Origin of the sequence: Paenarthrobacter sp. AT5 (assembly GCF_032764245.1) — a bacterium.
GTDB classification, from domain to species: Bacteria; Actinomycetota; Actinomycetes; order Actinomycetales; family Micrococcaceae; genus Arthrobacter; species Arthrobacter ureafaciens.
Map to the genome: position 1 here is coordinate 57672 of NZ_CP136441.1, position 54913 is coordinate 112584.

Annotated in this window: 58 protein-coding genes (2 of these 58 only partly in view); 34 read left to right on the plus strand and 24 right to left on the minus strand. The window is 64.6% G+C overall.

Features of this window, described 5'->3' with window-relative positions; all coding sequences use genetic code 11:
- A protein-coding gene (locus RI444_RS00270; RefSeq protein WP_207605291.1) for a SulP family inorganic anion transporter crosses the window boundary here: on the minus strand, positions 1-806 show its 5' portion. 691 nt of this gene lie to the left of the window's left edge; only the first 806 of its 1497 coding nucleotides appear in the window; it begins with the start codon at positions 804-806; its stop codon lies off the left edge, out of view.
- A 6-nt stretch (positions 807-812) separates the two neighbouring features.
- Positions 813-1919: a GTP pyrophosphokinase family protein gene (locus RI444_RS00275; RefSeq protein WP_193592392.1), complete on the minus strand. Its 1107-nt coding sequence runs from the start codon at positions 1917-1919 to the stop codon at positions 813-815.
- A 111-nt stretch (positions 1920-2030) separates the two neighbouring features.
- On the opposite strand from RI444_RS00275, the gene RI444_RS00280 reads away from it, so the two are divergent.
- The gene (locus RI444_RS00280; RefSeq protein WP_179013056.1) at positions 2031-2852 is read left to right on the plus strand and encodes an alpha/beta hydrolase; all 822 of its coding nucleotides are present in this window, start codon (positions 2031-2033) and stop codon (positions 2850-2852) included.
- Positions 2853-2891: 39 nt separating this feature from the next.
- Positions 2892-3821 carry a carbohydrate kinase family protein gene (locus RI444_RS00285; protein WP_207605290.1) on the plus strand — a complete coding sequence of 310 codons (930 nt, stop codon included), beginning with the start codon at positions 2892-2894 and terminating at the stop codon, positions 3819-3821.
- 3 nt (positions 3822-3824) lie between these two features.
- On the opposite strand, the gene RI444_RS00290 is transcribed toward RI444_RS00285, so the two are convergent.
- Positions 3825-4880, minus strand: coding sequence for a glutathione S-transferase family protein (locus tag RI444_RS00290; RefSeq protein ID WP_069696615.1), 1056 nt, complete (start codon positions 4878-4880; stop codon positions 3825-3827).
- Between the two features lie 78 nt (positions 4881-4958).
- Between RI444_RS00290 and RI444_RS00295 the strand changes: the two genes are divergently transcribed.
- Positions 4959-5768 (plus strand): HAD family hydrolase, encoded by an 810-nt coding sequence (locus RI444_RS00295; RefSeq protein WP_179013137.1) that lies wholly within the window; start codon positions 4959-4961, stop codon positions 5766-5768.
- Between the two features lie 4 nt (positions 5769-5772).
- On the opposite strand, the gene RI444_RS00300 is transcribed toward RI444_RS00295, so the two are convergent.
- Positions 5773-6624, minus strand: a complete 852-nt coding sequence (locus RI444_RS00300; RefSeq protein ID WP_207605289.1) for an SDR family oxidoreductase — start codon at positions 6622-6624, stop codon at positions 5773-5775.
- A gap of 58 nt (positions 6625-6682) precedes the next feature.
- On the opposite strand from RI444_RS00300, the gene RI444_RS00305 reads away from it, so the two are divergent.
- The gene (locus RI444_RS00305; protein WP_083262019.1) at positions 6683-7462 is read left to right on the plus strand and encodes a glycerophosphodiester phosphodiesterase; all 780 of its coding nucleotides are present in this window, start codon (positions 6683-6685) and stop codon (positions 7460-7462) included.
- 25 nt (positions 7463-7487) lie between these two features.
- Here the strand turns inward: RI444_RS00305 and RI444_RS00310 are convergent, their stop codons facing one another.
- Positions 7488-9326, minus strand: coding sequence for a glycoside hydrolase family 2 protein (locus RI444_RS00310; protein WP_207605288.1), 1839 nt, complete (start codon positions 9324-9326; stop codon positions 7488-7490).
- A gap of 151 nt (positions 9327-9477) precedes the next feature.
- Here RI444_RS00310 and RI444_RS00315 point away from each other — a divergent pair, with 151 nt between their 5' ends.
- Positions 9478-10440 carry a D-2-hydroxyacid dehydrogenase family protein gene (locus RI444_RS00315; RefSeq protein ID WP_227471475.1) on the plus strand — a complete coding sequence of 321 codons (963 nt, stop codon included), beginning with the start codon at positions 9478-9480 and terminating at the stop codon, positions 10438-10440.
- A gap of 219 nt (positions 10441-10659) precedes the next feature.
- Positions 10660-11802, plus strand: a complete 1143-nt coding sequence (locus RI444_RS00320) for a glycerate kinase (protein ID WP_062094453.1) — start codon at positions 10660-10662, stop codon at positions 11800-11802.
- Positions 11803-11805: 3 nt separating this feature from the next.
- Here RI444_RS00320 and RI444_RS00325 read toward each other — a convergent pair whose 3' ends face one another.
- Complete coding sequence (locus tag RI444_RS00325) at positions 11806-12042, minus strand: DUF2630 family protein (protein ID WP_207605287.1); 237 nt, start codon at positions 12040-12042, stop codon at positions 11806-11808.
- Positions 12043-12315: 273 nt separating this feature from the next.
- On the opposite strand from RI444_RS00325, the gene RI444_RS00330 reads away from it, so the two are divergent.
- Positions 12316-12450: a hypothetical protein gene (locus tag RI444_RS00330; RefSeq protein ID WP_021473227.1), complete on the plus strand. Its 135-nt coding sequence runs from the start codon at positions 12316-12318 to the stop codon at positions 12448-12450.
- Between the two features lie 261 nt (positions 12451-12711).
- On the opposite strand, the gene RI444_RS00335 is transcribed toward RI444_RS00330, so the two are convergent.
- The 3 genes from RI444_RS00335 to RI444_RS00345 form a co-directional block, all read right to left on the minus strand.
- Positions 12712-13263, minus strand: coding sequence for a dihydrofolate reductase family protein (locus RI444_RS00335; protein ID WP_062094457.1), 552 nt, complete (start codon positions 13261-13263; stop codon positions 12712-12714).
- Positions 13264-13274: 11 nt separating this feature from the next.
- A complete protein-coding gene (locus RI444_RS00340; protein ID WP_069696622.1) occupies positions 13275-13601 on the minus strand; it encodes a hypothetical protein in 327 nt (108 codons plus the stop codon).
- A 186-nt stretch (positions 13602-13787) separates the two neighbouring features.
- A complete protein-coding gene (locus RI444_RS00345) occupies positions 13788-14354 on the minus strand; it encodes a type 1 glutamine amidotransferase domain-containing protein (protein WP_062094461.1) in 567 nt (188 codons plus the stop codon).
- A gap of 225 nt (positions 14355-14579) precedes the next feature.
- Here RI444_RS00345 and RI444_RS00350 point away from each other — a divergent pair, with 225 nt between their 5' ends.
- From RI444_RS00350 to RI444_RS00360, 3 genes are all read left to right on the plus strand, one after another.
- Positions 14580-15071, plus strand: a complete 492-nt coding sequence (locus tag RI444_RS00350) for a DUF2975 domain-containing protein (RefSeq protein WP_062094469.1) — start codon at positions 14580-14582, stop codon at positions 15069-15071.
- Complete coding sequence (locus RI444_RS00355; protein ID WP_021473232.1) at positions 15071-15292, plus strand: helix-turn-helix domain-containing protein; 222 nt, start codon at positions 15071-15073, stop codon at positions 15290-15292. Before RI444_RS00350 ends, RI444_RS00355 begins: the two co-directional genes overlap by 1 nt.
- A 78-nt stretch (positions 15293-15370) precedes the next feature.
- Entirely contained in the window at positions 15371-15982 is a 612-nt protein-coding gene (locus RI444_RS00360; RefSeq protein WP_062094472.1) for a nucleotidyltransferase domain-containing protein, read from the plus strand.
- Positions 15983-16233: 251 nt separating this feature from the next.
- Here RI444_RS00360 and RI444_RS00365 read toward each other — a convergent pair whose 3' ends face one another.
- Positions 16234-17589 carry a uracil-xanthine permease family protein gene (locus tag RI444_RS00365; protein WP_179013074.1) on the minus strand — a complete coding sequence of 452 codons (1356 nt, stop codon included), beginning with the start codon at positions 17587-17589 and terminating at the stop codon, positions 16234-16236.
- Between the two features lie 257 nt (positions 17590-17846).
- Between RI444_RS00365 and RI444_RS00370 the strand changes: the two genes are divergently transcribed.
- The gene (locus RI444_RS00370) at positions 17847-18452 is read left to right on the plus strand and encodes a malonic semialdehyde reductase (protein ID WP_207605286.1); all 606 of its coding nucleotides are present in this window, start codon (positions 17847-17849) and stop codon (positions 18450-18452) included.
- A 191-nt stretch (positions 18453-18643) separates the two neighbouring features.
- Here the strand turns inward: RI444_RS00370 and pgm are convergent, their stop codons facing one another.
- Positions 18644-20305 (minus strand): phosphoglucomutase (alpha-D-glucose-1,6-bisphosphate-dependent), encoded by a 1662-nt coding sequence (gene pgm, locus RI444_RS00375; protein ID WP_207605285.1) that lies wholly within the window; start codon positions 20303-20305, stop codon positions 18644-18646.
- A 166-nt stretch (positions 20306-20471) separates the two neighbouring features.
- On the opposite strand from pgm, the gene RI444_RS00380 reads away from it, so the two are divergent.
- Positions 20472-21098 carry a DUF4190 domain-containing protein gene (locus tag RI444_RS00380; RefSeq protein ID WP_062094480.1) on the plus strand — a complete coding sequence of 209 codons (627 nt, stop codon included), beginning with the start codon at positions 20472-20474 and terminating at the stop codon, positions 21096-21098.
- A gap of 80 nt (positions 21099-21178) precedes the next feature.
- Here the strand turns inward: RI444_RS00380 and RI444_RS00385 are convergent, their stop codons facing one another.
- Genes RI444_RS00385 through RI444_RS00395 form a run of 3 tightly spaced genes read right to left on the minus strand, consistent with a single transcriptional unit; the run spans position 21179 to position 24902 of the window.
- Positions 21179-22678, minus strand: coding sequence for a peptide MFS transporter (locus tag RI444_RS00385; protein WP_207605284.1), 1500 nt, complete (start codon positions 22676-22678; stop codon positions 21179-21181).
- Positions 22679-22732: 54 nt separating this feature from the next.
- Positions 22733-24166: an amidase gene (locus tag RI444_RS00390; RefSeq protein ID WP_207605283.1), complete on the minus strand. Its 1434-nt coding sequence runs from the start codon at positions 24164-24166 to the stop codon at positions 22733-22735.
- Positions 24159-24902, minus strand: coding sequence for a peptidase E (locus RI444_RS00395; RefSeq protein WP_069696628.1), 744 nt, complete (start codon positions 24900-24902; stop codon positions 24159-24161). Before RI444_RS00395 ends, RI444_RS00390 begins: the two co-directional genes overlap by 8 nt.
- A gap of 194 nt (positions 24903-25096) precedes the next feature.
- Between RI444_RS00395 and RI444_RS00400 the strand changes: the two genes are divergently transcribed.
- From RI444_RS00400 to RI444_RS00410, 3 genes are all read left to right on the plus strand, one after another.
- Positions 25097-25423, plus strand: a complete 327-nt coding sequence (locus RI444_RS00400; protein ID WP_207605282.1) for a rhodanese-like domain-containing protein — start codon at positions 25097-25099, stop codon at positions 25421-25423.
- Between the two features lie 26 nt (positions 25424-25449).
- Positions 25450-26382 carry a prephenate dehydratase gene (gene pheA / locus RI444_RS00405; RefSeq protein WP_207605281.1) on the plus strand — a complete coding sequence of 311 codons (933 nt, stop codon included), beginning with the start codon at positions 25450-25452 and terminating at the stop codon, positions 26380-26382.
- Between the two features lie 132 nt (positions 26383-26514).
- Entirely contained in the window at positions 26515-26745 is a 231-nt protein-coding gene (locus RI444_RS00410) for a hypothetical protein (RefSeq protein ID WP_062094487.1), read from the plus strand.
- On the opposite strand, the gene RI444_RS00415 is transcribed toward RI444_RS00410, so the two are convergent.
- Entirely contained in the window at positions 26742-27800 is a 1059-nt protein-coding gene (locus RI444_RS00415) for a diacylglycerol/lipid kinase family protein (protein ID WP_207605280.1), read from the minus strand. The genes RI444_RS00410 and RI444_RS00415 overlap by 4 nt on opposite strands.
- 55 nt (positions 27801-27855) lie before the next feature.
- Between RI444_RS00415 and serS the strand changes: the two genes are divergently transcribed.
- The 4 genes from serS to RI444_RS00435 all read left to right on the plus strand — a co-directional run bounded on the left by serS (position 27856) and on the right by RI444_RS00435 (position 31476).
- Complete coding sequence (serS, locus tag RI444_RS00420) at positions 27856-29145, plus strand: serine--tRNA ligase (RefSeq protein WP_207605279.1); 1290 nt, start codon at positions 27856-27858, stop codon at positions 29143-29145.
- 90 nt (positions 29146-29235) lie between these two features.
- Complete coding sequence (locus RI444_RS00425) at positions 29236-30081, plus strand: HAD family hydrolase (RefSeq protein WP_207605278.1); 846 nt, start codon at positions 29236-29238, stop codon at positions 30079-30081.
- A 49-nt stretch (positions 30082-30130) separates the two neighbouring features.
- Entirely contained in the window at positions 30131-30970 is an 840-nt protein-coding gene (locus RI444_RS00430) for a helix-turn-helix domain-containing protein (protein WP_316963856.1), read from the plus strand.
- A 110-nt stretch (positions 30971-31080) separates the two neighbouring features.
- Positions 31081-31476 carry a DUF1761 domain-containing protein gene (locus RI444_RS00435; RefSeq protein ID WP_166184684.1) on the plus strand — a complete coding sequence of 132 codons (396 nt, stop codon included), beginning with the start codon at positions 31081-31083 and terminating at the stop codon, positions 31474-31476.
- A 21-nt stretch (positions 31477-31497) separates the two neighbouring features.
- On the opposite strand, the gene RI444_RS00440 is transcribed toward RI444_RS00435, so the two are convergent.
- Positions 31498-32238, minus strand: a complete 741-nt coding sequence (locus RI444_RS00440; protein WP_207605276.1) for a GAF and ANTAR domain-containing protein — start codon at positions 32236-32238, stop codon at positions 31498-31500.
- Positions 32239-32403: 165 nt separating this feature from the next.
- Here RI444_RS00440 and RI444_RS00445 point away from each other — a divergent pair, with 165 nt between their 5' ends.
- Positions 32404-33174, plus strand: coding sequence for a sigma-70 family RNA polymerase sigma factor (locus RI444_RS00445; RefSeq protein ID WP_062094501.1), 771 nt, complete (start codon positions 32404-32406; stop codon positions 33172-33174).
- 107 nt (positions 33175-33281) lie between these two features.
- Here RI444_RS00445 and RI444_RS00450 read toward each other — a convergent pair whose 3' ends face one another.
- Positions 33282-34232, minus strand: coding sequence for a glycosyltransferase family 9 protein (locus RI444_RS00450; RefSeq protein ID WP_069696636.1), 951 nt, complete (start codon positions 34230-34232; stop codon positions 33282-33284).
- 87 nt (positions 34233-34319) lie between these two features.
- Here RI444_RS00450 and RI444_RS00455 point away from each other — a divergent pair, with 87 nt between their 5' ends.
- The 7 genes from RI444_RS00455 to RI444_RS00485 all read left to right on the plus strand — a co-directional run bounded on the left by RI444_RS00455 (position 34320) and on the right by RI444_RS00485 (position 41229).
- Positions 34320-34919: a D-glycero-alpha-D-manno-heptose-1,7-bisphosphate 7-phosphatase gene (locus tag RI444_RS00455; RefSeq protein WP_069696637.1), complete on the plus strand. Its 600-nt coding sequence runs from the start codon at positions 34320-34322 to the stop codon at positions 34917-34919.
- Complete coding sequence (locus tag RI444_RS00460) at positions 34916-36001, plus strand: glycosyltransferase family 9 protein (protein WP_069696638.1); 1086 nt, start codon at positions 34916-34918, stop codon at positions 35999-36001. The genes RI444_RS00455 and RI444_RS00460 overlap by 4 nt, the downstream gene beginning before the upstream one ends.
- Positions 35998-37062, plus strand: a complete 1065-nt coding sequence (locus RI444_RS00465) for a glycosyltransferase (RefSeq protein WP_207605275.1) — start codon at positions 35998-36000, stop codon at positions 37060-37062. Before RI444_RS00460 ends, RI444_RS00465 begins: the two co-directional genes overlap by 4 nt.
- On the plus strand, positions 37059-38327 hold the full coding sequence (locus RI444_RS00470; RefSeq protein ID WP_207605274.1) for a glycosyltransferase: 1269 nt from the start codon (positions 37059-37061) through the stop codon (positions 38325-38327). Before RI444_RS00465 ends, RI444_RS00470 begins: the two co-directional genes overlap by 4 nt.
- A gap of 68 nt (positions 38328-38395) precedes the next feature.
- Complete coding sequence (locus RI444_RS00475; protein WP_242703240.1) at positions 38396-39022, plus strand: SIS domain-containing protein; 627 nt, start codon at positions 38396-38398, stop codon at positions 39020-39022.
- On the plus strand, positions 39019-40500 hold the full coding sequence (gene rfaE2 / locus RI444_RS00480; RefSeq protein WP_179013099.1) for a D-glycero-beta-D-manno-heptose 1-phosphate adenylyltransferase: 1482 nt from the start codon (positions 39019-39021) through the stop codon (positions 40498-40500). The genes RI444_RS00475 and rfaE2 (RI444_RS00480) overlap by 4 nt, the downstream gene beginning before the upstream one ends.
- 33 nt (positions 40501-40533) lie before the next feature.
- Positions 40534-41229: an SDR family oxidoreductase gene (locus RI444_RS00485; RefSeq protein WP_166184706.1), complete on the plus strand. Its 696-nt coding sequence runs from the start codon at positions 40534-40536 to the stop codon at positions 41227-41229.
- On the opposite strand, the gene RI444_RS00490 is transcribed toward RI444_RS00485, so the two are convergent.
- Entirely contained in the window at positions 41198-42349 is a 1152-nt protein-coding gene (locus RI444_RS00490; protein ID WP_179013102.1) for a glycosyltransferase family 9 protein, read from the minus strand. The genes RI444_RS00485 and RI444_RS00490 overlap by 32 nt on opposite strands.
- A 167-nt stretch (positions 42350-42516) precedes the next feature.
- On the opposite strand from RI444_RS00490, the gene rfaE2 (RI444_RS00495) reads away from it, so the two are divergent.
- Positions 42517-44055 carry a D-glycero-beta-D-manno-heptose 1-phosphate adenylyltransferase gene (gene rfaE2 / locus RI444_RS00495; RefSeq protein WP_207605272.1) on the plus strand — a complete coding sequence of 513 codons (1539 nt, stop codon included), beginning with the start codon at positions 42517-42519 and terminating at the stop codon, positions 44053-44055.
- A 14-nt stretch (positions 44056-44069) separates the two neighbouring features.
- Complete coding sequence (locus RI444_RS00500; protein ID WP_179013108.1) at positions 44070-45104, plus strand: NAD-dependent epimerase/dehydratase family protein; 1035 nt, start codon at positions 44070-44072, stop codon at positions 45102-45104.
- Between the two features lie 44 nt (positions 45105-45148).
- On the opposite strand, the gene RI444_RS00505 is transcribed toward RI444_RS00500, so the two are convergent.
- Positions 45149-46228 carry an FUSC family protein gene (locus RI444_RS00505; RefSeq protein WP_218643814.1) on the minus strand — a complete coding sequence of 360 codons (1080 nt, stop codon included), beginning with the start codon at positions 46226-46228 and terminating at the stop codon, positions 45149-45151.
- 176 nt (positions 46229-46404) lie between these two features.
- On the opposite strand from RI444_RS00505, the gene RI444_RS00510 reads away from it, so the two are divergent.
- Genes RI444_RS00510 through RI444_RS00520 form a run of 3 tightly spaced genes read left to right on the plus strand, consistent with a single transcriptional unit; the run spans position 46405 to position 48472 of the window.
- Positions 46405-47472 (plus strand): hypothetical protein, encoded by a 1068-nt coding sequence (locus RI444_RS00510; protein ID WP_207605271.1) that lies wholly within the window; start codon positions 46405-46407, stop codon positions 47470-47472.
- On the plus strand, positions 47469-47900 hold the full coding sequence (locus tag RI444_RS00515) for a phage holin family protein (protein WP_207605270.1): 432 nt from the start codon (positions 47469-47471) through the stop codon (positions 47898-47900). The genes RI444_RS00510 and RI444_RS00515 overlap by 4 nt, the downstream gene beginning before the upstream one ends.
- Positions 47897-48472, plus strand: a complete 576-nt coding sequence (locus RI444_RS00520) for a DUF3618 domain-containing protein (protein ID WP_021474224.1) — start codon at positions 47897-47899, stop codon at positions 48470-48472. The genes RI444_RS00515 and RI444_RS00520 overlap by 4 nt, the downstream gene beginning before the upstream one ends.
- A gap of 87 nt (positions 48473-48559) precedes the next feature.
- On the opposite strand, the gene RI444_RS00525 is transcribed toward RI444_RS00520, so the two are convergent.
- The 5 genes from RI444_RS00525 to RI444_RS00545 all read right to left on the minus strand — a co-directional run bounded on the left by RI444_RS00525 (position 48560) and on the right by RI444_RS00545 (position 52330).
- A complete protein-coding gene (locus RI444_RS00525; RefSeq protein ID WP_021474225.1) occupies positions 48560-49159 on the minus strand; it encodes a MarR family transcriptional regulator in 600 nt (199 codons plus the stop codon).
- Between the two features lie 109 nt (positions 49160-49268).
- Positions 49269-49850, minus strand: coding sequence for an RDD family protein (locus tag RI444_RS00530; protein WP_207605269.1), 582 nt, complete (start codon positions 49848-49850; stop codon positions 49269-49271).
- Entirely contained in the window at positions 49847-50617 is a 771-nt protein-coding gene (locus RI444_RS00535; RefSeq protein ID WP_021474227.1) for a hypothetical protein, read from the minus strand. Before RI444_RS00535 ends, RI444_RS00530 begins: the two co-directional genes overlap by 4 nt.
- A complete protein-coding gene (locus tag RI444_RS00540) occupies positions 50614-51594 on the minus strand; it encodes a hypothetical protein (protein ID WP_179013121.1) in 981 nt (326 codons plus the stop codon). The genes RI444_RS00535 and RI444_RS00540 overlap by 4 nt, the downstream gene beginning before the upstream one ends.
- A gap of 247 nt (positions 51595-51841) precedes the next feature.
- Complete coding sequence (locus RI444_RS00545) at positions 51842-52330, minus strand: inorganic diphosphatase (RefSeq protein WP_021474229.1); 489 nt, start codon at positions 52328-52330, stop codon at positions 51842-51844.
- 212 nt (positions 52331-52542) lie between these two features.
- Here RI444_RS00545 and dacB point away from each other — a divergent pair, with 212 nt between their 5' ends.
- Both dacB and RI444_RS00555 read left to right on the plus strand, forming a co-directional pair.
- Positions 52543-53988, plus strand: a complete 1446-nt coding sequence (gene dacB, locus RI444_RS00550; protein ID WP_207605268.1) for a D-alanyl-D-alanine carboxypeptidase/D-alanyl-D-alanine-endopeptidase — start codon at positions 52543-52545, stop codon at positions 53986-53988.
- A 96-nt stretch (positions 53989-54084) separates the two neighbouring features.
- On the plus strand, positions 54085-54913 hold the 5' portion of the coding sequence (locus tag RI444_RS00555; RefSeq protein ID WP_021474231.1) for a zinc-dependent metalloprotease. Its footprint extends 293 nt past the window's final position; 829 of the gene's 1122 nt are visible here — the first part of the coding sequence; the start codon lies at positions 54085-54087; its stop codon lies off the right edge, out of view.

The following is a 54913-nucleotide window of genomic DNA, read 5'->3' on the forward strand; positions in this document are numbered from 1 at the left end:
ATGTTCGCTGCTCCCTGCCCCCAGGAGACCCGGGTCTTATTGGACCGCGTATCAGTGATGTCATCAACCAGCTTGGCCGTCATGAGCGACTCAAGCAGACCGACCAGCGCCATGGACAAGGAGAACGGCGCGATGATTTGGAAGGTCTCCATGGTCAAGGGCACGTTGGGCAGGAAGAACCCCGGCAGGCTGTCCGGCAACTCGCCCTTGTCGCTCACAGTGGGAACGTCGATGTTTCCGAGGGCCGTGACCAGCGTAATGAGGACGATGGCCACCAAGGGCGCGGGTACTGCAGTTGTCAGGCGAGGCAGGCCGAACACGATCAACAACCCGACGGCGACGATCGGATAGACCATCCAAGGCACCCCGAAGAGTTCGGGCATCTGGGACATGAACACCAGGATGGCCAAGGCGTTGACGAAGCCGATCATCACGGATCGCGGGATGAACCGCATGAGCCGCGTGACGCCCAGGGCAGCGAGAATGATCTGGAAGACCCCCGCCAGGATGATGGTGGCAATCAGGTAGTCGAGGCCGTGTTCCTTCATGACCGGTGCAATGACCAGTGCAACGGCGCCGGTCGCAGCCGAGATCATGGCCGGGCGTCCACCGACGATTGCCGTGACCACACCCATGGTGAAGGACGCGAACAACCCGATTCGAGGGTCCACCCCGGCGATCACCGAGAACGCAATTGCTTCCGGAATGAGCGCCAATGCCACGACCAACCCGGCCAAGGATTCGGTCAAGAGACGGCGGGGCGAGCGGAAAGTCGCCCGCAGGGACATGAGTTGCTCCGGAGTCATGAGTCCTTAAAGTGCAGTCTGGCGGTAGCGCTCAATCTGCTTAAGACGCCGCAGGAGGCTGTCGCGCCGCGGGTGCGGAACGACGTCGGGCGCCTCAGCGGTGAGATCAATGTGTTCGGTCCCGTACTGCCACAGCAGAAGGTCGTCCAAGAGGCGGTCCGGGCCGGGGGAGTAGCGGTGGTCCAAGGCCTTGCGGACCTCGGTAATCCGGTTGGCGCTGAGCAGCCCGGCGAGTTCCACGGTCTTGGTGAGTCCGTGGGCTGCAAGGAGTTCGGCGGCCCATCCCCAGTCGTCATCTACTTTACGGTCTACGTGCGGCAGCAGGGTACGCCAGACGTCACGTACACGGTTGGGAGTGAGCGGCGAGGCACCCTCGCCTTCGAGGTCCCAGTAGCCACGAACTTCCTCATACCGCTCGTGGAGATCTGCGAACGCGGTCTCCACGGTTTCCAGCATGGCGGCCGTGGCGGTGAATTGACGGTCGAAGTGCGGGGTCCAGGCCCGGGGGTCCTCCGCCTTGAAGCGGATGTCGTGTTCGATCTCGCTCCACGCATGGGCGAACACCGTGCGGATCTGGCATTCGAAGAAGTAGCTGCCGTTGGCGGGCAGATCCGGATTGAAGACCTGCTGGTACTCCTTCACGGTCTCGTTCTGGATGGTCCGCAAAATGAGGTGCCTGCTGGAATAGCCGTACGTTCCGGACTCGATGGAGCCGATGTCCTTTTCCCGGTCCCCGCGGCAATCGAAGAGCTGGCGTTGGCGCTTGATGATGTTGGCTACCGCGGCGTTCTCTGCGGGCAGTTTGGTGATGACCCGGATGCCGACCATGTCATTCAGCGTCCGGAACGGATCCGGGAACTTGAGCACGCGGGGGCCACCCGGCTCCAGGGGTTCCTCTGTCCGGGAGATCTTCTCGCGGAACGAATCGACGGTCTTGGTGCGGCCGGTAACGAACAACGGCGTCACCTCGGCGTCGTTGAGCAAGTCCCTAAGGGTCAGCAAAACGTCACGGGTAACACGCTTAAGTGCAGGGCGCACCCGCTCGTAAAGTTGGACGTTGGCCTCCACCGCTTTGCGCTGATCGAGGTCCAAGCTGTCCCAGTTGCTTGCCATGGTTCCAGCTTACGGTGCGGCCCTGACAGCGAAGCCGGACGCCCCGCCGTCGAACTGCTGCTAGCCAAACCGGCGGCCGCTCGCGATAGGCTCGATACAAAGGAGGGCGCAATGTTGCGGCACAAGTACAGCTACGGCGAACACCCCAGTCAGTGGGGCGAACTCTTCATACCTGAACCACACAACGGAAACCACCGGGGCCCGGCGGCCGTGGCGGGAGGTGTCGCCGTCGTGATCCATGGCGGCTATTGGCGCTCCCAGTACGGCGCAGAGCTGGGTGAACCTCTTGCCCGCGACCTCGCGGCCCATGGCATCACCGCCTGGAACCTTGAATACCGGAGGGCCGGGAACGGCGGCGGCTGGCCGCATACCTTCGAAGACATCCTTGCCGGCATCGACTATCTGGCACAGATCGCCGGCAACCATGACCTCCAGCTCGGCAAGGTGGTGGCACTGGGCCACTCCGCCGGCGGGCACCTTGCGGTATGGGCCGCCGGCCGTGGCCGGTTGTCCTCCATCGGAACGCCCGACGCCGATCGGCAGCTGGAGCGCGGACCGGAAGAAGAAGCCGTGCACCTGACCGGCGTCGTGAGCCAGTCCGGTCTCCTGAACCTTGCAGCGGCCGAACGCCTGAACCTCAGCAACGGCGCGGTCTGCAACCTGATGGGCGGAGATTCGGCAAGATACCCCAAACGGCATAAATACGCAGACCCCATGACGTCCCTCCCGATCGACGTTCCCGTATATGCCGTTCACGCCATGAATGATGAGGATGTTCCGGCGAGCCAGTCCGAGGCCTACGTCGCAGCAAGCAACGCATCCGGTGGCTCGGCACAACTCCTGAGGGTTCCGGGGGACCACTTCGACCTCATCGACCCGAAGGCCGTGGCCTACAAGAAGTGCCGCGAACTGGTCCAGCGCCTGCTCTCCTGACCGCTGGTTCAGCCCAACGTCCTCTGGCAGAGTTGTCCCATGCTGACTGTTATTGGCGAGGCCCTTGTTGACGTCGTCCAGCGTTCCAGCGGGATAGAGGCCCACGTTGGCGGCAGCCCGCTCAACGTTGCCGTGGGCCTGGCCCGGCTGGATCATCCCGTCCAATTCCTGGGCCGGTACGGAAAGGACGCTTACGGGGACTCCGTGGGCGCCCACCTGCGGTCCAGTTCAGTCATGGTTCCGCTTCCGCCCGACGACAAGCCCACCAGCGTGGCCACCGCCCTGGTGGACGACGACGGCGCCGCCACCTACACGTTCGATCTCGCCTGGGATGTCCCCGGACTCATCGGGCGGCTGCCCCTCATGCTGCAAGGTGCCACTTTGCTGCACACGGGATCCATCGCCGCTTTCCTGGAACCCGGGGCCGGGGAAGTGCTGGCCGCCGTCGAGTTCGCCCACCCACGATGCACCGTCAGCTTCGACCCCAATTGCCGCCCCAGCATCATCACTGACAGGGAATATGCCCGCCGGCAGGCCGAACGATTCGTGAGCCTCGCGGACGTGGTCAAGGCATCGGACGAAGACCTTGAATGGCTCTACCCGGGCGAAGATGTCTTGGACTCGGCCCGTCGCTGGATGGCATTGGGCGGCCATGAGGGGCCCGCCATGGTGGTGGTGACGCGCGGAGCGCGGGGCCCCTGGGGGATCACGCGTGCAGGCGAAACCCAGCTTCCGGCACCGCTGGTAGATGTGGTGGACACGGTGGGTGCCGGTGACTCGTTCATGGCCGGTCTCTTGTCAGCCATTGTGGACCGCGGGTTGGACGGCGCCCAGAACCGCGATGAACTCCGCGCCATGCCGGCTGAAACCCTCGCCGCCATCATGGACCACGCGGCGAGGGCTGCGGCCGTCACCGTTTCACGCGCCGGAGCCAATCCGCCGTCGAGGGCTGAACTGAACCACGCCTAGAACTCAGACGGCGCCGTGTCCTTCGGCGACTTCTTCTCCCGCCTTGACCGGTCCCGGGGGTGTGCCGTCACCGAAGGGACGCCCGCCGAGGGACTCCCGGCCGTGCGGAGTCAACCATCCGGACAAGTCCGGCCCCGCCGGGACGATCTGCGTCGGGTTGATGTCCTCGTGGACGATGTAATAGTGCTGCTTGATCTGCACGAAGTCGATGGTGTCCCCGAACCCGGGCGTCTGGAACAGGTCCCGTGCGTAGGCCCACAATGCCGGCATCTCGGTGAGCTTGTTCCGGTTGCACTTGAAGTGGCCGTGGTAGACAGCGTCGAACCTTGCCAGGGTGGTGAAGAGGCGGACGTCGGCCTCCGTGATGGTGTCTCCCACAAGGTAGCGCTGCTGGGAAAGGCGTTGTTCCAACCAGTCCATCGCCGTCCATAGCCGTTGGTAGGCGGCTTCATATGCTTCCTGGGACCCCGCGAAACCACAGCGGTAGACGCCGTTGTTGATTTCGGTAAAGACCCGCTTGTTGACCTCGTCGATTTCCTGCCGCAGGTGCTCGGGGTACAGCTTGGGAGCTCCGGGGCGGTGGAATTCCGTCCACTCGGTGGAGAAGTCCAGGGTGATCTGCGGAAAGTTGTTGGTGACTACGGCGCCGCTGGGAATGTCCACAAGCGCGGGGACCGTGATGCCCCGCGGGTAGTCCGGGAAACGACGGAAGAAAGCTTCCTGCAAACGTTCGATTCCCAGCACCGGGTCCTTGCCGTCGGGGTCGAGATCGAACGTCCAGGAACGGGCGTCATGAGTCGGGCCGGGCTGGCCGAGGCTGATGGCATCCTCAAGGCCCAGGAGCCTGCGCACGATGACTGTGCGGTTGGCCCACGGGCACGCCCTGGCAGCGATGAGGCGGTACCGCCCGGCTTCCACGGGCCAGCCGGGTTCGCCGTTTGGTCCCTGCGTGCCGTCCCGGGTGATGCGGTCCTCGATGTAGTTGGTGTCCCGGTTGAACTCGCCGCCGGTGACGTATGCGCCTTTTGTGCTGTACTCCTGGGTCGTTTTCTCACTCATGGACCCACACTATGTTGTGCTTCTCTCCGCAGGCGAGGGCCGGGGGAAACGCCGGGGCTACCCACGTAGACTGGCATGATGCGGCTCGTAGCAAGTGATATTGACGGCACCATCCTCGGTCACGACGGAAAAATCAGCGCCAGGACCATCAGGGCCTTCCAGGCCTGCCGCGACGCCGGGGTGGAACTCGTTTTTGTCACCGGCCGCCCGCCGCGCTGGCTGTACCCGTTGGAGGAGCAGCTCGGCCACAGCGGAATCGTCATTTGTTCCAACGGCGCCGTTGTTTGGGACCCTGCTGCCGGGAAGCCCATCTCGTCGACGGCGCTGGACATCACCGCTGTCTTTGAAGCGCGGCGAATCATCAAGTCGATCAGGCCTGACGCTCTGTTCGGGGCGGAGACCCTCCACGGCTTCCACCTTGAACCCGGCTTTATCGAAAACGAAACCAGCGAGCTGCTCGGGGAATTCACTCCCGCCCCCTTGGATCGGACACTGACGGCCGCTGACGCAGTGGTGAAGTTCCTGGCCATCACCCGGGAAGGCACCCCGGACGAGTTCCTCGCGGAAGTCGGACCCGCCGTCGCGCACTTGGTGGCTACAACGCACTCTGCGCCCCGGACCGCTTTGCTGGAGATGTCCGTGCCAGGCATCAACAAAGCCGTGACGCTCGCAAAGTATGCCGAGTCGCTGGGCATTGAAGCGGCTGACGTCGTGGCTTTCGGGGATATGCCCAACGACATCGAGATGCTGCGTTGGGCCGGCCACGGTTATGCCATGGCCAGCGGACATCCGGAGGCGATCCTCGCTGCCGGCCGGCAGGCTCCGCATTTCGACGACGACGGTGTGGCCCAGATACTCGAAGCGAAGTTGGCCGGGGAGAAGGTCTAAGCCCTCAAGGGTGCCGCACGCCCTCACCGGCGAGGATTGCCCGGTAGCCCTCCTTGTAGCTCGGGTAGGTGAAGGTAAAGCCGGTAGACAGGAGCCGCTGGTTCGAACAGCGTTTGTCTCCTGGGCCGTCGTCGGAGGCAGGCCTTGCCGGAGGTTCCGGAAGCTGCAGTTCCTTGGCGAGGAAGCGCAAAACGTCGCCCAGTTCAGCCGATTCGTTGTCCACGCCCACGTAGACCGCATCCGGCTCCTGTTCCATGGTGGCCAAATGGACGATCATGGCAGCGGCGTCGTCGCGGTGGATGCGGTTGGTGTGCTTGGGCTGGGACGGGATGACGGCCTTGCCGGAGCGGACCTGGTCAATGAGCCGGGTCCTTCCAGGGCCATAGATCCCTCCAAGGCGCAGGACCACAGCTTGGGATTCCCCGGCGCGGGAAAAGAGCAACTCCTCCGCCTCCAGGAGAATTTTTCCGCTGAAACGGGTTGGTTTGGTGGGGGTCGATTCGTCCACCACGGCTCCACCTGCGTCCGGGTAGACGGCCGTCGAGGAGATGAGCAAGATGCGCCGGGGCGGAACAGCCTGGCGGTCCACGGCATCCAGGACGTGGGAAAGCCCGTCCACGTATGCTGCCCGGTAGGCCTCCTCGGTGGAAGCATCAGCGGCCAGGGCAATCACTACGGTTCCGGCATCTGCCGGCAGCGCTGGTACCTCTTGCGACAAGTCGGCGCGGACGCCGCGTATTTCCCCCGGCAGCTTCTCCGGTGAACGCCGGAGGCCGATCACTTCATGTCCCGCCGCCGCGAACCGCAGGCCTGCTTCAGTTCCGAGGTCGCCGCAACCGGCAATCAACACAGTCATCCCAATAGTCTGCCAGCCGTCACCGCGGGCGGCCGGATCCCTCAGTTACGCTACCCGTGTGACGCTGCCCTACTTTCTTCGCAAGGACGGTTCTTCCGGTCCTCTGGCACTGGCCCATCGAGGTTTCTCCCTGGACGGGTTGGAGAACTCGATGGCAGCCTTCCACGCGGCTGTTGAGCTGGGGACCGTCCACGTTGAGACCGATGTGCACACGACAGCGGACCGGCTTTTGGTGGTTTTCCATGACGCGTCTTTGGACCGGGTGACGAATGCTGCAGGACGGATCGCCGAGCTGACCGGTGACGAGGTGACCCAAGCCCGCATCGGCGGCATCGAACCTGTACCGACTTTCGACCAGCTCGTCACAGCCCTTCCCGGCGCGAAACTGAATCTGGACGTCAAGGACTGGAACTCGGTGGGTCCCATGGCGGAAGCCATCGAACGGCACGGCATCCACAGCCAGGTCCTCGTCACCAGTTTCTCGGACCGCCGCAGACGGGCCGTCCTGAAGCGCCTGGACAAACGGGTTGCGTCCTCGGCAGGCTCTACCCTCACGGCCCTTTTTGTCTTCCTGGGCCCAATACTTCCGGCTGCGTTGGCGCGTAGGCTGCTTGCCGACGTCGATGTCTTCCAAGTGCCCGTCCGTTACGGCCGCTTTCGCGTAGTAAGCGAAGGCTTTATTCGCCGCGCACATCGCATCGACCGCCTCGTCCACGTATGGACCATCAACGAGCGGGCGGAGATGGAGCGGCTGTTGGATCTGGGCGTGGATGGAATTGTGTCCGACCGGCTGGACCTGCTCAAACAAGTGCTGATTGAGCGGGACGACTGGGTATGAGGAACTTGGCCACCCGTTAGTCGAGTCAGAGATCCTGTTCGCCCTCGATGGCCGCAGGGCGCAGCTGTGCTGCCCGGATGCGCTCAAGGTCGAACTTGGGGCCGCGATCGAACGTGAAGATGCCGTTCTTCTCCTGGAAGACGTCCGTCAACTGGGTGTAGCAGTACCCGAACATATCCGCGTTCCGCAGGAGGACGCGGCACAGGCCTTCGAACCGTTCATAGAATTCCTCTTCGCTGGCCACGCGCTGACCGTAGCCCCAGGAACTTGCCACATCATTGCCGGCTTCAGCGGCCTGCCTGGCCTCTTCCTCGTTCCACCAGATACCCCCGAACTCGGAGACGAAGTAGGGCTGGCCGGCGTAGGGGACCGAGTAATCCCCGCCGTCGGGGGTGCGGTTGAGGAAAGGCTTGCCGTCGGCGAGGCCCTCCTGCTGGAGGCGGAACTTGTCCGGATCCTGCTCGTAGGAGTGGGAATCGTAGATGTCCGTCTCGCGGACGCGGTGGGAGTAGCCCGAGGCATCGATCACCGGGCGCGTGGGATCGGCCAGCTTGGTGGCTAGGAACATGGCCTGCGTGACGTCGTCCAGCACGGTGATGCGGTCATGGAGGAGTTGGTGTGTTTCATTGAGCGGGCACCAGCCGATGATGGACGGATGGTTGAAGTCGCGCTGCAGCACCTCCAACCACTGGGCAACGAAGCTCGCAGTGGGCTTCTGGTTGTGGCCGACCGTTCCTCCGCCGGACACGCCCCAGTCCCCGAACTCGCCCCAGACGAGGTAGCCCAAGCGATCCGCGTGGTAGAGGAAACGCTCTTCGAAGACCTTCTGGTGGAGCCGGGCACCGTTGAAACCTGCGGCCATGGAGAGTTCGATGTCCTTGACCAGCACCGCATCGTCCGGCGACGTCATGAGTGAGTCCGGCCAGTAGCCCTGATCCAGAACGAGCCGCTGGAATACGGGCTTGCCGTTGATGCGCACCACTTTGCCGTCCAGTGCCACGGACCTGACGGCGGCGTAGCTGGCCACCTGGTCCACCGGCGAACCAGTGGCGTCCTCGATGGCCACCTCAAGGTCATATAGGAAGGGATCCTCGGGTGACCACGGCCGGAGTTCATCCTGCGGTATGCCGAGCCGGAGCGATGGCGATAGGTCCAGGTCCGCCCGCACCGACGCTTCCGCTACGGTGGTGCCGGCGTTCCTGAGGATGGCCTTGATGGTATGGCCTGCACGGTTCTGCGAGAGGGGCACCTCTAGAGCCAGACTGGAATCGGCAAGGTTGGGAGTGATCCGGAGGTGCTTGATGTGGACCTCGGGAACGGCTTCAAGCCACACCGTCTGCCAGATCCCCGTGGTGCGCGTGTACTGGCAGTGGGTGTTGCTGTACCAGGTGGCTTGCTTGCCGCGTGCCTGCATCTCATGCCGGGAGTCCCTGGCCCGCACCACCAGCACTGCGTCCTCGCCGGGTTCGGCCAATCCGCTGAGATCTGCCGTGAAGGGGGTGAAGCCGCCGCGATGCCGGGCCACCTCCACTCCGTTGACCCATACCGTGGCATCGTGATCCACGGCGCCGAAGTGGAGCAGGACCTTCTTCCCGGCCCATTCCCCGGGAACGGTGATGGTGCGCCGGTACCAGACGGCCTCCATGAAGTCCACGTGCCCGACGCCGGACAGGGCCGACTCGGGAGCGAAGGGAACCAGGATCTCCCCGGTGAGCTCCCGTGTGGTGAGGCCGCGCTCCCATCCTGAGTCACCGGCGTCGATCTCGAATCCCCACGTGCCGTTGAGGTTCAACCAGGTGTCCCGGACCAGTTGCGGCCGCGGATGCTCAGGTTTGGGAAGGGCGTGGTTGCTGGCGACTGTCAAGGCAGCTCCTTAGAAGGCAGGCTCGTTTTTACAACGTTAGAATCTTTCGCGTCCGGATGCGAGGGTTTGGACGGCTATGTGGATTATCCGCGAGGAAAGTCGTGGCATGAGAGTCTGGTTAATACAGTCCAGCCGCCGCAAGGAGATTGACGTGACCCAGTACCGCTTGGCCATCCTTGACGACTACCAGCAGGTCTCCAGCGATTACGCTCCGTGGGATTCACTGCTCGACGACGGCGTGAAGGTCACGGTCTTCAGCGCACCTTTCGTGTCGGAGGAGCAGGCGGTGGCGGCATTGGCGCCGTTCGACATCATCGTTGCCATGCGCGAACGCACCCGATTCCCGCGTCATGTCCTCGAAGAGCTGGGCAACTTGCAACTCCTGGTCACCACGGGGATGGCCAACGCGGCGATCGACATGGATGCCGCATCCGAGCGTGGCATCGTGGTGTGCGGTACGGCCGGGTCCCCGGCAGCAGCTCCGGAGATGACCTGGTCCCTCTTGTTGGCATTCGCCCGCAACCTCGTGGCGGAGGAGAACTCGCTCCGGGCAGGCGGGTGGCAGTCCGCCGTCGGGTTTGAACTCGAAGGAAAGACGCTCGGAATTGTTGGCCTCGGCAAGATCGGCTCCCGGATCGCCCGGTACGCGCAGGCGTTCGGCATGGACGTCCTGGCCTGGAGCCAGAACCTTACGTCTGAAGCCGCGAAGGCTGCCGGTGCCCGAAAGGTCACTAAGGAGGAGCTGTTCCGCGAGTCCGACGTCGTCACGCTCCACCTGCGGCTTTCGGAGCGTACCAGGGGGATTGTGGGAGCCAACGAGCTGCGCCTCCTTGGTCCCGAAGGTTTGCTGGTCAACACCGCCCGCGGACCTTTGGTGGACGAGGCTGCGCTGATCCGGGCGCTGGAGGAGGGGTGGATCCGCGGGGCTGCGCTGGACGTTTTCGACGATGAGCCGCTCCCCGCAGGGCATGCGCTGCTGCATTCTCCAAGGACGGTCCTCTCACCGCACATCGGCTATGTGACGCACGAAAGCTACCGCCAGTTCTACGGAGGGGCGTTCGAGGACGTCAAGGGCTGGCTGGCGGACACCCCTGTCCGGGTGTTGAACGGCTGAGCCAGGGCGCTGTGGCGCACCCGTTAGCGCTGATCGCACCCGTTGCGACGCGACGGCGCACCCCTTCGCGCTGATCGCTCCCGTTGCTACGGTAGCGGTTGGCGGAAAAGGATGCGACGCCCTCGCCGCCAACTAACCCGGCGCCGAAACACGTCTCATTATGCGACTCATTACGCGATCGGCAAGCGCTTTCCCACAAAGGGCTGGCAAGATAGATCCATGCGTATCCTCATCGCCCCTGACAAGTTCAAGGGATCACTGACCGCCGCCGAAGCCGCGTCAGCCATGGCAGAAGGTGCCCTCCGCGTCTACCCGGACGCCGTCACTACCCAATTCCCCGTAGCCGATGGCGGCGAAGGCACCCTCGACGCCGCCATCGCCGCTGGTTACGAAGAGCGGAACAACGCCGTTGTTGGCCCGATCCTCAAACCCGTCGGCGCCTCGTGGGCCATTCAAAAGAACTCCTTCGGTGGAGCGACAGCGGTCATCGAGACTGCCCAGGCCTCCGGCCTCGCACACATGGAACCCACCCCGGAGAACTCCCTGCGTGCCCATAGCTACGGTTGCGGCCAGCTCATCGCCGCCGCCCTCGACGCCGGTGCCACCGAGATAGTGCTGGGCTTGGGCGGCTCGGCAATGTCCGACGGCGGCAGCGGAGCCTTGCGTGCCCTGGGGCTCAAGCCCGTGGACTCGGCAGGCAACGTGGTGCCGCTTGGCGGAGGTTCCTTGGTCGACGTCGTCGCCTTGGACGTATCCGGGCTCGACCCGAGGCTGTCCAGCGTCAAGTTCCGGATCGCCGTCGACGTCCAAAACCCGCTGTACGGCACCGAAGGCGCCGCCCATGTTTTCGGCCCCCAGAAGGGTGCCGATGAAGAGGCTGTCGAAAAGCTCGACGCCGGACTCCGCAACTGGGCATCGCTCCTGCGGGAATCCACGGGCCGCGACGTGAACGTTCCGGGTGCGGGGGCGGCAGGTGGCTTCCCGGCGTCGTTCCTTGCCTTCACCGATTCCGCGCTGGAAGGCGGGTTCGCCCTCGTGGCGGGCCTGACGGGCTTGGCGAAGCACTTGGCTGAGGCCGATCTGGTGATCACGGGCGAGGGGTCCATGGATGAGCAATCGCTCACGGGTAAGGCCCCGATCGCACTGGCCGACGCTGCCAGCGTGCACGGCATCCCGGTGGTGGCTGTTGCCGGCCGCATCACGGTCACGCCCGAGGACTTGGCAAAACACGGAATCGTGGCTGCCGCCCAGCTGCTGGACGTAGCCCAGCGCAAGGACGGACTTCCCGATGTTGCGGATGCGGTGGCCAACGCCGGAAAGTACGTTGCGTGGGCCACGAGCCAGGTGCTTGAGGGCGCTTAGGAGCTACTGGCGGTAGCCCTCCACTTCGCTGATGGTGCGGGCTTCGGCTTCGTCCGGGTCCTCACCGGCATCCCGCTTCGCGCGGCGCTGGCGCAGGAGGTCCCAACATTGGTCCAGCTGGGCCTCTACCTGGGCAAGCCGTGCCCGGTTGTCATCGCCGTCGTCCACTGCTTCGTCGCGAAGTCGGTGTTCTTCTTCCACCAGCGACTGAATGCGTTCCAGAATGTCTTGGTTCTCCATGACTGTCTCCTTTGTTGCTTGCTTTTCTTTGGTAAGTGCTCAGGGGTTTTGCGATGAGGGCACCCGCCGCGCGAACCTCAGATCATTTCCTACCATAAGCATCCTTAGTATTTGCGGGCAAGGGTGCGCCTCGGGGGTAGGTGCTTGGGCGGTCAAGCGGGTCCGCCTGGTGAGTTTCTGGGCAAAATTTTTTCATGCAAAATGAGCGGACTGGATAAAAAAATAAAAGTCGGTATGGTGAAGTTACTGCGAGTTTGAAAGGAGTAATTATCCATGGCCAGAAAAACGCCTGGCGGCGGTGCTGCCAAGAAGGCTGGAAAGACCATCCTGGAAAAGCGCGCCGAAAAAAGGGCAAAGGCTGAAAGCAGCGGCAACATCTTCACCAAGCCGCGCAAGAACCAGCGCTAGCAAGAGCTGGCCCCGTCCGGACTCCTAGCCGCGACGGGGCCCTCCTTGCGGCTCGCGGTAGATGCAGAGTTTCTGATGTGTTTAGTAAAGCCTGCTTGTCTATTTATTTGAGCGGATTTAAAGCGCGGCACTAAAAGCTCCGAGGAGCGGTCCGCTTAAGGTGGACCCGGCCTCTTTTTCTAGATTCCAAGGGAAATTTTGGGTCCCTTTTGGCGCCGATTCGGCTCGCTGCCCGCCGTAGGTGATTTTGGCGTCGGGCTTTCAGTCCTTGCGCAGACTGTAAGTTGTGATGACGTTGCCCTTTGAGGTGGCGTACTGGTCCTTGAGTAGCAGCCGATTGAGGGGGTCGCCCTCCTCGAAGAGGCGGCGGCCGCTCCCGGCAATCACGGGGTGGGTCATGAGGGTCAATTCGTCCAGGACGCCGGCGAAGAATAGCTGCCGGACCAGGGAGATGCTCCCGCAGACTGCGATTTCCCCGCCGTCACGGGACTTGAGTTCCGTGACGAAATCCTCGACGTCGCCGTCGATCAGGTGCGAGTTCTGCCATTCCAGCGGCTCGGTTAACGTCCGCGATGCGACGTACTTCTCGACGGGGTTGATGAAGTTCGCGAAGTCGTCATCCTGTGACGCGTTGGGCCAGTACTGGGCCCATTCCTGGTAGCTCACCCGCCCCAACACCACGGTGTCTACTGTGGTGATCATCTTGCCAAGACCCTGACCGAGCTCCGCATCGAAGCTGTCGAACTGAAACTTGAAAGGGTCCTGAACCACGCCGTCCACGGAGTGGAAGAGCCCGGCGGTGACTTTGCGCATGAATGCCTCCGCTAGGCGGCGGCGGTCGTCAGTCGCGGTGCGCGGGAGGGGAGCGCTGTTACGTTGCTCTTCTCCGGGCTGAGCAAAACGGGAATCTCGCAAAGGCCCGCGTAAAGCTGCAGTTCGTCCAGTGCATCGGCATCAACTGTGGCTTCCGAAAGATCCATCCGAACGTCCAGGCCGCTGCCCAGGCTCTTGGTGCGCTGAACCACGGGGTAGAGGCCCTGCAGGCTGGTGAGGGTAACGCGACCGGTCGCTGCGATCTGGATCTGTTCGCCGTCAACGTCGACGCGAACAACTACGGAGAGCTTCTCGCTGGTCAATGTGTTGCCTTTCATTGGGTAGCTGCCACGCTGCAGCCTCCCCAGCCTAAGCATCGAATGTGATCTACGCAACATTACGACGAGAAGCTGGTCCTGCATTTGCTGTTTGGTGCGGTGCGTGGGGGAGGCAAGTGCCGCCGTCGTAAGTCTTGTGAACTATGACGGCGGCACTTGCCGTGTGTGGGTCGTGCGCGGGTAGCGCTACGCTGTCTGGCCAGCGTGCTGGCCCTCGGAGATTTCCTCGACGAGCTTGCTGTTGAAGGCCGGGAGGTCGTCAGGGTTGCGGCTGGTGACCAGGCCCTGATCGACGACGACTTCCTCGTCGCTCCAGTTGGCGCCGGCGTTGCGGAGATCCGTCTGGAGCGTGTGGTACGACGTGACGTTGCGTCCCTTGATGACGCCGGCTTCAATGAGGATCCACGGGCCGTGGCAAATTGATGCCACCGGCTTGTGCTGCTCGAAGAAAGCGCGGGTGAAGTTCTGCGCGTCCTTGTCGACGCGGAGATGGTCGGCGTTCACCACGCCGCCCGGGAGGACCAAGGCGTCAAAGTCTGATGCGTCGGCGTCTGCTATGGCGAGGTCGACATCGAAGGTGTCACCCTTATCCACGCCGTTGAAGCCTTGGAGCTTGCCCTTTTCGAGGGCGACGAGGGTGGGTTCGCCTCCGGCGTCCTTAACGGCCTGCCATGGGCTGGTGAGCTCCACCTGCTCCACGCCGTCCGTCAACAGGAAGGCGACCTTCTTGCCTGCAATGTTGTGTTCTGACATTCTTCCTCCTCCTGTTTGCTGCTAGGTCTCGAACGCTTGTGGCGTCCGAAACCCCGGCTGGCACAAGGTGCTGCCGTTGCTCTGAGAGTTGTTTGCCTGACCTGATCCAGCCTAGGAAAACCGAAACTAATAAGCAAGCTGACTATTAAGTTCTGTGGCACAGCCGCTTACCCTGTCTATCGCTTAACGATAACATTTGATTGTTGTTCGATAGGAAGGGTAGCTATGGGAAAGCTGGCAGTGCTGGCGCTCCGGTTGGTGATCGGCGTTGTGTTGGCGGGGTCGCTGTTTGTTCAGGTGTGGATGGTTCCATTGCTTTCAGCAGATCTGGAGCAGGCCGGCGCGCCGGAGGCAGCACGGATAGCCTTCCTGGTGATCGTTGTCCTGGGAATCCTGTGCGTGCAGGTAGTGGCCGTATGTGTTTGGAGGCTACTGACAATGGTGCGCCGCGGCACGGTCTTCTCGAACGGGGCCTTCAAATTCGTGGACATCATCTTTTGGGCTGTTTCAGCAGCGGCGGGGTTGGTGTTTTCCATCGCCGTTCTGCTGGCTCCGGGTGACGTAGCCCCGGGGGTCGTGTTGTTGATCTGCGGTGCAGCGCTCATGGTTGGCGGTGTCGCCTTGGTGATTCTGGTGCTGCGGACCCTGCTGGCCCAGGCTGTAGCGCGAGACGTCGAGGCTGCCGGTCTCCGCGCTGAACTCGACGAGGTGATCTGATGCCGATCGTCGTGGACATTGACGTGATGCTGGCCAAGCGGAAGATGCCTGCCGGCGTCTTGGCGGAACGGGTTGGAATCACTCCTGCCAACCTTGCCGTGTTGAAGAACGGGCGTGCGAAGGCTGTACGGTTCACTACCCTCGAAGCACTGTGCGAGGTGCTGGAGTGCCAGCCGGGGGATTTGTTGCGCTGGGAGGCTGAGGTCCCGGCCAACCGCTGACGCCGAGGCCTTCGGCCTCGCGGCTGACTGCAAGGAGTGAGAAATCGCGTACAATTAGAAGCGATTGGGAGGTAGTCGATGCAACTTCACAACCCTCTGCGTGCCATTTGCCCCACCCTGGAGGCAGATGTCTTGGTGGCGCTTGCGGACGGTCACCCGAGCACACCCGGAGAGCTCGTCCGCGAACGTGCGATCCAGGCCTCAGTCTCGGGTGCTCGTCGATGCCTGGAGAGGCTCGAAGAAAACGGTGTCGTCGTTGCGACTCACGTGGGGAACCGCACCAAGTTCGCACTGAACCCACGCCATATGTTGGCGGACTTGGTGATCCAAGCGGCAAAGGGGACCGATCTTTTCATCGAGTTCCTTTCACAGAGGATAGGTCTGTGGCCTTTGAGTCCTCTGCAGGTCACGCTTTTTGGGTCGGCTGCTCGCGGGGACATGGGGAATCGCTCCGACATCGACCTGCTGTTCATCATTCCGGACGGCGCCAGTGATGACCTTTACGAGAGGATTGCTGACCTGGCTGTGGAAGCATACGGCCTCACGGGCAACGATGTGCGGCCCATGACCTATGAGGCCGCAGAAGTACACGTTGCGCCAATCTTTGATTCCATCACAAGCGAAGGAATTCATGTCTATGGCGACGAAGGTTGGCTCAGGCGACGGCTTGCCGGTAAGACGGCGGCCTAGTGAGTGCACTTACTGATGCGCAGGCGCGCTTGGAGGACGCGCGGGTCTTCTTGGAAGCGGCGGAGGTGCATGCAGGAATCGCCGTATAACGTCTCAAGTCTTACGCGGGCTAAGTCATCCAAGTGCGTCGAGTGGGCGCACAAGCTGTTAGTAGCTGCTGAACTGAAGTTCGCCGCATCATGAGATGCGAGTGGTCGCCGGAAGCGAGGACAGGGTCGCGGTAAGGAGGCCACGAAAGTGGTCCCAGCCTCCTACTTCCCCTTCTTCCCGCTGCGCTTCGCTGCGGCGTTCATCGCCGACTTCACTGCCGGCGGCAGCCCCTCAGTCTCGGTTTCGGGTTCGGCCACGGTCCCGCGCCAACGGGCCAGGCCCTTCATGCCGTGGTAGATCACCAAGGCAGCAGCAGAGCCAAGGGCAATGCCCGTGAACTTCAGTTCGCCGATGGTCCATGTGTAGTCCGCGATGCCGATGATCAAGGCTACTGCAGCCGTGGTGAGGTTGATCGGGTTGGAGAAGTTGACCTTGTTCTGGACCCAGATCTTCACGCCGAGGATGCCGATCATGCCGTACAGCATGGTGGCGGCACCGCCCAGGACGCCCGGGGGCACGGTTGCGATCAGTTCACCGAACTTCGGTGAGAAGCTCAGCAGGATCGCGAAGATACCAGCCACCCAGTAGGCCGCCGTCGAATAGACCTTGGTAGCGGCCATAACGCCGATGTTTTCCGCGTACGTCGTGGTGCCGGAGCCGCCGCCGAATCCGGCAAGTACCGTCGCGGCGCCGTCGGCCATCAACGCGCGTCCGGAGACGCCGTCGAGGTTTTGCCCCGTCATCGCAGCTACAGATTTCACGTGCCCGACGTTCTCAGCCACCAACACAAGGACGACGGGGACGAACAGGCCCACCACGCCGAGGTGGAACTCGGGCGTCTGGAACGTCGGGAGGCCGATCCACGCGGCGGCGTCCATCTTTTCGTAGCTGACTTCGCCGCGCATCATCGCCACGAGATAGCCCACCACGACGCCCACCAGAATGCTGAGCCGGCCCAGGATCCCACGGAACAGGACGCTGACCAGGATGATCGTCACCAGGGTGATCAGCGCCGTCACCGGGGCGAGGTCGAAATTGTTCTTGGCTGCAGGCGCGAGGTTCAAGCCGATCAGCGCCACGATTGCACCGGTGACGATCGGCGGCATCAGCCGGTTGATCCATTCGGCACCGAATTTCTGCACCACGGCGCCAATAAGCGCCAGTACGACGCCGGCAAGCACCACGCCGCCCAAGGCGCCGGCAACGCCGTACTGCTGCTGGGACGCCATGATGGGTGCGATGAATGCGAAGCTCGACCCCAGATAGCTGGGCACCCGACCCTTGGTGATCACCAGGAACAACAGTGTGCCGACGCCGGAGAAGAACAGCGTGGTGGCCGGGGGCATGCCGGTGATGATCGGTACGAGGAAGGTCGCGCCGAACATCGCCACGACGTGCTGCATGCCGATGCCGATGGTCAGGGGCCACGCGAGCCGCTCGTCGGGGGACACCACGTGACCTGGCCGAATGGTCTTGCCGTCGCCGTGGAGCTTCCATTTGATGCCGAGCATGCTCATGGCAGGCCTTCCTCAGAAGAATGTTTTGGGTTCGGTGCAACATTACCGCCGTTGCGTGGCTTGCCCTAGGCGCCGTATCTGCGGTTGGGGCCGGAAGGTCGTCCTGTCCCGCTACGGCACGACACCCGGGGTCGCCAACTGTGCCCAACGTCACGGGCCGTCATGGGAAGAGGACAGTCGAGGCCCCCGTTGCAATCATGGAAAGCAGAAGCGTCCGGGCCGCACCGCAAGGCAAGGACACAGCGAAAGGTTCATCCATGACGATTGCACACGAAGAAGCAGTCATTGACGCCGCAGCAGTCGACGCCATTTTTGCCGAAGCCCGTACCGCCAATACCTTCTCCGGTGAGGTCACGGACGAGCAGGCCCGCGCCATCTACGAGCTCACCAAATATGGTCCTACTGCCTTCAACTCCCAGCCGCTCCGCGTGACCTACGTCCGCTCGGACGAGGCCCGCGCCAAGTTGGTGGACCACCTTTCCCGCGGCAACCAGGCCAAGACCGCTTCCGCTCCGCTGGTGGCCATTCTGTCCTACGACACCGATTGGCACGGTCAGTGGGATAAGTTCCTCCCCGCCTACGGCGCCCCCAAGGCAATGTACGACGGCGACGCCAAACTCGCCGCCGCCACCGGCAACAACAATGCACACCTGCAGGCCGGCTACTTCATCCTGGCTGTCCGCTCGCTCGGTTTCGCCGCCGGCCCGATGACCGGGGCGGACTTCGCAGCGATCGACGCCGAATTCTTCCCCGCCGGCGACCAGAAGAGCTTCCTGATCGTGAACATCGGCCAGCCCGGACCGGACGCCTGGGGCGAAGCCAAGCCGAAGTTCGCCTACGACGACGTGGTCCGCACGGTCTAATCTCATCCCGTAAAACGCCGATGCTCCTGCACCCGAAAGTGCAGGAGCATCGGCGTTTAAGGCCCGGGATGTGATAGAGCGATGGGGGAAAGGGGCCGGGATGTGATAGAGGAACCGGACTGGAGGGTCGCTCTATCACGTCCCGTTGCGCTTTTAGGATCGCTCTTTCACAACCCGCTCACCTGCCGCAGCTAGGCGATGACTGCGTCAACCAGGGCCTTGGCCTCCTGCTGAACTTGCGCAAGGTGGTCGGCTCCCTTGAAGGACTCAGCGTAGATCTTGTACACGTCCTCGGTGCCGGAGGGGCGGGCTGCGAACCAGGCGTTCTCCGTGACGACCTTCAGGCCGCCGATGGACGCACCGTTGCCGGGGGCTTCCGTGAGCTTGGCGGTGATCTCCTCGCCGGCCAGTGTGGTGGCGGTGACGTCGGCTGCGGAGAGCTTGCCGAGCTTGGACTTCTGCTCACGGGTGGCAGCGGCGTCGATGCGGGCGTAGACGGGGGCGCCGAACTGATCGGTCAGGCCCCTGTACAGCTGCGACGGCGAAGAACCTGTGACGGCCGTGATCTCGGACGCGAGCAGGGCCAGCAGGATGCCGTCCTTGTCCGTGGTCCATACGCTGCCGTCGCGCTTGTTGAAGGAAGCGCCTGCGGATTCCTCGCCGCCGAACGCGCCTTCGCCGGACAGGAGGCCCGGCACGAACCACTTGAAGCCCACCGGAACCTCCACCAGCTTGCGGCCAAGCCCGGCCGCAACCCGGTCAATGATGGATGAAGAAACCAGCGTCTTGCCCACCACGGAATCCGGGTTCCAGCCGCTGCGGTTCCGGTAAAGGTAGTCGATGGCGACGGCGAGGTAATGGTTCGGGTTCATCAGGCCACCGTCAGGTGTGACGATGCCATGGCGGTCGGCGTCGGCGTCGTTACCGGTTGCGACGTCGTACGCAGCCCTGCCATCAGCGCCCAGGGACATCCGCTGAATCAAGGAGGCCATGGCGGACGGCGACGAGCAGTCCATGCGGATCTTCTCGTCCCAGTCGAGGGTCATGAAGGCCCACTGCGGGTCCACCGTGGGGTTCACTACCGTCAGGTTCAACTGGTGGCGCTCGCCGATCTCGCCCCAGTAGTCCACGGAGGCTCCGCCCATGGGGTCCGCGCCGATCCGGACACCTGCGTTGCGGATGGCGTCCAGGTCCAACACGGAAGGGAGATCGTCGACGTAGCTGCTGAGGAAGTCGAACTTGCCCGTGGTGTCAGCAGCCAGGGCATCGTTCAGGGGGATGCGTTTGACCCCGCGAAGGCCGTTTTCCAGGAGTTGGTTGGCACGTTCGGCAATCCATCCGGTGGCATCGGTGTCGGCAGGGCCACCGTGCGGCGGGTTGTATTTGAACCCGCCGTCGGCGGGCGGGTTGTGGCTGGGGGTGACTACGATGCCGTCTGCCTGGGGTGTGCCCGGCGCTGCTTCGCGGTTGTACTTGAGGATTGCGTGGCTCAATGCGGGCGTTGGCGTGTAGCCGTGGCGGGCATCAACCAGGACGGTGACGCCGTTGGCAGCCAGCACCTCCAGCGCGGAGTTCTGCGCGGGCTCGCTCAGGGCGTGGGTGTCGCGGCCAATGAACAACGGCCCGGTGATGCCCTGACGGCCCCGGTATTCAACGATCGCCTGCGTGATGGCAAGAATGTGGGCTTCGTTGAAGGAAGCCTTCAGGCTGGAACCACGGTGGCCTGACGTTCCGAACGCCACGCGCTGTGATGGGTCGCCCAGATCCGGGGTGACGTCGAAGTACGCGTCCAGCAGGGCAGTAATGTCAACAAGGTCCTGGGGAAGGGCAACTGTGCCCGCTCGGCTAGCCATTGGACCAGCATGCCAGACCCCCGCCCGCCCGTGGGGGAAATGTCCGTGATGCGGGCGCTGTGACTCCGAATGGCGGACAAGCGCCCATGCCACGCAACAGCCTCCTTATGCGCTGCACCCCACGGCGGTAGTGTGGGATTCAAAGACCATTCACAGGGGGAAACCTATGTCAGAGCAACCAAACAAGGGCAACGAAGACAAGCCCGCAGGCTACGAACCGCCGCAATACGTGCCGCCCGCAGAATTCACCTCGCCCGGTCAGAGCGGCAGCCAATCCGGCGGCCAGAGCGGTTCCGTACCGCCACCGCCGTCGTACGATTCTTCATCCCAGGGCGCCACGCAACCGCTCCCGCCGTACGACCAAAGCGCCTACACCCGGAACGCGCAGGGCCAGAACGACTTCCAGTCCAGCTACACGCCGGGAGACTACAGCCAGCAGCCGCCGTCTCCGTACGGCCAGCAGAGCCAGCCGCCGAGCCCGTACCAGCAGCCATATGGCCAGCCGAGCCCGTACGGACAGCCCGCGTACTACGCCATGCCGTCCCAACCCAAGGGCCTGAGCATTGCGAGCATGTGCTGCGGCATCGCGATCTTTGTTGGCTTCGGGTTCTTCATCCTGCCCCAGATCGCGGCCGTCATCTTGGGCCACCTCGCCCTGAACCGCGAGCCTGCGGGCCGCGGCATGGCAATCGCCGGCCTGGTGATGGGCTACATCGGCATCGCGCTGACCATCATCTTCGCCATCTTCTTCTTCGCAGCGATCGGCGCCTCAACCAGCAGCTACCGCTACTAAAAGCGAACGACGGCGGCCCTCGCCCCGGGTGGAAAATCCACCGGAGGCGAGGGCCGCCGTCGTCGTTTAAGGACTGGTTTTTACCGCACGCCTGCCATCAGCTTCTTGATCGCGGGAGTCGCGGCGGCGAGGGCCACCGCGAGCACCACGGCCACGCCGCCGATGCCCAGGAAGTACGGGAGCTCATCCTCGGGGTTGTAGAGCCCCGCGAGGATGCCGGCCAAGGTGGTGCCGAGCGAAACCGACAGGAAGAACAGAGCCACCATCTGCGTGTGGAAAGCCTTGGGCGCGAGCTTGGTGCTCACGGACAGGCCGATGGGGGAGAGGAACAGTTCCGCGAGGGTGAAGAGGAACAGAATCCCGACCAAGGCCAGCAAGGGGGTCTTGCCTTCGCCGGCCAATGGAATGAACGCAAGGAACGCCAGTCCCATGATGAGCAGGCCTGCGGAGAACTTCAGCGGCGAACTCGGCTGCTTGGAGCCAAGCTTGGTCCACAGGGCGGCCATGACGCCGGCGAAGATGATGATGAACACCGGGTTGATGGACTGGACCCAGGCGGCGGGCATTTCCCAGCCGAAGAGGTTCCGGTCCAGCTTTTCCTCGGAGTACACGGCGATAAAAGTGAACTGCTGCTGGAACAGTGCCCAGAAACCCGCCAACGCGATGAAGAGCGGGATGAAAGCGAGGACGCGCTTACGCTCCACGCCGGACACCAGCGGGCTGCGGAAGATCAGGAAGAGGTAGATCACCGCGGCGCCGATGGCTGCGTAAGCCATGCTGCTGGCCAGGTTGTTGGCGTTGACGATGCCCGTAGCAAGCAGCACGCCGATGACGATCAGGATGCCCAGGAAGATCAGGCCGTACTTGGTCCGGTCCGATGCCGGGAGCGGGTTGGGGACGCGGTGCGCCTCCTCCGGAAGCCGCTTGCGGCCGAGGGCGTAGATCACCAGGCCGATGGCCATGCCGACTGCCGCTGCGCCGAAGCCAAAGTGGAACCCGCGGCTCTCCTGCAACCACCCGGTCACCAGGGGGCCGATGAGGCCGCCGATGTTGATGCCCATGTAGAAGATGGAGAAGCCGGCATCGCGCCGCTCGTCCTTTTCGCCGTACAGGGTGCCCACCAAGGCCGTGGCGTTCGCCTTCAGACCTCCGGAGCCGATGCCCACAAGCACCAATCCGGCGATCAGGCCCGGGATTCCGGGAATCAGCGCGAGTGCGATGTGGCCGGTCATGATCATGATGGCCGAGCCGAACAGGACCTTTTCGGAACCGAAGACGCGGTCTGCGAGCCAGGCGCCAAGGATGGTGGACAGGTAGACGCCGCCGCCGTAGGCACCCACGAGGCCTGCAGCGAGGCCCTTGTCGATGGAAAGACCGCCCTGATCGGCAGTGAAGTACATGTAGTAAAGCAGGATGCCCTGCATGCCGTAGAAGGAGAATCGCTCCCACATTTCCACGGAGAAAAGGCTGGCCAACATCTTTGGGTGGCCGAAGAATGACGTATCGCCCGGAGTTTTGGCGGGCGGAGCCGTGGTTTGAGGTGTGCTCATTTCTTCAATGCTGGCACTGACTGCGGGCATTGTCACATCGGGCAATACCCATGGCAACCGCATTCCATATGTTAGACACCCGGCTTAAACGGCCTCCAAAGCCGCCGCGAGCTGGAGGAGTTGCAGTTCAGCCCCCATGCGGCCGATCAGCTGGATTCCCATCGGCAATCCGCCTTCCGTGGTGTGTACGGGGATGCTGATGGCAGGCAGCCCGCACACGTTCACCATGGAACTCCACGGCGCGTACTCGCACTGCCGCTTGTAGTCCTCATCGGCATCGCCGGTCCACTCGCTCGGCCACTGCCCGCTGCTGTGGCCACCGCCGGTGAACCAGCCGATGGGACGGGGCGTCTGCGCAAGGGTCGGCATGAGAATGAGGTCCCACTGCGAATACTGCGCAACGGTGTCGTGCTCGAACCCGCGCAGGAATCGAAGGGCCTCATTGACCTTCGCCGCACTCCGCTGTTGGGCCCGACGCCGGAAAGTGCGGGTCAACGGGGTCAGCAGGGCTTCCCGCCGGGGTGCTATCCGGGCACTCCCGACGCCGGCGGTCCAGGCAGCGGTAAAGGCTTCCGGATAGCGATTGTCGTAACGGACGTCGGCCTCGTGGACGCTGTGGCCGGCCTTTTCCAGCAGGCTCCGTCCCAGCTCCAAGGCATCCATCGCTTCCGGTTCGATGTGGAACGGATAGATGCGCGACCACGGACTGTCCAACGACATCCCGATGCGCATCGGCTCCGGCGCCCGGTCAACGTTGGCGAGGTAGCCGCCGTCGGGCCTGTCCTGCTCCGGAACCAACGCGTCCAGCAGCAACGCGGCATCCGCCGCAGTGTGCGCCAGCGGCCCGGCAACCACCAACTTCGCCGCATCCCCGGCGCTCGCCCCCGACGGCACAAGGCCGCGGCCGGGCTTCAAACCGACCAAGCCGCAGGCGCCCGCCGGGATGCGGATGGAACCGCCGCCGTCCGTCCCGGGAGCAAACGGCACCATGCCCGCCGCCACCGCAGCAGCGCTTCCGCCCGAGGACCCTCCGGAACTGCGCGCCAGGGAATGCGGATTGCGCGACGGCGGCGCAACGCGGTTCTCGCTGTAGGCGGTGAGCCCGAACTCCGGCACTTGGGTCTTGCCCAACGAAATCACGCCCTGGGTCTTCAGCGTTGCCGCGAGTGCGCCATCCTCCGGGGCGGGTTTGTGCTCCAGGGCCGCGCTTCCGTGGGTTGTGGGCACGCCCGCCACATCGGTCAGGTCCTTGAAGGCCACCGGCATTCCGTGGAGCAGGGGGAGGTCTTCCCTCCTGCCGTGGGCATACCTTTGGTCCGCGGCCCGCGCGTCCTCAAGTGCCTGGACGGCGGTCACGGTGATGACGGCGCCCAGATGCTTGTTGTGCGCCTCGATGACGGACAGGAAATGCTCCGCGGCCTCAAGCGCCGAGAGCTCGCCGCCGGCCAGCGCATCCCGGAGCCCGACGGCGGTCAGGGCGGCGATGGAGTCGGTGGAAGTGCTGGTGGAATCAGCCAAGGAAGCGTGACTCCAGTCGTTCCTCCACTGCGATCGCGTCAACGCTCTCGCCGGCGCCCGCGGTGACCCGGAAGCCCGCCTTGTTCTTGACGGAGGAGACCACCTCCGTCAGTTCGGTGCCGTGATAAACCAGCCCAACGCCGTCGTCCGTACAGTGCGTCTCCCCGAGCGTTCCATTGGCCACCAGCTTGTGGACCAAGGGCCGGCGGCGCAGCTCCGAATCGAAGTGCACGCCGTTATGGAAGGGCAGGAAGCCGAGCGAGTTGGTCACCGGTTTGAGTTCCGGTCCGAAGGAATCGGTCACCCCTCCCTTGAACCAGCAGATGGACCCGGCCGATACGCCCGCGAGGACCACTCCGTTCTCCCAGGCTTTCCGGAGGTGCCGGTCCAGCCCGTGCGCCCGCCACACCGCGAGGAGGTTCACCACGGAGCCGCCGTTGACCCACACCACGTCCTGTTCAAGAAGGTGGGCTTCCGGGTCCTCGACGTTGGGCATGGTGAACAGGTTCAGGTGGCTGAAATCGAAACCCGCAATGCGCGCGGCCTGGTCCATCTCGGCGGCCCACCATCGTTGATCGCCGGAAGCGGTCCCGATGTGCGTTACGCGCGGTGCCCGGCCGGTGACACCCGCGAGTTCCACCGCGTAGTGCATCACGGAGTCGAACTCGATCCGGGTGCGGCTTCCGGGCTTGTATCCGCCCGAGGTTGCAAGGATGGTGGGCTGGCCTGCAGCCATGGCGCTTCTCCTTACCGGTGTGTGGTCCGGTTGCTGTGTGGTCCGGTTTGCTTTGGCACCCAGTCTTCGCGGCGGGACCGCAGCATGCAAGCAATGTCCACGGGCGGGTCAGACGCCGGACCTCCGCAGACCATGGCTGTCGGCTCCGGGGACTAGGCTTGATGGAGACTCCTGAACCGATGGAAGGGACCGCTATGAGCGACTTCGAAACTGTAACTGTGGGGGATATCCCTGAGGGTGCCAGCATCCTCGACGTTCGCGAAGACTACGAGTGGGTAGCCGGCCATGCCGAGGGCGCGCGCCACATCCCCATGGACCAGTTGCCGGCCCGTCTGGACGAGCTGGACCCCGACGATGACCTGTTCGTCATTTGCCGTACGGGCGGGCGCTCATTCCGCGCTGTGCAGTGGCTGGTTAGTCAGGGCTATTCCGCCGTGAATGTTGCCGGAGGCATGGACATGTGGCTGGAGGCAGGGAAGCCGATGGTTTCGGACAACGGCCTCAAACCCGTCGTCCTGTAGTCACAGACCTCATAAGGAATATATAGATGTCCGCAGTCCCCACGTTCACGTTCCTCGGGCCCGAGGGCACCTTCACCGAGGCTGCCTTGATGCAGGTACCCGGCGCTGCCCACGCAACCCGGATTCCGTGCACCAACGTGAATACGGCACTGGACCTCGTCCGCGCCGGCGCCGCGGACGCCGCCATGGTGCCCATCGAGAACTCCGTGGAAGGCGGCGTTACGGCCACCCTTGATGCCATCGCCACCGGCACGGAACTCCGCATCATTCGCGAAGCGCTGGTTCCCATCGTCTTCGTGATCGTGGCGAGGCCCGGCGTCGAAATTTCGGACATCAAGCGCATTTCAACGCACGGGCACGCGTGGGCGCAGTGCCGCTTGTGGGTGGAGGCGAATATTCCGAACGCGGACTACGTTCCGGGCTCGTCCACAGCCGCGGCCGCCATGGGCCTGCTGGAGGACAATGCCCATTACGACGCCGCCATCTGCGCGCCGTTGGTGGCAGCGGAGCAACCGGGCTTGAACGTACTGGCCAGCAACATCGGCGACAACCCGGACGCCGTCACCCGCTTCATCCTGGTGAGCAGGCCCGGGCCCTTGCCGGAGCGGACCGGCGCGGACAAGACCACGGTGGTGGTTCCGCTCCCGGAGGACCATCCCGGCGCCCTGATGGACATCCTGGACCAGTTCGCTTCGCGGGGCGTGAATCTGAGCCGCATCGAGTCTCGACCCACCGGCCAATACCTTGGCCAGTATTTTTTCAGCATCGACGCCGACGGTCATATCTCAGATGCGAGGGTGGCGGATGCCCTCGCCGGACTCCACCGGATCAGCCCCGCCACCCGCTTCCTGGGTTCCTATGCCCGTGCCGACAAGCAGGCGGCCGTGGTGGCACCGCACACCTCGGATGCCTCTTTTGCCGCTGCGCATACGTGGGTTGAGGCCATCCTGAAGGGCTGACTCAGCTTCCCCGCGACCAGGACAATCAGGAAAATTGATTGACGTTTCAAGCCCCTTTCGCCGGAACCTAAGTCTGCGTATGCTTGCCTGATCCATAGACGATGGACAAATGCCCAAACGAAGGGAGCGGTCATGACTGCACACCGCGACGATCAGGACGGCCAGGGCATGATTGTGAATCCGAAGCCCTCCGGAGACAACAAAGACGACTGGGACGGTGACGATGCCGACCGTGCCGATCGCCTTCGCTTTGAAGAAGAACAGGCGATGATCCGCGAACAGGCAGAGGCCCATGCCGCGGCCAAGGCTGCCATGGAAGAGGCGGAAGACAATGCCGCCCAACCAGACAAGGGCGCTGTCTAAGCGACTGCCTTGGGTACCCGGACCAGCAGCGACCCCGGTTCCACCTGCACGGTGACCTTGGTCGCTGGGCCCATGGGGTCGCCGTCGATCTGGGTTGCCATAGGTTCCTGACTCCGGATGGTGACCTTCCGCGAGCGGTAGAAGTTCATGACCGGCAGGTTCCGTTTGTGCTTGAAAAGTACCTTGGCGTACATGGCGAGCCAGCCAACGGCGCTCCGGGGGCTCATCACAACGATGTCCAGCATGCCGTCGTCAAGCATTGCCTGTGGGATGAAGTCGATGCCGCCGGGGATCAGCCCGCAGTTCGCGAACAGGACGCTCCGGATCTTGCGGGACTGTTCGGGCTCGTCATCCATGGTGATCGATACGCGTTTCCGGCGGCCGGGCAAGTGCCGCACTCCGGCTTCCGTGTAGGCGAGCCAGCCCACGGATTTCTTGAGGTCTTCCTTGGTGTCGCCCACTACCTCGGCATCGAGTCCCATGCCGGCGATCACCAGGAACGTGTGCCTCGACGCTTCTCCGGTGATGCTGTTCTGGATGCCCATGGTGGCGGTGTCGATGTAGCGCTGGTGGCCGAACAGGGCCACCTGGATGCAATCGGCAACGTCATAGACGTCCAACTCGATGTTCCGGGCCAGCAGGTTGCCCGTGCCCAGCGGAATCAGGCCCATGGCTACGCGCTGGTGCGTCAGTGACTCGGCTACCGCGCGGACGGTACCGTCGCCGCCGCAGGCAAGAACGACGTCGGCTCCGGACTGCAGCGCTTGGCGCGACTGGCCGTAGCCCGGGTCCTCGGGGGTCGTCTCGTAAAACGTTGGGGCGTCCCAGCCCGCCAGGTCGCAGGCTTCGGTGATCGCAGCACGGGTCTCGGCGGACTTGTTCTTGACCGGGTTGAGGACCACGGCCACCTTTTGGTAGCCAGGGTCCGGCTTGTGCGGATCGGCCGCGACGGCGCTCCGTATATGCCTGGCTTTAAGTCGGCGCACGCCCCACCAACTGGAGACGGCAAACACCACGCATCCAGCCAGAATCACCCACAGGATCCAGTCGCTCATTGTGCTCCAACCCTATCGTCATGGGGGCACACGTCCGATTCGATACTCTTGTGTGGTGATCGACGTAAAAGACCTCAGCGAAAACCCGGACAAGTTCCGTGCCAGCCAGCGCGCCCGTGGCGCCGACGAGTCCGTTGTGGACGCGATCATCTCCGCAGACTCCGACCGCCGCGCAGCGCTGATCCGCTACGAAACCCTCCGCGCCGAGCAGAATGCCTTCGGCAAGAAGGTGGCGCAGGCCAAGGGCGAGGAGAAGCAGGCCCTGCTGGCAGAGGTCAAGGAACTCGCGAATTCGGTGAAGGCCGCTTCCGCCGAGGCTGACGCCGCGCAGGCCAAGCATGAGGAGCTCCTCCGCATCATCCCGAACCTTGTTGTTGACGGTGTGCCCGAGGGCGGCGAGGACGACTACGTGGTGGTCAAGACCGTCGGCTCGCCGCGGGAGTTCCCGGACTTCGAGCCCAAGGACCACCTGGAGATCGGCGAGCTGATCGGCGCGATCGACATGGAGCGTGGCGCCAAGGTTTCCGGCGCCCGGTTCTACTTCCTTAAGGGTGTTGGAGCCCGCCTGGAGATGGCTCTCCTGCAGATGGCCATGGACCAGGCCATCGAGGCTGGTTTCGTCCCCATGATCACCCCTACTTTGGTGCGTCCGGAAACCATGCAGGGCACCGGTTTCGATGTAAAGCACGACGCCGAGATCTACCGTCTCGCCGAAGACGACCTTTACCTTGTGGGCACCTCGGAGGTGGCCCTCGCCGGCTACCACGCAGACGAGATCCTGGATCTCTCCGCCGGCCCCATCCGTTACGCCGGCCAGAGTTCCTGCTACCGCCGCGAGGCGGGTTCGCACGGTAAGGACACCCGCGGCATTATCCGCGTGCACCAGTTCAACAAGGTGGAGATGTTCATCTACACCACGGTTGAGGAAGCAGCGGCCGAGCATGAGCGCCTGCTCGCCTGGGAAGAGGAGATGCTGGCCAAGTGCGAGCTTCCCTACCGCGTGATCGACACCGCTGCCGGAGACCTGGGCATGTCCGCGGCCCGCAAGTTTGACTGCGAAGCCTGGGTTCCCACGCAAAACGCGTACCGTGAGCTCACGTCCACGTCCAACTGCACCACGTTCCAGGCCCGCCGCCTCAACATCCGCGAACGCGTGGTCAACGAGGAAGGCGTTGCCAAGGGCACCCGTGCCGTGGCCACCTTGAACGGCACGCTGGCCACCACGCGCTGGATCGTTGCGCTCCTTGAGCACCACCAGAATGCGGACGGTTCCGTGAATGTTCCCAAGGCGCTGCAGAAGTACCTTGGCGGCCTCGAGGTCTTGCCGGTCCTGCAGCCCAAGTAGCTGGCATTAGTGGTTGTTCTGAGCTTTCAGAGCAACCACTATTGGGAGTCAGTTGGAAAAGAGTTCATCTGAGTCTGTTCTACTGGAACCATGACTATTTTGACTGATACTGCAGTTGCTGGCATCGATGACCAGCCCGATCCCAAGAACAAACTCATGATCGCGCTGGATGTTGACGGCACCCTCGTGGACCACGACGGCCATATGTCCCCGGCGGTCAGGGAAGCCGCCCAAGGTGTCGTAGCCAAGGGCCATGACGTCATCATCGCTACCGGCCGCTCGCTGAATGCCGCGTTGCCCATTGTTGAGCTGATCGGCTTGGAGCGCGGCTATGTGGTGTGCTGCAACGGTGGCGTCACCTTGCGGCTCGACCCCTCGCTGGAGGACGGCTACGAGATCGTCCACAAAGCCACGTTTGATCCCGCTCCCGCACTGGAAGCACTCCGCGAGCGGCTGCCCGGCGCCAAGTACGCACTGGAGGACGAAGCCGGCAACTTCTTGTCCACCGAGCGTTTCCACGATGTCAGTTTCGGGGTCGAATCGATCCCCGTCGACTTCCGGACGTTGCTGGATTCCACCGCAGTGCGCGTCGTGGTCTTCAGCACTGAGAACACCTCGGAGGAGTTCAACACCGCAATCGGGCACATCGGCTTGTCCGGGGTGACGTACTCGGTGGGATGGACGGCGTGGCTGGACATCGCCGCCGAAGGTGTCACGAAGGCCAGCGCTTTGGAAGCCTTGCGCCTTCAACGCGACATCGATCCGGAGAACACGCTCGCGATCGGTGATGGCCGCAACGACATCGAAATGCTCACGTGGGCGGGCCGCGGCGTTGCCATGGGCCAAGCCCCGGACGAGGTGCTCGCCGTGGCGGACGAGGTCACCGGGTCAGTGCTCGACGACGGCGCGGCCCTGGTGCTGCGCGGGGTGCTGTAGCTGCCGCCCGGCATCTGCGACGGGCGCCCGGCGCTTCTAGACTGGCTGCGTGGAGTATGCAGAAATTCCTGCCCCGGCGGCGTTGCGTCCCTTCGTGGAAGGCTTTTGGTTCCTGCGGGCCGAGCCGAAGGCCAGGTATGAGAAGATCCTGCCCGGCCCATCGGCGCACCTGATCCTGAACTTGTCAGAGCCTTACCGGCTGATCAGGCCACGGGAGGCAACCGGTATGGATCGGGCGTCGGCGGAGGTTGCCGCCGGGTTTTACGCCGGCGTCCAGTCCAGTTACCTGATCAGCGAGAATCCGGAGCGCCTGCACAACGTGGGGGTGCGCCTGGCGCCCTTCGCCCTCGCGGCATTTACATCTCAGCTGCCGTCGGAGTTTCAGGGCAATGTGGTGGATGCGCAGTACGTGTTCCCGGGTTTCGCGGACCTTCGGAGCCAGTTGCTCGATGCGGAGCCGGAGCAGGCCTTCGATGCCTTGGAATCGTTCCTGCTGGGGCATCTGAGTGCTGGCTACGAGGCCGATCCCAGGACCATGGAAGCCGTGGAAACCCTTGCTGAAGAGGACGTAGAGATCGGAATTCTGGCCGGACGGTTGGGCATCAGCTCCTCGACCCTGGAGCGGATCATGATGAGGGATTGCGGTCTGCGGGCCAAGGTGTATTCCGATGTGTGCCGTTTCTTCAGGTTCGTCAACCAACCCGCCCTCATGCCGGCGGGTTCGGCGCCCGGCCGTGAACTCCTGGGCCTGGCGGACTATTACGACCAGCCGCACCTGATCCGTGCGTTCCGACGGTTCAGCGGTTTTACACCCACCGAATACCTGCGCGTGATCCAGACGCACGGTCCCGAGTACGCCACGTTCGTGCCCGTGGAGGAACTCGCCTAGACGAACCGCAGTCCGGCCAACTCTCGGCAGCAGGTTGCGGGTTTTTTACAAGACCGCCCCACGTCCCGCCGCCTACCCTCTCCTCAGGGAACCACCAGGAAGGGAAGGCCGTGGAAATCCATATCAATTGGCTCGCAGTGCTGTTGGCAGCGTTGGCCACGTTCGTCGTAGGCGGGCTGTGGTACTCCGTGCTCTTCGCCAAGCCCTGGCAAAAGGCAGCAGGCGTGAGTGACCAGCAGCTGAAGTCCGGAACGGCGAGGGTCTTTGCCGGGTCCTTCGTACTTGCCGCGATCATGGCCGTGTTCCTGGCCGCGTTCATCGGCCGTGGCGGCTTTGTTTTCGGCATCGTGGCCGGGCTGGCCGCAGGCATTGGCTGGGTGGCAACGGCTTTGGGCGTCAACTACTTGTTCGAACGCCGCAGCCCGGTGCTTTTCGCGATCAACGCCAGCTACAACGTGGTGACGTTCGCAGTGATGGGGGCCATCGTGGGAGCCCTGCAGGCCTGAGTCGTCTTCGCGTGTGGAGGCCTACTTGAAGTGGGTCTCCACGTTTCCGCCGCCCGCGGCCTTGACGATCGCCTCGGCAACCTCCCGCAGCTTGACGTTCCGGTTGCTGGAGGCCCTCTTGATGAGCTCCACGGCTTCGGCCTGGGTGCAACGGTTCTGGGCGATGATGATGCCGGTGGCTACGTCGATGACGGTGCGTGAAGCCATGGCGGCGCGCAGGTTGGCCGCAGTCTGGCTGTGTTGGGCAATCATGACGGCCAGGCTCAGCCCCTTCGCAGCCTGCTGCACGTAGTCCGTGGCCCGCTGCACCGTCGCTTGGTCGAATCCGGCTGTACGTTCGGAGTAGAGGTTCATGCTGGCTTTGGCGCTGTCGTCCGGAAGCGGAATCGGCAGGGCAAGGATCGAGCGTATGCCTTGAGCCAGGGCCACCTCTTTGTAATCGGGCCACGTGTCGTCGGCCGCAAGGTCAGGGACGTGTACTTGGACGCCTTTCCTGGCTGACAGCAGGCACGGACCCTCGGCGAACTGGTACTGGAGTTCGTCAAGCAGGAGGGCGCGTTCTCCGCTGCTGGCGACCGTCGCAGCGGTGCGGTGGCGGAGCAGGGTGACCCCACAAAAGACGTCGGCATCGGCAGTGCTGAACATCGCAGCGGAATGCCGGGTCAGCTCAGTGAGGAATGCCTCGACGTCAGGATTATCCAGGAACAGGTCCTGGATTTCGCCGGCCACCAGGTGGGGCGCGGCTTGTTGTTGGTCTTCCATTGGGACCTCCGAACCTTGGACAGAAGCTCTTCTTTGAGGGTAGCTCCGAAGTTCCACCGAAGCTAATAATAAGGATGCTTCTCTTTTTATAATAAGTATGCTTCTCTTTTTAAGAGTCTTGCAGCGGGCTCATCCCCCAATAAGCAGGTCTAAGGATTGAAGCCGATGCGGCAAGCTCGACCCTTCCAGAACCCCTATCACGCGAATGCGCCGGAAAGCAGCCTCCGGCAAAGTTTTCAGGACGGCTTGGTCCTGGACCATTTGAACCTGGCGAAGTCCATTGCCGCCCGGTACTCAGCCCACACCCATGATCTGGACGACGTCCGTCAGGTCGCGTTCATGGGCCTCATCAAGGCCGCCCGTGGCTACGACGAGGCCAAGGGCGTCAGCTTCCCGGCCTACGCAGCCCCCACCATTGCCGGTGAGGTGAAGAGGTACCTGCGGGACCATTGCTGGGTGGTGCGTCCCCCGCGTCCTATCCAGGACATGCGGCGCCAGGTCCTCGCCAGGACAGAAGAAATGACCCAGGCCCTGCAACGCACGCCTTCCCCGGAAGAGGTCGCAGAGGACCTCAGCCTGGAGCCGTGCCAAGTACGTGAAGCCCTGATGGCGGGAACCAGCAAGCGCCCCGATTCCCTGGACGCTCCGGCCGTGGCCGGCGGCGACGGCCTCCAAGGGTCCCTCTCCAGTGCCGGCTGCCCCACGGACAAACTGGAAGACGTCCTCGCCCTGCGGAACGCCATCAGAACCCTCAGCCCCGAGGACCGCCATCTTCTGTACCGGCGTTACTACCGCGAGGAAACCCAGTCGACCATCGCCGAGGCCCTCGGAATGTCGCAAATGCAGGTATCGCGGAGGTTGTCCAAGATCCTGGTGACGTTGCAGGCGCAGTTGTTCGAGGGCCAGGCCGAACTACGGGACGGCACAGCACTCTAGGTAACACTGCCCTCCAAGGAACACTGCTCTCTAATCCGCCGGGGGTACCAGAGAGCGCCCGCAGGGCGGTGGCCAATGCCGCCGCCCCGGGCCACGCCGGCGCCAACTCAGCAGCGGAGTCCGTCCACTGCATCCAGCACGTCGCGCACCGTGACTGCCAGGAGTGCGGGGTCGGGATCAGCGGCGAAGACGTCGCCGCGGCGGAGTTCGACGGCGGTGAGGACCACGTGCGGCCCGGGCGGCGGTCCCCATTCCTCAGCGGGCGCAGGACCGAACAGGACAACTGACGGGCGTTCATAGGCGGATGCCAGGTGCGCGGCACCCGTGTCGGCGGAAACAACCAGCCGCGCCTCGGCGATTGTCGCGGCGAACTCGGCGAGCCCTTGACGTCCGGCGAGCACACCGGCGTCGAGGTTTGCTCCTTGGCGCTTGGCCAAAACGGCCGTCTTTTCGGCCCGTTCGCGTTCGGACGCGCCACCGGTGAAGACGACGTCGTGTCCCGCCTTGGTGAGTTCCACGGCCACTTCCGCGAACCGCTCCACCGGCCACAACCTGCTCCCGTACGCGGCTCCGACGTGAATGACGGTGGCACCGGGGCGGGGGGAAGCCGCCCGGGGCTTGTTGAGCCGGTAATCCAGGGGATCGGCGTCGATGCCGTGCCACGCGAGCAGCCTGGTCCAGCGCTCGCGTTCGGGAAGTCCCGTGGTCCATTCGGGTCCGTCCACGCCGGGAGACCGGTGCGCCACTACCCGCTTGGCCTGCAGCTCCTCGATGCGCTGCCGGCTCTCGGCTCCGTTGCCGTGGAGGTTCACGGCAACGTCCACCACGCCCGGGGCGATGGTCAGTGGATCGTCCAGCCCGGGGGTGGGCAGGTGGTCGATGCCACCTACAAGCTCCACTGCCTCCGCCACCCACGTGGGTGCGGCGTAGAGGATGCGGTGTTCCGGAAACGCCCGGCGCAGGCCGCGCAAGGCAGGAACCGCAACCAGCAGGTCCCCCAGTTTCAGTGCGCGCAGGGCGAGCAGTATGGGCTGTCCATTGCTTTCAATGTTGTTCAAGGTGGCCTCCCGCTTAGGAGTCTAGCGGCAGGAAACTTCTCCTCGTCGCGCTGTTTAGGGCACGGAGAACTGGGGAACTTTGCCGGTATGGGAGGAACCGGAACGTTGAAGGCGGTCCTGTTTGACCGCGATGGAACGCTCGTCGTAGACGTGCCATATAACGGCGACCCGCGACTGGTGCGGCCCATGGAGAGTGCCCGTTCGGCAGTTGCGAGGGTGCGCGAGGCCGGACTGGCCACAGGTGTGGTCAGCAACCAGTCGGGAGTTGCCAGGGGGCTGATAACGCCGGCCCAGGTGGAAGCCGTGAACCAGCGCGTCGATGAGCTGCTGGGGCCGTTCGACGTGTGGGAATTCTGTCCGCACGGAACGGAGGATGGCTGTCCATGCCGCAAGCCCGCGCCGGGCCTCATCCACAGGGCCTGCGAGGCGTTGGGCGTGGAACCGTCGGAGGTGGCCGTGATAGGTGACATCGGGGCGGACCTTGGGGCCGCAAAGGCTGCTGGTGCCCGGGCTGTCCTGGTCCCCACGCCGGTGACCCGCGAGGAAGAGATCGTTGCGGCGGACCTGGTGGCGAACGATCTGTGGCACGCCGTGGAGCTGCTGCTGGCAGTGCCCGAAGATGCGGCTCTTTCCGCCGGGCCGGCAGTCCGGACCGGCGGCAACCCTACCCAAGGTGCACCTGCGTGAGCCGCGTCCTGGTAGCCCGCTTGGACAGCATGGGCGACGTCCTCGTTTCAGGGCCGGCAATACGTGCCGTGGCCAACGGCAGCAGGCCCGACGGCAGCCGGCCCAACGACGTCGTACTGCTGTGCGGTCCGGAAGGGACCGGTGCGGCGGAAATGCTTCCCGGCGTCACTGAAGTCCACACCTGGCAGTGTCCTTGGATCGTCAATCCGGCCCCGCCCGTTACCGAAGAATCCACCCGCGGCTTGGTGGACTTTGTCCGTAGTTCCCGGATTGAGGAAGCCGTGATCCTGACGTCCTTCCACCAATCCCCGCTGCCCTTGGCAATGCTGTTGCGCCTGGCCGGGGTAAAGAGGATTACGGGCGCCTCCACCGACTACGCGGGTTCGTTGCTGGATGTCCGGCTCAGGCCGGGCGAAGATTTCCCCGAGGATCAGCCGGAAGCAGTACGTGCCCTTGGTATCGCCCATGCGGGAGGCTTTGTCCTTCCGCAGGGCGACGACGGCAAACTGCGCGTGAACACCGCTGCAGATGACGAATTCGCCAACAAGCTCGCTGACGAGGGCCCCTACATTGTGGTGCATCCCGGCGCAGCAGCCCCCGCCCGGGAATGGCCCGCGCTGCACCACGCCGCCACCGTGGAGCTCCTGGAGGCCTATGGACACCGTGTCGTAGTGACCGGAGGGCCTTCCGAGGCCTCGCTCACCGCAACGGTTGCCGGTCCTTCCGCGCAGAACCTCGGCGGCAAGACCAACCTCCGCACGCTGGCAGCGGTTCTTGAGCGGGCCGCCGTCGTCATCACTGCCAATACGGGACCCGCGCATCTGGCCGCCGCGGTGGGCGCGCCGGTGGTTTGCCTGTTCGCCCCCGTGGTCCCTGCCATCCGTTGGGCGCCGTACGGGGTGCCGCTGGAACTTCTGGGCGACCAGGAAGCGGCGTGCAAGAACACCCGTGCCCGGAACTGTCCCGTTCCCGGCCATCCCTGCCTGAGTTCCGTCACGCCCGAACAGGTCCTCGAAGCCGTGGAACGCCTGCTGGGTGGCGTGGCTTCCCTGGCTACCCGACGAAAGGTGTGGAAACCATGAGAATCCTGGTGTGGCACGTCCACGGAGGATGGATGGAGGCATTCGTCCGCGGACGCCATGAATACCTGCTTCCGGTAGAACCCGACGGCGGCCCCTGGGGCTTGGGGCGCGGTGGCCGCGACTGGCCGGACAACGCCGTGGAAGTGCACCTGGCCACGCTGGACCCGGACGGCGTGGACGCAGTAGTCCTGCAACGGCCGGAGGAGATCGCCGCAGTGGCCCGTTCCTTGGGGCGGAAGCCCGGCGTGGATCTGCCTGCCGTCTACCTCGAGCACAATACGCCCAAGGGAGACGTGCCGTTCACTGTGCACCCGATGGCTGACCAGCGCACTATTCCCGTAGTGCACGTGACCCACTTCAACCAGCTCTTCTGGGACACCGGTTCGGCCGCCACGGTAGTGATCGAACACGGCATCCCGGATCCCGGCCGCCTCTATACCGGTGAGCGGGAAGAAATGGGCATCGTGGTCAACGAGCCGGTGCGGCGCGGGCGTGTCACCGGCACCGACCTCCTGCCGGGCTTCGCCGGAGTGGGTCCGCTGAGGGTCTTCGGGATGGGAACGGAGCATTTGCCCGGAGCCCTGAACCTGAAGGGGCTGGGTCTTGGCGAGGAACGGCTGAGGATTGCCGGGGACGTTCCGGCGTCGCAGCTCCACGCCGAGCTGGCCCGTTGCCGGCTCTACGTGCATCCGCTCCGTTGGACGTCGCTGGGCCTTGCACTGTTGGAAGCGATGCATCTGGGCATGCCCGTGCTGGCGCTCGGGACCACGGAAGCCTACCGCGCCGTTCCCCGCGGCGCAGGGCTGGTCTCTACCGACGTCGATGAACTCCAGAGATTCGCCCGCCGGCTGCTCAATGACCCGGACGACGCTTACGCCATGGGCCTTCGGGCCCGCGAAGCTGCCTTGGAACGCTACGGGCTGGACGCATTCCTCCGGGCCTGGGATGAGCTCCTCGGGGACTTGAGAACACGGGGGAGCGCCGCACCAACCGCAACAGCGGCCGGTGGGGCGCCCCGATCGGCACCGCCAAGCCATGATGCAGAGAGGACACACCCATGAAGATCTCCATGGTTTCCGAACACGCCAGTCCGCTGGCGGCTTTGGGAGGAGTGGACGCCGGGGGACAGAACGTCCACGTCGCCGCACTTTCCTCGAGCCTGGCCAAACGTGGCCACCAAGTCACCGTGTACACACGCCGTGACGATCCGGAGCTGCCTGCAAAGGTGCAGGTGGCACCGGGACTCACCGTGGTCCACGTGGACGCCGGTCCCGCCCGGCACATCCCCAAGGACGAACTCCTGCCGTTCATGGGTGCCTTGGCGGACGGTATCTGCGAGGACTGGGCCGGCGATCTTCCGGACGTCGTTCACGCGCACTTCTGGATGTCCGGGTTGGCTGCAATCCAGGCGTCCCGGCGGGCCGGCGCGGCCGATCCCGTACCCGTGGTGCAGACCTTCCATGCCCTGGGATCCGTCAAGCGGCGCCATCAGGGCAGCGCGGACACAAGCCCGGCGGCACGCGCCTGGCTGGAACCCTGGGTTGGCCGGACGGCCGACTGGGTCATCGCCACGTGCCCGGACGAGGTCTTTGAACTGAAGACGCTCGGCATCAGCAAATCCAAGGTCTCAATCGCTCCTTGCGGCGTGGACCTCGCACTCTTTGACGGCACGGCCGAACCCGAACCGAAGCCGCGCACCCACCGGATCCTCAGCGTCGGGCGGCTGGTTCCCCGCAAGGGAGTCGACCTCATCATCCAGGCCCTGCCGCATCTTGAACAGGCAGGCTTCGACGACGTCGAACTCCTGGTCGTCGGCGGTTCCGGCGATGCCCTGACCCTCGAGGAAGACCCGGAAGCCCAGAGGCTCCGGGCGCTCACCAAGGAACTGGGCGTAGAAGACAAGGTCACCATGCGCGGCCAGGTGCCGCGCGACGCAATGCCGGGCATCCTCCGCAGCGCTGACGCGGTCATCTGCACCCCTTGGTACGAGCCCTTCGGCATTGTTCCGCTGGAAGCGATGGCAAGCGGCGTGCCCGTGGTGGCCGCCGCCGTCGGGGGTTTGCGCGAAACAGTGGTTGACCACAAGACCGGCCTGCAGGTCCCGCCGCGGGACCCGGAGGCAATCGCCGACGCCGTTGGGCAGCTCCTGGGCGACCCCGCCCTGCGTGCCGACATGGGCAGGGCCGGCCTGCGCCGCGCCCGCTCGCGCTACTCGTGGGACCGCATTGCCGCTGACACCGAAAAAGCGTACCGATCCGTCCTCGCCGCCGGGCTTTCCCGCCAGGCCGGGGAAGCTCTTGAACCCCTGGAAGGAACGGCACTGTGACCATCAACAGCCACACCACGAACACCACCGTCAAGAGTCCGGCGAAACTCAAGTCAGTCCCGGACACCATCCCCGCGGGGTGGGCCGGATCCGGCGCCGCGGACACCGAGGTAACCAAGCATCTGGACAACGTTCTTCCGGCCCTCGAATCGCTGCGCTCGCAGGCAGGCCGGCTCTCCGGATGGGGTACCGAGCTTGCCAACCGCTTGCTGGCCGGCCAAAGGTTGCTTGCCGCCGGCAACGGCGGATCCGCCGCTGAAGCCCAGCACCTGACCGCCGAACTCGTGGGTCGCTTCGACTCGGAGCGGGCCCCGTTCTCAGCCATCTCCCTGCATGCTGAAACATCGGCAGTCACGGCGCTGGCCAACGATTACGGGTACGACGAAGTCTTCGCCAGGCAGGTCAGGGCGCACGGTCGTGCCGGCGACGTCCTGGTCCTCCTGTCCACCAGCGGACGCAGCCCCAACCTCCTCAAGGCGGTCCGGGCAGCCAATGAACGCGGGATTGCAACGTGGGCCCTCACGGGGCCGGGCCCCAACCCGCTGTCCACCGCGTGCGACGAGGCCGTCACGGTGGAAGCCATTGCGGCCAACGCGCAGGAGGGCCATCTGATCGCCGTCCACGCGGTCTGCAGGGCCTTCGACGCGGAGGTTGCCCGGCGGACCGGAACCTCGGGCAGGGGAGTCCAGCCATGAAAGTGACCGTGGTGGGCGACCTCCTCCTGGACGTCGACATCAACGGAACCGCCACCCGGCTGAGCCCGGACGCGCCGGTTCCCGTGGTTGACGTAGGAGGCGTCCGGCGTCGGGCAGGCGGTGCCGGGCTGGTAGCCACCCTCCTCATGCGCGACGGCCATGACGTCACTTTGGTCACCGCTGTGTCCGACGACGACGGCGCCGCCCACCTCAGGCGCGCACTGTCCGGCATGGAGCTGCTCACCGGAGCCCCGCTTGCCCCTACCCCCACCAAGACGCGGGTCCGGATCGGTTCGCATCCCGTAGTCCGGTTCGATGAAGGCTGTGCCCCTGCGCCAACTCCGGACTGTACCGGGGACATGCGGGCGGCCATCGACTCGGCAGAGGTGATCGTGGTGGCTGACTATGGCAGGGGGATCACCTTCAACGAGGACATCCGCGACGCCCTCACCACGGCGGCGCGCCGGATTCCCGTGGTGTGGGATCCGCATCCTTCCGGTTCGCAGCCCGTTTCCGGAGTGTCGGTGGTAACCCCCAACCTTGCCGAAGCGAGGGCCCTCGCGAAAGCGGCCGGGCTGGAACCGGTGGTGGATCCCGGCGCCGGAACTGCCCAAGCCGGGACCCGACTGCTGGAACACTGGAACAGCCGCGCCGTCCTGGTGACCAAGGGCGAAGCAGGGGCGGTCCTGGTCGAAGCGACGGGACCTGCTACCGACATTCCCGCGCCCAGGACCAGCGTTGCTGATCCCTGTGGAGCCGGGGACCGCCTCGCAGGGAGCCTGGCTGCCTACCTCGGCCTCGGCGTCGCATTGCCCGAAGCTGCCAGCCGGGCCGTCGCCGACGCATCAGCGTTCCTCGCAGAGGGTGGGGCCGCATCGCTCGCGGTGGACGCCGGTGCGGTTGAACCCGGCCCCGCCGCGGCTGGACCCGACCCCGCCGATGCGGTTGAACCCGGTCCCGGCGCGGCCGGACCACACGCCGATGCCGGAGCCGTCGTCGAACTTTTCGGCAACCAGCCAAGTCGTCCCGACGGCGTCCAACTCGCCGCAGAAGTGCGGGCGCAGGGCGGCACCGTCATCGCAACGGGGGGATGCTTCGATCTTCTCCACGCGGGGCACGCGCGGACGCTCGCCGCTGCCCGTGCCATGGGGGATTGCCTGATCGTGTGCCTCAATTCGGACCAGTCCGTCCGCCGCCTCAAGGGCCCGCACCGGCCGATCGTCAGCATGGAAGACCGGGCAGAGCTGCTGCTCGCGCTCTCATGCGTGGACGCCGTGGTGGTCTTCGACGAGGACACGCCGGAGGACTGCCTCGAGTTCATCCGGCCCGATATCTGGGTCAAGGGCGGCGACTACCAACCCGATGAACTGCCGGAAGCCCGGCTGCTGGCCACGTGGGGAGGGCAATGCGTCACCGTGCCTTTCCACCCGGCCAGATCGACCAGCGGCCTGGCGGAAGCGCTCGCCAAGGTCGGCTGAACCTGTACAGAACCGCCTAACGAAAGGAACCGCATGAACACGCAAACACCTGGCCGCGTCATCGTTACTGGAGGCGGCTCCGGCCTGGGGGCCGCGATCGTGGAAGCGATCAGCAACGCCGGCGGCACGCCGGTCGTCTTCGACCGGGACGTCAGCAACGTCTCCGGCGTGAAGGCCCTGGAAGTGGACGTCTCCAACCGGGAAGCCGTGGAAGCCGCTGTGAAGGAAACCGCGGAAAGCCTCGGCGGCCTGGACGGCGTCGTAACCGCTGCCGGCATTGACCGTTGCGGAAAGCTGGGCGACGTAGCTGCCGAAGAATGGGAAAAGGTCATTGGGGTGAACCTCCTGGGCACCGTTTCCACGGTCCGGGCCGCTCTGCCTTACCTGAAGGAATCCAAGGGCCGGGCCATCACCATCGCCTCCACCCTGGGCTTGCGTGCCCTCCCGGATGCAACGGCCTACTGCGCCTCCAAGTTCGGCGTGATCGGCTTCAGCCGCGCGCTCGCGGCCGAAACCGGCGGGGTCATCGGCGTCACCACCATCATTCCGGGTGGCATGAAGACCCACTTCTTCGACGACCGCGACGAGCAGTACAAGCCGCAGGACGACTCAAAGCTCAACGATCCCGCGAATGTGGCTCAGGCTGTGGTGTTCGCGCTCTCGCAACCGTTCGGCTGCGAGGTCCGCGAACTTCTCATTACCCCCGCAGAAGAAGGCTCGTGGCCGTAAGGTCCCGCACGTCCTGAACAACGTCGGCCACGGCGATGCCTTCAATGAGGGTGTCGTCGTGGCCGCAGTGCGGAGCGGTCCAACCAACCTGGGTGACGTCCGCGCCGCAGCGGGGGCACTTGGTCACCCACGACATGTGGATCCGATGCATGCTCCGGCCCCGCGCCCCCGCATTGAAGGCGTTGCCCACCCAGAAAATGCCCACGGTGGGAGTTCCCAAGGCCTGGGCCAGGTGCCGGGGCCCGCTGTCGCTCGCGAGCATCACCGTCGCCTCGTCCAACAGGGCTGCCAACTGCCCGAGGTCCAGTTCGCCGGCCACCGAACGCACCGCCTCACGGTCCCGTTCCGGAATCTTTGACTGCGCGAGTCCGACGACTTCCTGGGCCAGTGCCTTCTCCGATTCGTCGCCGACCACCAGTACCTGGACACCTTCGGCTGCGAGGCTCGCGGCTGCGTCAGCAAAGTACGACGCCGGCCAGCGCCTTCTGGGATCGGTGGCACCAGGGTGGATGACCACCAGGGAGGAACGGGCCTGGTCCTTCAACCCCGCTACGTCCTGCCGGTACTCCGGTTTTGGCCGCAGCATGGGCGCAATGATGGTGGGCGCGCCCGCAAGTCCCACTGTCTCAAGCCAGCGGTCAGGCTCGTTCTGGTAGTAGATGTAGTCCAGGTTCCGCTCCAGCCGTTCGGCATCCGGAGTCCGCGTTCCCACGGTGTGCCTCGCCCCCAGCTTCAGCAGGAACGGGTTGGAGAAGCGGCCGCCGCCGTGCATCTGGACAGCCAGATCGAAGTTCCGGCCTTGCATGTCCTGGAGGAACCGTTCAAGCGCTTCCGGATCTTCGTCGCCGTCGCGGACGCCCTTTGCAAACGGAAGGATCTCGACGTCGTCCACGGGGCCTTCCGTTGCGGCCACCAACGCCGCATGGATGGGTGTTCCCAGCAGGGTCACGCGGGCTTCCGGGTAGGCGCGCCTAAGGGCAAACAACGCCGGGTAGGTATAGATGAGGTCGCCCAGCCCGCCGCCGCGCAATACGGCGATCCGCTGCACATCCTGGAACTTCGCCAGTACGGGGCCAACACCTGATTCGAGCGAGATGGCAGAAGCCGGAGAAGTGTCCATGTGGTACATCCCTTCGAGAGGAAATCGGGGGTCCCGCAGCGCTTGCCGGCTCTTGCGGCACCGGCCGCGGACCCGGTGCGGAAAACTGCTGTGCAGGTGTGTGAAGGGCGGGCCGTTGGGTACCTGAGGGAGAGCAGGAACTTGCCGCCTCAACCGGAAGGTACCCCATGGCACGCCTCTCCAATCAAGAAGGTCTGGCCGAATGGTTGCCAGGCCGCCTGGCCGAAGAAGAACCCGTTATCACCGTCATCGGCGACGCCATCCTGGATGGCTGGTGGGACGGGCTGATTGAGCGTTTTTGCCGGGAAGCGCCCGCTCCCGTGGTGCAGGTAAAGCGCCGTGACTACGCTCCAGGCGGCGCAGCGAACACGGCCATGAACCTGGCTGCCTTGGGTGCCCGTGTTCGATTTGTTTCCATGGTCGGTGAGGACACAGCCGGCCGGCAGCTCCGGCAAAGGCTCGCAGCCGCCGGGATCGATGTGGACGGCGTACTGTCGCACCCGGGCATGACCACCACCACCAAGAACCGCGTCAGCAGCGGCGGACAGGTCATGCTTCGGCTGGACGATGAATCGGCGTCAGTGCCTGAGGACGGTTTGCTGGAACTGGCGGCCCTCATCCCAGGAGCATTGGCGGGTTCGGACGCGGTGATCCTCTGCGACTACGGCGCAGGCGCACTGGTTGGTCCGGTCCGCGAAGCGCTGCAGCGGGAACTGGGTCCCGGATCACCGGGAAGGCAGAAACCCGCAGGGAGCGGTAGTCCTTTGGTGGTGGTGGATGCCCACCACCCCGAACAGTGGGCGGAGCTGGCACCGGACCTGGCCACCCCGAACGCCCAGGAAGCTGCCCTGCTGCTCGGCGTTGAGCTGCCCGGTGGTGCTGCGCGGTGCCCCTTCGTGGAGGCCCACGGTGCCCAGCTCATGGCCGCCTCCGGTGCGGCCGCCGTCGTCGTAACCCTGGACCGGGACGGCACGCTGACCGTGCGCCAAGGCAGCGACGGCGAGGTGGCCACCCACCGCACCTGGGCGCGGCCGGAAGCGGAGAAGCAGGCCTCCGGCGCCGGCGATACCTTTGTTGCCGCGCTGAGCCTGGCGCGCGCAGCCGGGCTGCCCCTGACCACCAGCGTTGACCTTGCCCAAGCAGCCGCCGACGTTGTGGTCCACCGGCCCGGCACATCCGTGTGCAGCACCGAAGAACTGGCCCACCATCTCCGGGAGTTCGCGGACACCGCGCTGACCGCAACCGAATTGGCCAAGCAGGTGGAGGCGCACCGGCAGGAAGGGCGGCGGATCGTCCTCACCAATGGTTGCTTCGATGTCCTGCACCGGGGCCACACCCGCTACCTCAACCAAGCCAAGCAACTCGGTGACGTGCTGGTGGTGGCCCTCAACAGCGACTCCTCGGTCCGGCAACTGAAAGGACCGGACCGTCCCGTCAACCACGAGGCCGACCGTGCCGCCGTCATCGCTGCGCTGAGCTGCGTGGACCACGTCACCGTGTTCGACACCCCCACGCCCATCCCGCTGATCGAACTCCTCAAGCCGGACGTCTACGCCAAAGGCGGCGACTACACGCCGGAAATGCTCGCCGAAACAGCTGCTGTGGAAAGCTACGGAGGCACGGTGACTATTCTGGACTACGTACCGGAACACTCCACCACGGCCGTCCTGCAACGCATCCGCTCCACAGGCGAAACCACCAGCTGAGGGAAGAAGAGTCCATGCGCATCGTCATCACCGGGGCTACGGGAAACGCGGGCACCGCCCTGCTGAAGCGGCTCCAGAAGGCCCGGTCCGAGGAGGGGGCCGACCTCCAACTGGTGGGCATTGCACGGCGGAAACCGGACCTGGACGCCGCGCCTTACCAGGGCGTCGAATGGCACAGCCTGGACATCGGACACCACAGGGACCGTGAGGCCCTGGACAAAGTCATGGCCGGGGCGGATGCCGTGGTGCACCTGGCGTGGGCTATCCAGCCGAACCACAACCGCAAGCTTCTGCGACGCACCAACGTTGCGGGCACGGCCCACGTCCTCGGGGCTGCCCGCAGGGCAGGGGTGGGGCACGTCGTCTGCGCCTCCTCCGTGGGCGCGTACTCGCCAGCGCCGAAGGACCAGAGAACCAAGGAAAACTGGCCTGCCGGCGGAATCAAGGGCTCGCACTACAGCGTGGACAAGGCCGCGCAGGAGCGGCTCCTGAACAACTTCGCCAAGGCAAACCCGGAGGTGGTGGTTGCGCGGCTGCGGCCCGGGCTGATCTTTACCTCGGAAGCCGGCAGCGAAATCGGACGCTATTTCCTGGGCAGGGTCCTCCCGCGACTGATTCCCCGCCGGCCCTGGCTCCCCGTCCTTCCGGTCCCCAAGGACCTGATCTTCCAGGCCGTGCACGCAGATGATGTGGCCGACGCTTATTGGCGGGTCCTCAGGGAACGTGCCGAAGGAGCCTTCAACATCGCCGCCGAACCCGTGCTGGATCCCAATGCGCTCGCATGGATCCTCCATGCCCGGCGCCACCTGCCCATCCCGGTGTCGTTGCTGCGCGCCGTCGTCAGCGCTACATGGCGGCTGCGGATGCAGGTGACGGACCCCGGCTGGGTGGACATGGCTGCGGGCGCGCCGATCATGGACACAAGCCGGGCGCGGACCATTCTGGGGTGGATGCCCCACAAATCGTCGCTGGAGGCATTGACCGAGATCGTCGACGGACTGGGCGAGGGGAAAGGCCGGAAAGCTTCACCGCCGCTGACACCCCGTTAACCCGTATTGCTGCAGGTGGCGTTCGGGTGCTACTTGTTCGGGTGCTACTTGGATGACAGCACGGTGATCATGCGCCGGAGGCTCATGGCCACGGATGCTGCCGCGTTCACGGATGCCTGACCCGCTGCTGCTTCGTTGATGGCATCGCCCAGCGCGGCCACGCAGTCCCGCGCTTCGGCCAAAGCGGGCTCGAGTTCGGGCTCTTCGTCACTGCGCCACCGGTCGATCACGTCAGCTACTGATTCCAGGGCTTCGGAGAGGTTGCTGAGGACGCTGTCCGGGATGACGGTCCCGGCCCCTTCCTCCCAGATCACGCTTTGCAGCACGTCGGTGATGTCCTGCACGTGGAAGGTCAGCCTCTCCACGGTCCGCAAGCCGGCAAGGTCTTGGGGGAGGCGGGTGGCACGACGGCGGGACCTGGGATTCGCTTTCGCGCTCAGTTCCGCTTGGTACACGGCGGTCCGCACTCCCGCTGCAGTTGTGTCCAGGAGGTCGCTACGGCTGGCCCAGGCCTCATGGTTTGGCGGCCACGATTCCTGCATCGCCTGTGCCATGTCCCTCAGCTGGCGGGACAGCGCGTTCCGGTGCCCTTCCAAGGCAGGGTCTACCTGTTCCAGGTGCAACGGCGGGATGATTAGCCAGTTCACTGTCAATCCCACCGCTACGCCCAGGGCCATCTGGAGGACGTATCCGAAGGAGAAATTCTCCGCGTTGGAATCACCCAGTAACAGCACAAAGAGCGCGGCCATGGGGATCCACTCGGAAGCCGTGCCCAGCCGGGGGAGGCCGCCAATGAGCACGCCGAGGCCGATCACCAGTGCCACGGAGAAACTGGAGGGGTCGGCGAAGGTGGTCACCGCAAACGCCATGCCGATGCCCAGGGACAATCCCAGCAAACTCTGGAACCCGTGCTTGGCGGAGTCGGCCACCGTTGGGTGCATGCTCACCAAGGCACCCAGCGGCGCGTAGTAAGGGTAGGCGGCAGCCGGTCCGGGCATGAACGGGGCCAGGTACCACGCCAGTCCTGCAGCGAGGGCGGTTTTGGCGGCAAACAGCAATCTGTGGCGGGTAAAAGTCCTTCGGAGCGCGGAGATCAGCCGTCGCCTGTTGGGGATAAGGCGCATCTTCCCAAGATTCGCAGGTCTTGCATGGTGTGTCGAACCGGCGCTAAAGGGAAGCAAATGTTTTTTGATTCGTGCGATTGAATCCCCGGACAGCGGGTACACACCCCATTGATAGTAACGATACTTACTATCCCGGCTGCTGTCCGCAGCCTGCCAACTGTGGAAAGAGAGCGACAATGACTGAGAGCCAATCGCCGCAGGACGGAAGCTTCGCGGCGCCTCGAAACGGGGTCCCCGCCGGGACCGAACCTTACTCCGGAAGCTACCTGGACTCGCCAGTTGAAACCGAGGCCGACACCGCCACCACCAGCACGGCCGGATACCAGGGCGGCGCGTCGGGATCCGGCTCCCACTCGGGGTCCGGCACTGTTGATGCCGCCAAGCAGGAAGCTGCAGGAGTGGCCAGTACAGCCAAGGACGCCGCCGGTGGCGTGGTTGATACCGCCAAGGGTGAGGCCGCGAACGTGGCCCAGGAAGTCAAGCTCAATGCCCGCCAACTGCTGACGCAGACCAAGGGCGAGTTGACCGACCAAGCCGCTACGCAGCAGCAGCGCGTCGCCGAAGGGCTGCGGTCCATCTCCGATGAACTGTCCACCATGGCAGGTGCGTCGAACAACGGCGGAGTGGCCGCGGACCTCGTCCAGCAAGCCGCCGATCGTTCATCATCGGTTGCCCAGTGGCTGGAGAACCGCGATCCCGGATCCTTGCTGAACGAAGTCAAGAGCTTCGCCCGCCGTCGGCCGGGTGCCTTCCTCCTGCTCGCAGCAGGAGCCGGTGTCCTCGCCGGCCGTCTGGGACGCGGCATGGCAGACAACGCCGCCGCTGACAGCACCGGGGCCGCTGCCACTTCCGCACCCAGGGCCGAGTACTACCCGAGCTCCGGCGGCGCAGTGCCGCCACCCGCCGTCGACCTCCCGGGTCCGGATGCCACCACGGCAAGCTACGGCACCACGCCCACCACCGGCTACGGCACTACCGCCGGCGTCACGGCTGCCGGCGGAGCTGCAGGAGCAGCCGGCTACGGCGCCGGTACGTCCGGTCTCGAGCCAGGTGCCGAAGGATACAGCGCCGATGGCTACCGCGCCGACGGCTACGAAGCCGGTGGTTACGACGCCGGAACTACCGGTGGGCTGGAGGGCTCCACGGCCGCCTACCCGGAAACCGATGGTGGAACCAAGGCGCAGGGTGACCCGCTGGCCGGACCCCTGGATCCCGATGACCCCTCCTATGGAGGTTCCCGATGACCAGTCCCGCTGACCTTCCCCCCACGGAAGCCCACCTCAAAGCGGAAACCGTACCCCTCGGGGAATTGCTGGGCGACCTGACGCGCGACGTCTCCACGTTGATGCGCCAGGAAGTCGAACTCGCCAAGGTCGAACTCAAAGAGTCCGCCACCAAGGCAGGGAAGGGCGCCGGCATGCTGGCCGGAGCCGCATGGGCCGGGCACCTCGCTGTCGTGTTCCTTTCCCTCGCCTTGTGGTGGGCCCTGGGCCAGCTGGTTGGCCTGGGATGGTCGGCCGTGATCGTTGCCGTTATTTGGGGCATCGTCGCGGCAGTGCTGGCCAGCATCGGCCGGAAGGAACTGAAGACCATCAACGGGATGCCGCGTACCGCTGAGACAGTCAAGGAAATACCTCCAACCTTCAAACCGAACACTGAGGAGACACGATGACGCAGAATCCCGACGCCCTGCGCGCCGACATCGAACAAACCCGCAGGCGGCTCAGCACCAACGTTGACGCCGTGGCGGACAAGGTCACCCCCTCGCACATCGTCAACAGGCGTGTGGACCGGATCAAGACGGCCGTGTTCGGCGCCCGCGACGATGTCCAGGATGCTGCGGGCAATGCCGCGCACCAGGCTCATGACGCCGTTTCCGGTGTGGTTTCCGATATCGGTGACGCGCCGCAGGCCATCACGCGGAAAGCCCAGGGCAGCCCTGTGGCAGCCGGCTTGATCGCTTTCGGTGCGGGTCTCCTCGTTTCGGCTCTGTTCCCGCCGTCGGAGAAGGAGAAGGAAGCCGCCCAGGCTGTGAAGGAAGCCGCGCAGCCCTTGACCGACGAGCTGAGCCACGCCGCCCAGGAAGTCGCCGAACACCTCAAGGAACCGGCTACCGAGGCTGTGCAGAACGTCAAGGAAACCGCCACCGAGGCTGCCGGTCACGTCAGGGACGAAGGCCAGGCTGCGGCCGCCGATGTCCAGGACCGTGCCACAACCGCGAAGGACAACCTGGGCAACCAGTAACTGCCCGCTTCACACAACTGAGTCGCAGCTCCGCGCGTTTAGAAGGTCCATAACGCGCAGAGCTGCGACTCAGTTTGGGTTAAAACCTCAGCGCACCTCGAGAATCAGCTGCAGTAACCGGGCCGCGGCCGGGCGGGCAGCGTGCTCCTCGGCCCACTGCGCCCGCGCTACGGCCCTGCTCACGGCCTGCGTGCTGATGCCCAGTTCCTGGGCCACGGCTTTCTGTTGCCCCCGAACGCCCGGCGTCAACAGGTCCAGCACCCGCCACTCCGCCACGCTGCGTTCCTGCACTATATGTCCGAGCAGCCGGAGCACAGCCTCGGCTTCCGCGGCTTGGTCCGCATACGGTCCGTCGACCGCTACCGGCACGCGCTCTTTTCCATACCGGAGGCGTTCAACAGCCCGCCGGGCGTACACCAGGCCGTGGCCGGAGGCATCCTTCACCAGGTTCGGCAGGGGTTCATTGATGGGTCCAACGCCGATTCCCACGTACCACTGCCCGCTGCGCAGGGCTATCAGGGCCGATTCAACGGCTTGGTGGCTCGAGTCGACGATGCCTTGCACTTCATCCTCAACCGAACGGTCAAAGTCGATGCGCGCCGGTATGTGCCGCAGGTCCTTCAGGAGCTTCGGCACCAGATCGCCGTCGCGTCGACTGTCGCGTTGGTTGATGGTCAGCGTGAACATAGTGGATCACATGCTACCGGCTGGTAGCTGCTCCGCAAGGCTGCGGATTCACTGTTACCTGGTCCGGTGCGGTTTGGCTGAAAAGCACGACGGCGGGCGGACCTTCCGGTTATTGCCCGGCTTGGCTGGCTGGTGCCGCCTTTGGATCAGCAACCGGCTGCTGTCCCTGCGCCAGGCCCGAGCGGCGGTCGATTGCCACGAATTTCGGATCCCAGGTGTCGCCGGAACCGCCGCTCAGCGCAGAGACGATCATCATGAACAGGTAGAACGGGAAGAAGGACCAGCAGACCGCGCGCCAACCGCCCAGCCAGGCTCCCGCCGTCGTGCCGTTCTTGATGCGCACCGAACGCGTACCCGCTGCGGCGTCCCCGACGCTGCCCGAGGTTCCCCAGATCATGCCGTACACGAACAGCCCGACGAACCACAGCACGACGTAGAGCGCGAGCCAGAAACCGTCGTTGAAGGCAAGCAGTGAGCCGCTGTTCATCATGGCATTCCTGGCGACCGCCACCATGACGGCGATGACGCAGTAGCCCACCACGAACACCAACGCGTCCAGCACCCGGCCCCAGAAATGGGCGGCACCGGAGGCTTTGACGTACAAGGCTCCGGACTCGGTGTGGCGGCGGACCTGCCGGCCGTTGGCCGCGTCCACGAGTCCGGTGGCGGTCTGCGACGTCGAATTGCTCATGCGGCGAGGCCACCCAGGATGCCGGCCAGGCCGGCCGCCGACGTTTCCTTGATTTGGAGCGAGACTGCGTCGCCCTCCACCTGTGGAGTCAGGACGTGGACACCGGACGGACCTGTGTACACGGTGATGGTGGGGAAGTCGTTGGACTCGGTATTGAAGGCCACAATGTTGCTGGCTGCCTCGGTGTCAGCGAGGGCGGTTGCAGCGTACTCCTCGAACTTCGCCTCCGTGTAGACGGTGGCTTCGGTGTCCTGCCGGGCAGCGTTCTTGGGGTCCACGAACTCGGCGAGGCGGGGGACCAGCTGATCACGGGTGACAACCGTGAAGCCGTGCAGCCCGCCCTCGTCCACTTCCTCGATGAGGACGCCGTCGTCGTGCACATAGCCATACAGCCAGCGCTTTCCGGTGGAAACGGTGCGCTCCACGGAGACCACGCTGTTACCGCTGCGGCGCAGGGTGAGGGCGCCTGTGATTTCTTCAGTGGCGTGCAGGCGCGAGGGTTCGGTCTCGCCTTCGAAGACCACCGGGTACACCAGTTCCTTGGCGAGCAGCCCGCGCAAGGCCACCGCGCACATGAGATCCTTGCTGGCGTCCTGCGAGCTCAGCCAAGGGAGCGCCACGATCTGCTCGTGCTGCACCCCGTCGAGGGCCACTACTTCCTCGTCCGTCAGCGTGGGCAGGGCCGCCCCCTCCGAGGTGGCCGAGGCAAGGACTTTCGCTGCCGCTTCGATGTCCCTGGCGGTCCATTTCATAGTGGTGCTTGTCATCCGAATATCCCTCCAACAAACTTTCCGACTGACTTGGCGGCATCACTAACCCCGTCTGCCACCTTACTGCCTACGTCCTTGGCGAAATTGCCCACTTCCCTGGCGCCGTCGGCAAGGTAGCTGCCCGGATTGCGGGCGAAATTGGTGATGGAGGACCAGTTGTCGGCCACCAGGTTGCCCAGTGCCCAGGCCCCGGCAACGATGCCCGCCCCGATCACGATCGGAGCGCCCACCGGTCCCAGCAAGGCCGCGCCGCCCGCGGTCATCAGCATGACGCTGCCGACGCCGCCCACCACGGAGAGACCGCCGGCAACACGGTCACCTGTGCCGCGCCAGCCGTTGTGCTCGGGGCTGATCATGTCGCTGATGCCGCCAACAATATTGAGCGGGGCCGCGAGGGCGCCTGCCACCCGGAGGCCCTTCGAGAGGCGGCTGGCATCCTGGAAAGCCTGGCTGAACGGGATGTTGGCTTTGAGGTCCGTGATGACGTCGGTGACCTTTTCGCCGTTGCGCAGTGCGGTCAACGCGTCCTTGATGACGGTGCCGCCGGCACGCCAGTTGGTGAGCACCTCGCGGGTCTTGACCCATTCGGCGTGGCCGAGGTTTCCGTATTTGTAGGCAGTCCAGAGCTGGGCCGCGAGGTCCTTGACGCCCATCCCGGTGCCGTAGACGTCACTGAGGACACCCACGGAACTCCGGGATCCGTCGTTGTTGCTGGCGAATTCCTGCTGGTTGGCGTTCTTCTTCAGCAGGCTCGCGTTGTCCCGGAGCATGGTGGCGGCCTTGACCAGGCTCTGCCGGTGCTGGCTGTTCCAGTCGTTCTTGAACATGGTGGCGTCACGGCCCTGCCAGGCCGTGGCCGAGTTGATGGCGTTGGACAGCTGGGCGCTTTGCATGGTGATCGTGTCCGCCGCTTTACCCATCACGCCGGCCAGACTGCGAAGCTGCGCAATGTCGGCGCCATAGAACCCGGCCATGTGGAACCCCTTTTTTGTTGCATGAGTCGATGAGAGTCTCGTCCCACCCTAGGCGGGGCGGGCAAGCGCTGCGATGGGGAGCGGTGCCCATCGCGGCAGCGCTTAAAGGGCAGCGCTTAAAGTACGACGGCGGGTGGTGGGGTTCCCTTCAGAACCGCACCACCCGCCGTCGCAACCCAACTGAGTCGCAGCTGTGCGCGTTTAGAAGCTTCAAAACGCGCACTGCTGCGACCTACATGGGGAAGGACTAGTGGCCTTCTGCTGCGAAACGCTTGATGGAAGCCTCGAGCTCGGCTTCGGCGGCGGCACGGTCGCCCCAACCCTCGGCCTTGACCCACTTGCCCGGCTCGAGGTCCTTGTAGCGGGTGAAGAAGTGCTCGATTTCCTTGATCAGGAATTCGTTGACGTCGCTGACTTCCTGGATGTGGTCGAAGCGTGCATCCGCGGGAACGCAGAGAACCTTGGCGTCTCCGCCGCCGTCGTCCGTCATGTTGAAGACGCCGATCGGGCGGGATTCAACGATGACGCCCGGGTGGAGGTCGAAGTCCTGCAGGAGCACCAGTGCGTCCAGCGGGTCGCCGTCTTCGCCCAGCGTGTTCTCGAAGAAGCCGTAGTGCGTGGGGTACTGCATGGAGGTGAACAGCACGCGGTCCAGGCGGACACGGCCGGTTTCGTGGTCGACTTCGTACTTGACGCGCGATCCCTTGGGGATCTCGATGGTCACGTCGTGCTTCATGGAATGCTCCTTGACGGGTGTGGGTGGGGCTGGCTTCGCCTGTAACGGAGACCGCCGGAAACCGGCAGCCCCCAGGCAGTCTGCTCAGTCCAGGGCTGGCGGCAGGCAAAAGTACAGCCGACGCCGCCGACTACTATTGAGGATATAGGGAGACACCCGGGTTTCTTGAACCGGCGGGGGACATTTCAAGACTGACAGGACCAAGCAACTGCATGAAGGGCGTTGAAAACGGGGCTGCCCGCAGGGGGTTGTCCGCGGCGTGGGGGCGCCTTAAATGGCCCCTGCTGTTGGCCGTCGTCCTGTTGTGTGCCGCGGTGCTGATCGGGTCCGGACTCGCGCCCGGGCTCTGGAATGCGCCCAAACCGCCGCCCCCTGTTCCCGCGTGGCAACAGCAACCCACCAGCCTGGCCACCACAAAATCCGTTCTCCCCTTGGACAAGGACGCCCCCAAACCCACCAAGGCTGAGCTCACACGTCTCCTGGAGACCACGCTGCAGCCCGACGGCGAGGGATCCATGACGGGCGTAGTGCTCGATGCCGCCACCGGCGAGGTCCTTTTTGACCGCCAAGCGGACGCCAACCGGATCCCGGCGTCGAACATGAAGTTGTTGACCGCCGTCGCTGCTTTGAAAGCCTTGGGCCCGGACACGCGACTGACCACCCGCGTAGTGGGTGCCGACGATCCCGCCACCGTGGTGCTCACCGGTGGCGGGGATGTCCTGCTGGGTGCCGGCGAATCTGATCCCTCCGCGGTCATGGGACGGGCGGGGCTGGCGTCGCTGGCCGCGGATACCGCCTCGGCCTTGGCAGCTTCCAAGGTGACGGGACCCGTGACCGTGAAGGTGGACGACTCCCTGTTTTCCGGTCCCGCGTTGAACCCCGCATGGAGCCTGGACGACGTCGCCGCAGGTGAAACGACGCCCCTCTATCCGCTGGCCCTCAACTCCGGACGGTATTCGCCCACAGTCACCACCGGGCCGCGGCCGCAGGACTCCGCCGCCACCACAGCCCAGGCGTTCGCCGAGCAGCTGGCGGCCGCGGGCGTCAAGGTGGCGCCCGGCGTCGAACGCGGAAAAGGGGTTCCCGGAAGGGTGCTGGCCAGCGCGGAATCAGCCACGGTCAGCGAGCAAGTGGATCTGATGCTGGAAGTCTCGGACAACTTCCTCGCCGAAGCGTTGGGCCGACTGACCGCCGCCGCGTCCCGGCAGGAACCAACGTACGACGGCGCCACTGCGGCCGTGCGGCAACGGCTGGGGGAGTTGGGAATCACCACGGATTCGATGGAGTTGGCCGATGTGTCCGGCCTTGCCTTGGAGAACAAGGTCAGTGCACGGCAGTTTGCCGAGGTGGTCCGGGCCATCACCAGCGGTTCCGAGCTTTCGTTGCGGGCGGCCCTTGATGGCTTTCCCGTTGCGGGGCTGACGGGCACGCTGGATGACAGGTACATCGACGCGGGCACAGCCGAAGGGGCCGGGCTGGTCAGGGCCAAGACCGGCACCCTCAATACGGTGATCGCCCTCAGCGGCTATGTTGTGGACGCCGACGGCCGGCTCCTGGTCTTCTCCTTCATTGGCAACGGGCTGGAGCCGGGCGCTGCAGGGAACAAGGTGGCTATGGACCGTTCGGCGTCGGTGTTGGCCTCGTGCGGTTGCCGCTAAGGGGTTTGCTCTTACTGGCCTTTGGCGGGGGCTTGAAGCTCCGCGTGGAGCGAACTTAAGCGCTGGCTGTCAGCCAGGTGTGGTGTGATGGACCCTATGGTGACTTCCGCCCGTGATTCGTCAGCAGGGACACCTTCCCTGATCAATTGGGACCTGGCTGCCTCCACGGCCGCCCGGCTGGCCCCTCCAGGGCCGGCGCTCAGCGCCGGGGAGATCGGCAAAGCCGTGGAGAACCTCCGGTTCAATGCCGATGTCTCGGTGCCGCATGTCCATGACATCACGGGCCTCGACGCCGCGCGGGACCTCCGCGACTCCCATGTTTTGGTGGTGGACCGGGCGTCCTGGTCGAAGGCGAACACCCAAAGTTTCTCCGTCATGCTGCAGCCGGCCCTGCAGAAGATGCTTGAACACCGGCACGGGTCCTCCATGAGCCCCGCGGCAGCCAACGCCAGCGGCGCCATCACGGGAAGCCAACTCGGTGCCATCCTCGCCTTCCTGTCCAGCAAGGTCCTTGGACAGTACGATCCCTTTGCCGCCATGGCGCCCGGTTCCAACGTGCCGCCGGGTGGACGCCTCCTTCTTGTAGCGCCGAACATCATCTCCGTGGAACGCGAACTGAATGTCCACCCTGACGACTTCCGCCTGTGGGTCTGCCTGCATGAGCAGACACACCGCGTGCAGTTCGCCGCGGCGCCGTGGCTGCGCCATCACATGCTGGAGGAGATCGAGAAGCTCAGCACGCACCTGCTGGGGAACATGGATTCCCTGGTGGAACGGGCCAGTGCAGTGGCCAAGTCACTCAAGGACCGCACGGCTTCGGGCAACGTTCCGGGCCGCGGTGCCATCCTGGACCTGCTCCAGGACCCCGAGGAAAAAGCAGCGATCTCGCACATCACGGCCGTCATGAGCCTGCTCGAGGGCCACG

Bases quoted from the DNA above. Each gene is read 5' to 3' on its own strand.
- RI444_RS00275 (WP_193592392.1), bottom strand. From the start codon at position 1,919: ATGGCAAGCAACTGGGACAGCTTGGACCTCGATCAGCGCAAAGCGGTG.
- RI444_RS00280 (WP_179013056.1), top strand. From the start codon at position 2,031: ATGTTGCGGCACAAGTACAGCTACGGCGAACACCCCAGTCAGTGGGGC.
- RI444_RS00285 (WP_207605290.1), top strand. From the start codon at position 2,892: ATGCTGACTGTTATTGGCGAGGCCCTTGTTGACGTCGTCCAGCGTTCC.
- RI444_RS00290 (WP_069696615.1), bottom strand. From the start codon at position 4,880: ATGAGTGAGAAAACGACCCAGGAGTACAGCACAAAAGGCGCATACGTC.
- RI444_RS00295 (WP_179013137.1), top strand. From the start codon at position 4,959: ATGCGGCTCGTAGCAAGTGATATTGACGGCACCATCCTCGGTCACGAC.
- RI444_RS00300 (WP_207605289.1), bottom strand. From the start codon at position 6,624: ATGACTGTGTTGATTGCCGGTTGCGGCGACCTCGGAACTGAAGCAGGC.
- RI444_RS00320 (WP_062094453.1), top strand. From the start codon at position 10,660: ATGCGTATCCTCATCGCCCCTGACAAGTTCAAGGGATCACTGACCGCC.
- RI444_RS00325 (WP_207605287.1), bottom strand. From the start codon at position 12,042: ATGGAGAACCAAGACATTCTGGAACGCATTCAGTCGCTGGTGGAAGAA.
- RI444_RS00330 (WP_021473227.1), top strand. From the start codon at position 12,316: ATGGCCAGAAAAACGCCTGGCGGCGGTGCTGCCAAGAAGGCTGGAAAG.
- RI444_RS00335 (WP_062094457.1), bottom strand. From the start codon at position 13,263: ATGCGCAAAGTCACCGCCGGGCTCTTCCACTCCGTGGACGGCGTGGTT.
- RI444_RS00340 (WP_069696622.1), bottom strand. From the start codon at position 13,601: ATGAAAGGCAACACATTGACCAGCGAGAAGCTCTCCGTAGTTGTTCGC.
- RI444_RS00345 (WP_062094461.1), bottom strand. From the start codon at position 14,354: ATGTCAGAACACAACATTGCAGGCAAGAAGGTCGCCTTCCTGTTGACG.
- RI444_RS00350 (WP_062094469.1), top strand. From the start codon at position 14,580: ATGGGAAAGCTGGCAGTGCTGGCGCTCCGGTTGGTGATCGGCGTTGTG.
- RI444_RS00355 (WP_021473232.1), top strand. From the start codon at position 15,071: ATGCCGATCGTCGTGGACATTGACGTGATGCTGGCCAAGCGGAAGATG.
- RI444_RS00360 (WP_062094472.1), top strand. From the start codon at position 15,371: ATGCAACTTCACAACCCTCTGCGTGCCATTTGCCCCACCCTGGAGGCA.
- RI444_RS00365 (WP_179013074.1), bottom strand. From the start codon at position 17,589: ATGAGCATGCTCGGCATCAAATGGAAGCTCCACGGCGACGGCAAGACC.
- RI444_RS00370 (WP_207605286.1), top strand. From the start codon at position 17,847: ATGACGATTGCACACGAAGAAGCAGTCATTGACGCCGCAGCAGTCGAC.
- pgm (WP_207605285.1), bottom strand. From the start codon at position 20,305: ATGGCTAGCCGAGCGGGCACAGTTGCCCTTCCCCAGGACCTTGTTGAC.
- RI444_RS00380 (WP_062094480.1), top strand. From the start codon at position 20,472: ATGTCAGAGCAACCAAACAAGGGCAACGAAGACAAGCCCGCAGGCTAC.
- RI444_RS00385 (WP_207605284.1), bottom strand. From the start codon at position 22,678: ATGCCCGCAGTCAGTGCCAGCATTGAAGAAATGAGCACACCTCAAACC.
- RI444_RS00395 (WP_069696628.1), bottom strand. From the start codon at position 24,902: ATGGCTGCAGGCCAGCCCACCATCCTTGCAACCTCGGGCGGATACAAG.
- RI444_RS00400 (WP_207605282.1), top strand. From the start codon at position 25,097: ATGAGCGACTTCGAAACTGTAACTGTGGGGGATATCCCTGAGGGTGCC.
- pheA (WP_207605281.1), top strand. From the start codon at position 25,450: ATGTCCGCAGTCCCCACGTTCACGTTCCTCGGGCCCGAGGGCACCTTC.
- RI444_RS00410 (WP_062094487.1), top strand. From the start codon at position 26,515: ATGACTGCACACCGCGACGATCAGGACGGCCAGGGCATGATTGTGAAT.
- RI444_RS00415 (WP_207605280.1), bottom strand. From the start codon at position 27,800: ATGAGCGACTGGATCCTGTGGGTGATTCTGGCTGGATGCGTGGTGTTT.
- RI444_RS00425 (WP_207605278.1), top strand. From the start codon at position 29,236: ATGACTATTTTGACTGATACTGCAGTTGCTGGCATCGATGACCAGCCC.
- RI444_RS00440 (WP_207605276.1), bottom strand. From the start codon at position 32,238: ATGGAAGACCAACAACAAGCCGCGCCCCACCTGGTGGCCGGCGAAATC.
- RI444_RS00445 (WP_062094501.1), top strand. From the start codon at position 32,404: ATGCGGCAAGCTCGACCCTTCCAGAACCCCTATCACGCGAATGCGCCG.
- RI444_RS00455 (WP_069696637.1), top strand. From the start codon at position 34,320: ATGGGAGGAACCGGAACGTTGAAGGCGGTCCTGTTTGACCGCGATGGA.
- RI444_RS00465 (WP_207605275.1), top strand. From the start codon at position 35,998: ATGAGAATCCTGGTGTGGCACGTCCACGGAGGATGGATGGAGGCATTC.
- RI444_RS00470 (WP_207605274.1), top strand. From the start codon at position 37,059: ATGAAGATCTCCATGGTTTCCGAACACGCCAGTCCGCTGGCGGCTTTG.
- rfaE2 (WP_179013099.1), top strand. From the start codon at position 39,019: ATGAAAGTGACCGTGGTGGGCGACCTCCTCCTGGACGTCGACATCAAC.
- RI444_RS00485 (WP_166184706.1), top strand. From the start codon at position 40,534: ATGAACACGCAAACACCTGGCCGCGTCATCGTTACTGGAGGCGGCTCC.
- RI444_RS00490 (WP_179013102.1), bottom strand. From the start codon at position 42,349: ATGGACACTTCTCCGGCTTCTGCCATCTCGCTCGAATCAGGTGTTGGC.
- rfaE2 (WP_207605272.1), top strand. From the start codon at position 42,517: ATGGCACGCCTCTCCAATCAAGAAGGTCTGGCCGAATGGTTGCCAGGC.
- RI444_RS00500 (WP_179013108.1), top strand. From the start codon at position 44,070: ATGCGCATCGTCATCACCGGGGCTACGGGAAACGCGGGCACCGCCCTG.
- RI444_RS00505 (WP_218643814.1), bottom strand. From the start codon at position 46,228: ATGCGCCTTATCCCCAACAGGCGACGGCTGATCTCCGCGCTCCGAAGG.
- RI444_RS00510 (WP_207605271.1), top strand. From the start codon at position 46,405: ATGACTGAGAGCCAATCGCCGCAGGACGGAAGCTTCGCGGCGCCTCGA.
- RI444_RS00515 (WP_207605270.1), top strand. From the start codon at position 47,469: ATGACCAGTCCCGCTGACCTTCCCCCCACGGAAGCCCACCTCAAAGCG.
- RI444_RS00520 (WP_021474224.1), top strand. From the start codon at position 47,897: ATGACGCAGAATCCCGACGCCCTGCGCGCCGACATCGAACAAACCCGC.
- RI444_RS00525 (WP_021474225.1), bottom strand. From the start codon at position 49,159: ATGTTCACGCTGACCATCAACCAACGCGACAGTCGACGCGACGGCGAT.
- RI444_RS00530 (WP_207605269.1), bottom strand. From the start codon at position 49,850: ATGAGCAATTCGACGTCGCAGACCGCCACCGGACTCGTGGACGCGGCC.
- RI444_RS00535 (WP_021474227.1), bottom strand. From the start codon at position 50,617: ATGACAAGCACCACTATGAAATGGACCGCCAGGGACATCGAAGCGGCA.
- RI444_RS00540 (WP_179013121.1), bottom strand. From the start codon at position 51,594: ATGGCCGGGTTCTATGGCGCCGACATTGCGCAGCTTCGCAGTCTGGCC.
- RI444_RS00545 (WP_021474229.1), bottom strand. From the start codon at position 52,330: ATGAAGCACGACGTGACCATCGAGATCCCCAAGGGATCGCGCGTCAAG.
- dacB (WP_207605268.1), top strand. From the start codon at position 52,543: ATGAAGGGCGTTGAAAACGGGGCTGCCCGCAGGGGGTTGTCCGCGGCG.